This window comes from Streptomyces sp. NPDC042259, from assembly GCF_055582085.1.
In genome coordinates this window covers 1-55977 of record NZ_JBVJDW010000016.1, presented here as the reverse complement: position 1 = coordinate 55977, position 55977 = coordinate 1, and the positions used below count along the sequence as shown (strand labels likewise).

Genomic DNA, 55977 nt, shown 5'->3' with positions numbered 1-55977 from the left:
GAGGGCAGAGTAGTGCACGACGCGCGGATGGCCCCGGCCGAAGCTGCGGGTCTCGGCAGCGGCTGACCGCTGGACCTGGCTCGTTCTGGCCGCACACGCTCAGCTCCGCCTCGCCCGTCCACTCGCGCGAGATCTCCGCCGGCCGTGGGAGAGGCCAGCGAACCGAACAGACTCATCCCTTCCCGGGTGCGTCGCAGGTTCAGGAACCTGCGGGCGGAGACGGGCACGCCGACTCGTGCACCGAAACCCACCCGGCCCGCGAGCGGCCTGACGCGGCCGCGGACCGGGAGGACCGTTGCAGCTTGGCGGCCACCGGCGCAAGCAGAACAGACTTCTTCCGCCGGCGCGCCCGGGTCAGTCGTTGCTGGGCGTGCGCCACGTGAGCCACTTGGCGTCGGGGCCGTCGCCTTTGTAGTTGATGATGGCAGGGCGGTCGCCCTTGGGCAGCATGTGGATGGAGCATTGTTTCACGGTGGCGTTCGGCTTCACCATCGTGTTGGGTTCGCGGTCCGGGCATTTTTCGACCTTGGCGTAGAGGTCGAGCAGCACCAGCGGCCGTACCTGCTCTCCGCCGGCGCTCGCCAGCACCACGTCGTCCTGCATGCTGGGGAGGAGGTCGTACGCGCCGGTATTGCGGTACTCGATCGTCACGTAATAGGGGACGAGATCCTTGCTGTCGCTCAGCTTGAAGTCTTTGAGGTCTTCCGGATCCCCCTCGCGCACGTTCTGCGGCGTGACCTTGATCTTGAGCATGTGGCCGTGGTTGTCATCGACGGTGGCCTCAGCAGTCTTTCCCATCGCCAGCACGTCACCGGCCCCGCCGTTCCGGCTGCTCCCAACCTCCCAAAGCGCCGTGCCACTCCCGTCGTCGGAATAGGAGACAGTCGCCGGCTCCTGCCCCTTGGCCAGCATGACCAGCGTGCACACCTCCGCTGTGCCCCCCGCAGCAAGTGCCCCGGGGTTGCCCCGGCTGCACTCCTTCGGCAGTCCCGAACCTGCCGCCAGGGCATTGCTGAACAGCATGACCCCTTTGCCCCGAACACCATCCGTCCCCACGACGGAAAGCTGGCCCGCCAGGTCCGGCTGGCTCAGCGCCTCCTTGTCCGCATTGGAGAAGGAGACGGTGAGGTAGTAAGGCGTCATCCCCTTCAACTCGTCGTCGAGCCGAACATGGTCAAGATCCGATATCGAACCGCGCATCAGGCTTTTCGGAGCAACCCGAAGCTGGTGCGCCTTCTCCGCACGGTCGGTCCACGTGGCCTTCTGGGGCGTGGTGGTCCGCAAAGCGATGTTGGTGGCTTTCGACTTGGAAGCGGTCGACTCCTTCGCCCCCTTCGCCGGTGCTTGGGCACTGGACGGCTCACGCCCACCGCACGCTGTGGCGAGCACGAGGAATACCCCCACCCCCGCGAGAGCCGCTGCCTGCCTCAAAACTCGCACGCTGCCTCCATCAGTCCCTGATCCAACCGGAAAGTCAGACTAATGGCGCGGGCAGTCGCGTCCGGACCAGATCGGGCTGCACCCATACCCGGCAGACCGTGGACTGCGGGCCCCTGGTCGCGCGTTCGGCAGTGTGATCCGGCCCATGCCCGCGGCGTGCCCTGCACTGGGCACCCCCCGGCCCCATACTTTGATACAGACGCCAGCGAACGACGCGTCTGCCCTCATACGAGCCGGATTCGGGCCTTCCGGGCGTAGATTCGAAAGACGCCCAATCTGAGCGACTCCTGCACTCCACTGGGAAGCCGAACGTGGACCCAAGAATTGACGACATCTCTTATACGGAATGATCGGTGGGGTGAACAACTACCAGCAGGACCCGTCCCAGAACCCCTACCTCTACGGAGCGCCGCAACAGTTCGATCCGCGTCCGTCAGCATTCACGCCACTCATGCCCGGTCCGCCCGAGCAGGCGCTCGCCAACCCGGGGGCACGCCTGGGCGCCCGTCTCCTGGACATCGTGTTCCTCGTCGTAGGCATCATGATTCTGGGCCTGCTCGCGGGCATATCCATAAGCGCGCTGACCGGTAGTGAATCGGCGGGCAATAGCGCCTTCGCCACGGCGGCAATGGGTGCACTTCTTCTCTACGACCCCCTGATGACGTACGCCTACGGTGCCACGTTCGGCAAGCGCATCTGCGGACTCCGGGTCGCGCGGCTTACAGACGCGGAGAAGCTGTCCTTCGGGGCGGCCCTGGGTCGCTGGCTCGTCTACATGTTGTGCGGTCTCATCCCCCTCGGAGGCGTTGTCAACGCGCTCTCCTGCCTCTGGGACAAGCCCTACCGCCAGTGCTTCCATGACAAGGCGGCCGGCAGCGTGGTCGTCAACCGCAACGCCTGACCTACCGAGTCAACGTCTCCGGGACGTGCAGGTGATCGGGTGCCCCCGCGGCGGGTTCCTACGGCACCCCGGAGTCCGGGATCTCGTCGGTCATCCTCCCCTCTTCGCGCTCTCACAGCGTTATGCCTTACCGTTGACGAGCCGATGCTGACGGGCCGTACGGTCCGCAGTACGACGATGGGCCCCGGATTTCCTGGGGCCCATCGTCGTAGCGAGAGGTGATCGCTTCGGCGCGCAGGGCGTGCATGTCGCGGAGCACATCGGTGACGGCTCCTTCCGGGCCCCGGTGCCCTGGCTCAGGCACCAGCCGCAACGTAGGTCGCGGGTAGTCGAACGCGCCCCGTTTCCCGGTCTTGGGCGCCGTCGGGCGCCGGGGTGATGGTTCGCCATGCCCCGTCTATCGCCTCGGATATGGAGCGTTTCGCACGGACGGGGTGCCGGATCCGCCGTGGGGACCTCTGGCTCCCCACCGGCTACGCCGTGTGACACTGCGCCGATGACTGAGATTGAGACCCCGCGCTTGATCCTGCGCCGCTTCCGTATCCGGGACGCGGTTCCCATGGCGGCCTACCGCAACGACCCGGACATCGCTCGTTACCAGGCGTGGCCCTCGCCCCTCACCCCCGAGGCCGCCACCGCCCAGGCCCGCCTCTACAGCGAACAGGACCCCGAACAGCCCGGCTGGTTCCAGTACGCGATCGAACTTAAAGCCGGCCGGAGCCTGGCGGGCGACCTCGGCGTGAACCTCCACGACAACCGCCTGCAGGCCGACCTCGGCTACACCCTCGCGCCAGCCCTGCACGGCCAGGGATACGCCACCGAGGCCGTCCGCGCCGTGCTCGGCCACCTCTTCCGTCAGGGACTGCACCGGGTCTCCGCCGAATGCGACGCCCACAACACCCCCTCGGCCCGCCTGCTGGAACGCGTCGGCTTCGCTCTCGAAGGACGACGCCCCCAGTTCACCTTGAACATCAACACCGGCAGGTGGACCGACACCCTCCTCTACGGCCTGCTGGCCCACCACTGGCCGAAGCTGGCAGCCGACCCAGAGCCGACAGCAAACGTCACCAACCTCCAGTAGCGGTCGACCGGACGGGACACCGAGATTTCTGCCCGCTCAGCGGGAGCGGGCCGGTCAGGACGTCGGCCTGCTCCCGCCCGGAGGCCCCGGCCCCGGCACGGGACGCCTGAACGTCCGGCCGTTCGCCGCCGTCGACCGCCAGGCCGTCCGGCACGCGCAGCGCCGCTGACGGAGCCTGGCCGGCGGAGTGCCGTGCCTTTCAACTCGCGGCCGGTACTACTAGTTGGCGGGGACCTCCGCGCCAGAGAAATTTGGTGACCTGTGTCACAGTGCGTCGATGGGGTCGGGTTATCCACAGAGTGGGTCCTGACCTGCCCTTATCTCTGAAGCCAGATCAGCCCGTCTCCGTCGCGCGCGTGTTAGGCGGACGGGAAAGTGCTAGGCGGGTGGATGCGAAAACGGCGGTGTACGACGCGACGCTGGGACTGAGCATCAGACCGCCCCCAGTAACGTGGTTGGGCACCAAACGCCCTTCGAAACGACGAAGGGAGACCCCGTTGCGGAGCCGATGCTTGCCGGCCTGGCTCCGCTGGGATCTCCCACTCGCCTGATGTCGTCGGGTGCCCGTTCACTGTGAGGAGACCGGAACCCGTGACAGCCATCGACCGTACCCCAAACGACCTCCCGCGCCACCCCCACCTTCTCGCGTGGGTGACCACCCTCACGGCGCTGATATCCATCGTGGCCGTGGTCGTGCTGGCGCTGACGCACAACACGGAGGCCGCGACCGCCGTCGGCACGATCGGCGGCGCGGTGACCGCCCTCGGCGGCACGGCGAACCTCCGCAGCGCCCGCCGGTAGCCCTGGCGGCCGCGAGGAGCACGCCCCGGCCCGGCCGCAGCGCGCGGCCGGGGCCAGAACGGCCGACTACGCCGTATCCAGGGGGTGGCAATCCATAGCCACCCCCGTATCCACCCGCAGGATCGCTTTCACACAAGACGAGCAGCGATGTGCGGGGCGTACGGGGCGGCGAAGCGGGTACCCCCGGTACCCGGTGCGATCATCGTTCTCCCGGGGAGACGGCTGTCCGGATCCGCCCTCGGTGTCAGGGAGCGTCCGGCCGGCCTTCGAGTCGGGGCTCGGCGTACCCGCCGCCTCGAGCGGAGTTGTGCGCACACGGCCCGGCTACCGGAAAGCCGGTGCCCATGCTGGCGCTCAGGGCCGGGAAGAACTGCCGCCCGTCCTCGAACTGCGGTGTGGTGGTCCAGGCGTAAGACTCGCACCCGCGCATCGCCCGCAGCATCATCCGGGTGCCGAACCCCTGGCGCTGCCACTCATCCGTCACCCGGATCTTCATGACGTGGCCACGGCGGCACTCGGCGCAGGTCTGCCAGGTGAGCCGGGCGAAGTCGTAGCCGCTGCGCTCGCAGACCCGGAGCTGCTGGGGGCCCGCCCCGTTCCTCGGCGCGTAGTACACCCAGAAGTCCTCGGTGCGCGGCCGCAGGAGCGTCGCGAGCTTCCACTGCCGCTCGGTGAAGCCGGACGGCGGCGGCGCCCACTGGCCAGCCGGAGTCATGCGATCCCCCTTCAGGGCGCGACCGTCGCGCGCCGGTTGATTCTCTCGCCCGATCCAGCCATCGCCAAGGGCGCCCCGTTGGCTCAGATATCTGCTCTGTTATCTGGGGAACAACTTCACCCTCCCCCCCCGTAGCGAGGACGAGACGATCGCCGAGCTGGAGATGATCGTGGGGTTCGACGACGACCTGGCCGGCGAAGCGACCCGGGTCGCGAACCGACTGCACGGCCTGCTGACCCAGATCCACCCGTCGCTGGAACGGGTGCTGGGGCCGCGGTTGCAGCACCCAGCCGTCCTGACGCTGCTGGAACGGTTCGGGTCCCCGGCCCTGATACCCAAGGCCGGACGGCGGCGACTGGTCACCCCCCTGCTCTGCCTCGCCCGCCGCCGGGCCGACGTCCTCTTCGCCATGCTCCGCGACGGCACCTTCTACGAGCCCCCGGCTACGGCCAGGTGAGGAGCCCCAGACCGCTCGATCAGTCCTCCGGCCGAAGCCGCTGACGAGCGGCCTCAAGCCGCTGGTCATAGTTAGGCGCGAACAGCTCGGGAAGCGACTTGTCGAGTGTTCCGGCGATCCGATGGATCGGTGCCCAGACCGCCGGATCGTCGACAACCCGGCTGAGGTCCGTCATCTGGAGCTTCTCCAGCCAGTGCGACAGCACCAGTGCCTCATCACTCGTGAGCTTGATCGTGACCTGGCTATCACCCATGCACACCCCTACGGCTCGGCCCGCCCCTGACCGCACGAACCTACTGGCCTTGGACCTTGACCAAACACATAGGGGGCTCCCCCCCGCCCGGGTGTCCCGGCTGCTGGCCCTTCGTTGACACGAGCATGGACGTCATCGCGCTAGCCCTACGCCGGAACGTCATCCGGGCCGGTCCGCTGTGGTGGGCTCGTCCCTGGTGCGAGGCGGTTGCGATCGTGCCTGTACGTTGGCGGGCGCTGTGGAGAGCAACGAAAGGGAAACAGTGCGCAAGGCAGTGTGGATAGCGGCCGCGTCGTTCTTCGTCGCGGTGACGGTCGGCGGGTGCGGCAGCGACGGCAGCACGGGAGAGCAGGAGCCGGAGGGGAAAGCGAGCCCAGCAGGCTCCGCCTCTGCCGGGAAGCCGGCCAAGGGCCCGGGGAAGGGCACGCTCATCGAGCGGGCCACCGGATCCTGGAAGTACATCGCTACCCCCGGCGACGACACCCTCGACACGCTCACGGTGACCGACGGCAAGGTCACTGCTAAGGGCGCCAAGCTTTCCTGCACGGGCGCGTTCGCGCCGGGCGAGAAGGACGGCCGCGAGTCGGCCACCATCACCTACACGTGCGAGGGCGGCAAGGACGGCGGACGCGGGCTCGGCCACCTGGAGGTGGAGCCGGACGGCTCAGCTCTCGTGATCGACTTCGACGGTCCGGAGGGCGGCTGGGGCGGTCCCGTCGACAGCTACCGCCGAGCCGCCTGACGCCGCGCTCCTCGGGGTGGGTTACTGCTTTCCGCCCTTGGGCGCCATGTCCGCGGCGGTGGCCGTGGCCCGCGCCCCGTCCTGGGCCTGCTGCAGGCGCTTGAGCGTGGCGGCGAGCATGTCCTGGGCGCCGGTGTTGCCGCCACCGGCGTTACCGGCTCCTGCACCACTGCGACGTCGTGTCTATCAACGGTCCGAGCTACCGGCTGAAGAACCGGCTCGCTGCCATCGAACGTGACACCAACGTCGCTTGATCAATTGCCCAGCCCGGGCGCTCAGGCCGCTGCCCACGGCTCAGCACGCCAGCCCGGCAGTTCCTTGTCCAGCCATTCCTCGACGGTCCGCCGCCAAGGGTCGGTGGGGTCACTGCCCACGACATCGGCCCAGGTGTCTTCAGCGACGTCCGGATCGACGACGAGGCTGTCGAGGTAGGTGTCGAAGTCGTGAGCGACTTTGGTGAAGACCCCCTTCGACAGGTATCCCGGGTGAGGGATGCCATGAACGAAGGCATGGAGCTGGCCATGCGTCGCCGGGTTCAGGTCCAGGAACAGGGTGTCGCTCCCGCCGTTGCGGGCGATCGGAAGAAGGCCGGACAGTGGGAACTCATGGGCGAGCCACCCCTCACGGCTGCGGCGGTACTCGCCCAGAAGGGTGCCCCAGCCGTATTCGCCAGCGTCGTCACGGCCGAGCTGATAGAGGTCGTCGAAACTGTGGAACGGCTCCGGGGCACAAGCCGGCAATCGGACCGAGTACGTGAGGCTCTCCCCGCCCGCCGCCTCCAGGAACGAGCGATAGGAAAGCGGCAGTGGCAGCCCGATCTCCCGTTCGAGACATTCCACTTCACCGACCTCGAACGGCCTGAACGGCCCCACGACCAGGCGGCCTCGATACCAGCGCGACAACTCCTCAGACACGGCCAGATTCTCGCACTCCGTGGCATCCCGACATCCTCCAGGCCCCCGCGTTACCGAACGTCGAGCTGAGCACGTTCATCCGTACCTGCCTGAGCACTCCGACGAGTACGCGGACAGGGGGTGTCGTACAGGCAGATGTCCACGAACATCATGTTGTTGGTGGAGCCGTTGTAGATACACCAGGAGCTGCCTGCCTGCACTCAGCCCTTGGGAGCGGTCGCGTCCTGCCTCCGACGTCACGCGCTTGCCGCGTTACGGCTCCCAGCTGCCGAGCACCTCGCCTGTGCCCGCAGGGCCTGCATGATGTCGCCCTGGCTGACTTGAGGAAGCGACGGGAACATCAACAGGCGTTCGGCCCGCCGGTCGGCAACGTCATCGCCTCGAAGAACGCGCGCGCCCGTCACCCACGTCAGGCAACTTGGCGTTCTGCATTCCCCTCACCGCCGTGCAACGAAACCGTCCGAGTTCCGCACCCACCGCGTCGGCACCCCACTTGGTAACGCAGGCACGGATCCGCTCTTCCAAGTCCCCTTGCTCAAGCTCGTTGGCGAGCAGGACCGCGACCGCAATCCGCCCGACCAGGCGCCGCGCGGCCCACCTGCTGATGAAGTTCATGAGCGTCCCTCTCCGCACGGCGAGACGATGTGACCCCCCGTGGGGGCAACCAAAGCCTGACCGGACCCGTTGCCCGGATCCCGGGGGCAGACTGACGCCGGGGCTGCCAGCTCCGACGTGGACGGCCGACGGGAGCGGCGCACCATGGGGGGGCGATCAGGCACACGTCGCAGGCAGCCTTCCGCATCCTGCTGCGCTCAGCAGCAGCACTCGGGTTACCTAAGCTGCGCGCCACCGAAGCAACCCGCTTCGGTGGCCCGCAGCCGAAGGTCACCGGGGCGCCGCCCCGGCTCTGCTAGCCGTTGATCCAGCGCGCCCAGATCCAGCCCCGGGTCCCGTTCGTCAGGTCGCCGTAGTACCACCGGTTCCCCGAGTCGTTGACGGCGCTGCAGATCACGTAGAACGCGTGGACGCCCTCCAGGGTCCCCGTCTGGCGGTACTGGTTACCCGGCCCCTGACGCAGTGGGGCGTCCGAGAGGTCAACCGAGTATGCCCAGTGGTTCTTGTCGTCCCGGGTGCACGCAGAGCTGTTGACCGCCGATGCTGCTGAGGCCGTCGCCATGACTGCGCCGACAGCCACGGCGCTCGCAGCCATCCCGAGAATCGCCTTCCGAGCTATTGAGGACTTCATATGACCGTTCCTAACGATTGATGAGACGGGCGCTACACCCATAGAGGTGTCGCCGACGCGCCCCGTGTGACATCTCCCGCGGAGGAACTTGGCCAGCCAGTCGGCTCACGGCGGGCTACTGCTCGGCAGAACGGGGCTCCGCGCCTAGCCGTGATCTGCGAACGGCGCCACCGCTCATGCGGCGACGCCGTTGCATCGGGGAAGGTCCTCGTCGCGCCGAAGCGGCACAACGGGCACGTCGTTCGCGATCTGGATCAGGCGGCCTACACCCGTCTGATGGTGGTGGTCCGCGAGATCGCTCTGGGCCCGGACGGCGCTCGAGAGCTGTCGGGCTGCGCGGGAGCGAGGGGGTGACCGGTGATGGCTCTCACTGCGGTGCAGCCTCCGGTCCGGTGGGTGGCCACCAAATCGCGCCAGTGGCCGACGTCGATGTTCAGGCGGTAGGCCGTCGTGGTGTCGATGCCGGGTATGGCAGCGGCCATGTGGACGGCGTCAAGGAGCACGGTCTCGGGCAGCGGCTCGCCGTCCAGGAGCCGGCGTGCACGGTCGGCTGCCGCCTGCGTGATGTTCTGCAGCGCTGACAGGCTCGGCAGGTCATGCGGAGGTGGGGGGAGGTGCTGGTCGCGCAGTAGCCGGGGCCCTGGATCCACGGCCGTGTTCGTGCCGGGAGGGGGGCTGAGAGTGATGTGGTCGATCTTCCAGCGGTTCAGTGCTGCCAGGAAGGTCGTCCGGCCGGCCGGCTCGGTGTCCGCCACTTGTTCGGGCCGCACAGCCTGTTCACCTGCCGCGGCACGTGGGCCGGGAAGGCGGGGAGCTGTGGTCATCGGGCGGCTCCCAGGGCGATGAGGTCGTGGAGTTCGTCGTTGGTCAGGGCCGCCGGGTCTGTGACGGCTGTGGCGTCCAGGGCGTCGAGCAGGCCGAGTTTGCGGGTCAGCAGCCGGTCGATCTTGTCTTCCACGGTGCCGGCCACGCTTAGGTGGTGGGCGTGGACGGGGGAGTTCTGCCCGGGCCGGTGAAGCCGGTCGATGGCCTGTGCGGTGCGTGCGGGGTTGAAGGGGCGGTCTACGAGGACGGCGTGGCTGGCCACGGTGAGGTCCAGTCCGGTCCCGCCGGAGCCGTAGGTGACGATCAGCAGGCGGCTGGTGCCGCGGCGGAAGTGGGTCAGGGCCGTGTCCTGTTCGCCGGAGGTCATCGCTCCGGTGTGCAGGAGTGGTTTCACCCCCCACGCAGCGGCGTGGCGGTGCAGCAGCATCGCCATGGTGCGGAACTCGCTGAACATCACCACAGATTCCCGGGCGTCGATGATGGTGGGCACCAGGTCGTCCAGGGCGGCGAGTTTGCATGCCTCGCGGCTCGCCTGTGCCGGGTCGTAGCCGTCGAGGACCGCGCCGAGCCGGCCGGAGTCGGCTGCGCCGACTTTCAGGTGCAGCGGGCTGTTGCACACCTGTCTCAGGTGGGCCAGGAGCCGCAGGACGAGACCGGAGCGCTCCGGTCCTGCCGCCTGGCGGACGGCGTCCATCGCTATCTGCGCGGTGCGGGTGTACAGGCCCATCTGCGCCGGGGCCAGCTCCAGGACGTGGGACGTCTCGATTTTGGCCGGGAGCTGGAGCGATACGGCGGGGTCGGTTTTGCGCCTCCGCAGCAGGACGCGGCCCACGACGCGGTTCATGGCGGCGGCGACGCCGGGGGCGGGCCCGGCTTCCAAGGCCCCGAACGCGCGCATGAAACGGGGCAGCGACGCGAACAGCTGCGGGTTGGTCCAGTTCAGCAGCGCCCACAGATCCCCCAGTCCGTTCTCCACGGGGGTCCCGGTCAGTGCCACCCGGGTCAGGGCAGGCATCCGGGCCAGCGCCTGGGACCGCTTGGACGCGGGGTTTTTCACCTGCTGGGCCTCGTCGGCGATCACCAGGGAGTACGTCTGGCCCGCGAGGAGGTGCTGGTCGTACAGCAGGGTGCCGTAGCTGGTGACCACCACCGTGTCCGCCTCGAGGGCCTCCAGGGTCCGTCCGGGGCCGTGGTAGGTCCGCACCGGGAGCGCGGGGGCGAACTTCTCCACCTGCCGCACCCAGGTCAGCACCATCGACGCCGGGGCGACCAGTAGCACCGGCAGTCCTTGTGATGCCCCGCTCTGGCGGCGGTGCATCATCAGCGCGATCGCCTGGACGCTCTTGCCCAGTCCCATGTCATCGCCCAGCACCGCGCCGAATCGGGAGGTCACGTTCGCCAGCCACGTCAGGCCCTCGCGCTGGTAGGGCCACAGCTGCCCCGCGAGTTCCTCGGGTGTCTCGACGGGGGTGAAGGTGTCACCGGAGAGCAGCGCTGCCAGCTCGCCCAGCCCGCCCTCCGCCACCAGGTCCGCGCTTTCCCCCGGCCCGTATCCGTTGCCGTCGCCGGTCTCGACCGTTCCCAGCAGGACCGCCGCCAGGGCCTCGCCCGCGGGGACCGCCGTGCGGATCCGGCCGCCTTGCGCCCGCTGTGCCGTGTCGGCGTCGACCAGGACCCACCGGTCCCGCAGCCACACCAGCTGGCCCGCGGCCTCGGCGATTTGGAGGCATTCCTCAGTGCTCAGTACCGTTCCGTCCAGCCGCATCTGCCACCGGTAGTCCACCAGTTGGTCCAGTGACAGGTCAGTGCCGGACTGCGAGCCGGCCACCACCACGGGCCGCAGCCGCTGGGCCCACTGCTGCGGCCACTGCACCTCCACCCCGGCCCGCGTGAGCGAGCGGCCCAGCTGTCCCAGTAGCAACGCGGCCTCCCCCGGCGATACCCGGACCTGCTCCGACCGCTCGTCGGCCGCCTGGCGGAGCGCCGGCCAGCACGCGGCGGCCTTGCGCAGCGCCCGTAGCGCCCGCAGTACCGCCGGGTGTTCGGCGCCCCATTGGGCCTGCATCGCAGGCAGGGTCATCAGCTGCCCGGCTCTGCCGGGCGGGCGCAGACGGATGTGGACGCGCAGGGTGTTCACCTCGCGCCGGGGCTGCGGCGGGGGCAGCACCGAGAGCACCACCCCCGGCGGTGGAAGTGCGTCGGCGATCTCCTCGACCGCGTCCAGCCACTGCGCCACCGTTCCTGCGACCGGGCCGCCCGTCCGGCCGGTCAGTGCCGAAGTGCCCCAGACGGCGGTGACGCCAGGGCCGCGGACCAGCCCGTCCGCCAGGGCCACCAGAACCCGTTCGATGGTCGACTGCGCCGACGCGATGGCGCCCTTGCCACCCCCGGCTGCCTCGCTGTGGGCCCACGGCGGGAGCGCCCGCGCCAGCGCCCGCAGCGCGCCCGTTTGCCCGTCACTGAACGGGCCCGCACGCCACACCGCGCATCCGCCGGCACTCACGCCCGGCCATACCTGACCGGCGGCCACCGCCTCACAGCCGAACCGCAGTACCTCCCGCCACCCGACCACCGATGCGTCCCATCCGGGCTCCGGGCCATGCCCTACCAGAGCCTCGGCCACGGTCAACGCCCCCAGCGACGGCCCGTGCACCTGAACGGCTCCGTGCTCGGACCACAGACGCCAGCACGGGTCCCCCGGCTCCCTCCCGCCCGCCCTGGCCTGCGGCACGACCACGAAGGCGGCCAGGCCGCCGTCCAGAGTGACCGCGCACAGGCGCGCCCCGGCGCGCAGCGCCCTACGCAGCCTCTCCGGCTCCGGAACGTCCGGCTCCGGCACGTTCCCGTCATCCGCAACCGGGTCCGGCCGGGGCACCGGCCAGTCGGGGTGCGGTGCTCCCACGTCGGATGCCTGGGCCACCCGCGGGGCGAGCGTCCAGCAGCGCACCGCTGCCAGCACCTCACGGGCCGCACGGTCGGCATCGCCGCCAGCAGCCCACAGCCGCCGTTCGCCGACCACGACGGTGGCGAGGACCGTCTCAGCTCCGCCCGGCCCCTCACGGACCTCTACCTCCTCCAGCACACCGTGCTCCCGCAGTGCCACGAGGGCGCCCGCCGCATCGTCCGGCTGCGGGTCCAGCATCCGGCCCGGGTCCCGGAGCCCGCACCCCAGACGCTGGACAAGCAGCCACGCGGCGGCCCGTTCGGCAGCCTGCTCCTGGGCGGCCACCGCCTCCGCCCGCAGGACTGAGTCACCAACGAGGCAGGACAGCTCTACCCAGCGCCCGTCCCTACCGCGCAACGCGCGCGACTTGCGCTTCAGCGACTCAAGCCACGGCTCCCGCAAGAGGTGCCCAAGACGCTCCTTGGCCTCCTGCGGCGTCCACGGGACGCTGCCGAACCCCACTTCTCCCACCAGCACGCCCAGCAGCTGCCGCGCACCCTGCTCCCGCGCCTCGGCCTGCGACGCACCCGCCCCTTCGGCGGCCACGCGCGCCCCGCCTGCCTGGCACGACAGCTCGGCCGTGAACGGCCCCGTCCCCCGCTCGCAGGCCTGGAAGTGTGGCAGCGCACCGCTGTCCGCCAGGTCGGCGACCACGGGCCATGCGTGCTGCGGAAGCAGCACGTGCGGCCAGGGATGCGAGAAGCGTGGATCGGGAACCGGCGTCTTGAGGACGTCGCTCCCGGCGACCCGGGCCGCGGCGTCCAGGGCGTCGTCCGGCGACAGCCGCACTGGGCCCTGCCACACGCACCCGCCGCCGGCCTGCCCCGGCGCCCCGTCCTCGCCCGCCTGCCGTGCCCGGATCTCAGCCGCCCACAACAACCGCCCCTCCACCGTGCCCACGGGCCGTGCCACGCCCTCGAACCCGGCAAGCCCCCCGCATGGGGGCGGTACCTTCTCCAGGTGCTGCCACGCGGCGCCGGGGACGGCCAGCGTCTGCGCGTACGAGGCCACCATGGCAGCCCCGGCTTCGCGAAGCCGGGCCGCGCGCGCCGCACCGGCGGCTTCCCGCTCGGCCTCCGGCAGGTCGCTGGCTTCCACCTCCTGAGCCATCTCCCAGCCGGCCCGGCACTGCTCGATCCTGTCGAGTTCCTGACGCGTCCGCTCGAGAGCCGCCTCAAGCTCCGACTTGCGCGCCTGGGCCCTGGAGACATCATGCTGCGCGCGCCGCTCTTCCTCCTCGATGACACCGAGGAGGAGCCTGGCTCCGGCCTCCTCGGAGCTGCCGATGTTCCCGGCCAGCAGATCGGGGGCCGACCGCGGCCCGGGGGCCCCTGCCCTCTCCACCAACCCCGCCGCGGCCGACCACCCTTCCAGCCCGGGCCACTGCGCCAGGTCTGCCCACCGCAAGGGGCAGACCATGCCCGGCCGTGTCAGTGCCTCCAGCAGGGCGAGCACCACCTGATGCAGAGCAAGCCGCTGGCTGGCACCGACCCCCGCCGGGCCCACCAGGGCTGTCTCCGGGCCCCGCAAGGCCACTTGGAAGACCTCACCCCCGGCTTCCATCCGACTGCTGCGGCACACCAGCTGCGCGCCGGCGAAGCCCGCGAAGTCCTCCAGCGCCGTCCAGGCCATCCCCAGGTCGGCTGTGAAGACGGCCCACGCCCTGCGGCAGGACTGCGGCAACTCACGAGGGAAGTGGATAAGGGCGAGCAGCTCCGCCGGGAAGGCGCCGCCGCTGCGCAGCACACGGCAGGCCTCCTTGTCCGTCCGCGCCAGGTCCTTCGCACCGGCCCGCAGCGTCCCCGTCCCGTCCAGCACTTTCGTCACGAGGGCGGACACTCCGCGGCGCGCCAGCTGACCTGATGCTGCCCAGGCCAGCAGATTTCCAGGCCAGTTCAGCTCGCCTGCCGACGCCGGGAGCCTAGGCACACCGTTCTCCACCCGCAGTCGGCATGCCCAGCACGATCAGCACGATCGCCCCCCGCAAGCGCCCGCGCCCCGGCAGAAGGGCCTGCGGCACGGTCACTTCACAACTCCCGACATCTGCACTGAACCCATCCGGGGAAGGTATGAGCGAGCAAGCCAAGGCCGCTCCTCCACCGCCCTGCCGCGACCGCACCACCTGGTCCGTCACCACCGAGCCGCAGAGCCCTCCGCCGGGGGGACGCTAGCCGGTCGGGAGATACCGCCTCTGTCGTTTGCCGTCGCTTCACTCGAACGAGCAACGCACCTCCCCTCATCCACGAGGCTGACAAGCCCCGAAGTCTCAACGCCGCACGTGGCGAGCACGCCCGCGAAGAGCCAGCCCCCGGTGCCCGGTCTGTCCGGGGAGGCCGCGGACGGGTGAGCCAGGCCTCGCTCACCGGCCTCTGAAGCCACTGCCCTGCCGGTGACAAGGGAGAAGACGGTCGCTCGGCCACCACGGCACAACCCGGACGCCTCCGCTACGCCGACATCACCTGATATCCCACCACCGCCGTGCCAGCCGACGTGACAGGGCTTTCCGGCTGGGGAGCCGCAGTCTGCAGCAGGCGGGAGCGTGCCCGGAGGCTCAGCAGCCGGGTACCCACCGCGCTGGTTCGATGAGGCTGGCGCCGGGCGGCGCGGTCGCGGCCGCGCGCGTTGCGGTGGACGCTGCACCGGCGGCGGCTCCGCAGTGTGCTTCGCCGCGCAGGCGACTGTCCACCAGCCTGGCGCCACCCGGCACGAGCGGGGTGCGCCGCCCTGAGAGCAGGAGGTCGACCCAACTTCCGGCAGGCGGTGCACTGCGCCGTCGGAGCGGTCACGGTCCTTACGGGTCCGCTCGTGGTGTCCCTACTTCGCGGAGCTGCGCTGGAACCGGGACAGTTCCACCGCCCACTGGGCCAGGGCTGCCAGGTGACCGTGTGCCAGCGGGCGGCCCAGGACTCCCGCGATGCGGGGATAGGCCGGGTGCATGTCATGGTCGGCGCCGGTAACCAGCGCGGACAGCAGCGGGGCGGCGCTGTCGCGGCTGCGGTCGATGCGTATCAGCAGCGCCGTCTGCTCGCTGCGCTCCGGAGCCGGCAGCCCGGCTGGTAGCTGCTGGCGGATCTCGCTCCAGGTGAGAGTGGTTCCCGTGGATGCGGCCTTTTGCAAGATCACCCGGACCGCGTCCGCCAGCGGATCGAGCGGCGCGCGGGCGGGGCGGTCCTGGTTTTGGGCTGAGCGTGTCCTGTCCGCGTGTGACGGGGCGCGATTGCCCACGGCCCGGTGCTGCCGTTGCGTCTTGCGCTCCCAGGACACAACCGACAGACGGTCCTTGGGATCAAGGGCGTCCCCCGCGGACTGCGCCGCGCGCGACAGCTTGCCGACCAGCCTCTTCAGCTCGGCGGGGGACAGGAGACGCTCTTCCCGGCGAAGACGCTTGAGCAGGCTGCGTGCCTCCGCGGCCGCCTCCCGGCGCCGCTGCGACTTCTTCCTCTGCTGAGACGCCGACCGCGTCTTCTTCGCGGCCGGCGCCGCCGACCTGTGGTGCGGTTCCCCCCGGTACGCCGCTGTGACACGGGGTCCATCGACGTAGTCCTGCCCCCGCAGGTAGGCGCGCGCGGCCGCCAGCACACGCTGCTCCGAGACGCTGGCGCCGCGCCGGGTCAATGCGGCGGCCTGCTGCAGGCGGGAGCGCACGTCCCAGGCGCGGCGCTCGCGGACAGCCGCCTCGAGGTCGGCGAACAGGCGCCGTTGGTACTCCTCATGCGTGGCCAGCCATGCACGCGCCTCTGCCAGGGCCTTCTCCGCCTCGGCTCGCACCAGCGGAGTGAGATGGTGCAGCAAGGCGCCGCTGCCGGCGCACAGACGGCGCACGTGCTCGACCGTTCCGGTCCGCTGCGCGGCTTCCAGGCCGCGGATGAAAGTGATCACGCTCTGCGGCAGCGCCCGGGGGTGAGTGGCCGGCCCGGTGGGCGCGTCGGCATGGCTCGGGCCGGTGGGACGGGTGCGCTGGAGACGGGCTGCGGCCGGTGTGAGCAGGCCCTCGTCGGTCCAGGTGCACTCGCTGAGCGGGATCCAGTCGGTCGGGTGTGCCAGGCTCTGGGTTCCGATCCAGACCCGGCGGGTGGCTCCGTCGCTGTCGCACCGCACTCGGTAGACGTGCGGGCAGCGCGCAAGTCTGCCGGGGTCCGGCACCACGCCGGGCCCGAGAACGACCGTCCGCTCGGTGTCGTCCCAGTCGGGTCGCACGGTGCCGTCCATGTGGATGCGCAACGAGGTGCCGTCCTCCACGTCGACTTCGACCAGCGAACCGATCGGCGGCGGGAAGGCGAAGCGTGCGGCGCGGCCGTGATCCAGCAGCGACCGGGACATCGCCGACTTGACGTACAGGTGGTCCGCACTGGATTCGCCGACAGCCGGCCTGTGGCAGGTGTTCGGCATGCCGTCCGGCTGAGGGAAGTGCTGGAAATGGCACTGACGATCGACGTAGAGCTTGGTCGCGAGCTGGGCACCACAGCCGCCCAGCAGAACACCGCACCAAAAAGTGTCCTGTTCGTGGTTTCGGCGGAAGGCGTCGAGCTCGATCGCCTCGGGCGGCAGCACGACGGGCACATCGGAGTGCTCATCACCGATGACCGCCGTCTGCACCAGCCGGGTATCACGCACCACGCCGCCCCCCTTCGCCTGCTCTCACCACGATAGAGGGCAGAGTGCCAGCGTCACGTAGTCCGGGAGCACACAGGCCGAGGGCCGCTCGTTCCTGGCTGGATGCCAGCGGGTGGTAGCGGGACCGGCACTGGCCCGGCTTACGTTGCCGGGCCGTCAGGTCGGGGCTTCCAGCGGCTTGTTCGGTCAGTCACTGAGGGCTTGGGGAAGGGGTTCGCGGCAGTCGAAGGACGGCGTCGACGCCGATGATGCTCAGAGTGCGCGTCACCCTCTCGGTGGGGCGGCCAGGCACAGCCAGCCGTCGGCCTGGCCCCGGGGGCGTGGTGCGCGGCGATGATGTTGAGGCGGCTGGAAGCCATGGAGGTCACCCACCGCGTGTCCACCACGACGCGGCGGTGGAGCACACCGGTGGCGTCCAGGGCCGGTGGAGGATGGTGCCGGTGTGGTGGTCGGTCTTCCCCGGCCGCAGCACGCCCCGCAGGCCACGTGCTTTCCCCCTCCCTCTCCCCGAGTCCGCCGCCTTCCTGGCCCCAGACCGATCCGCCTCCGGCACCATGCTGAGCGAGCGGTGATCTCACACTGCCGCCGCGGGGAAGCCCCCGCGCAGGCCCCCGTGGGCTGCCTCATGGCGGCAGTACCCGGGGGCGGGGACAGCTGCATTTGTCTCAGGCCAAGGGGCGGCGGCACTGGGACCGGGGTGAGTCTGTCAGCTGAGGTTCCCTGGCCGGCGCAGCCAGTGCGGGATGCGGCTGGTGTTGGAGCGGGCGCTGGTGAGCATTTCTTCTGCCTCGCCGAGGACTTTGGTGAGGCGGCCGAGGTGAGCGGCCGAGAGATTCAGTCGGGCTTCCAGCAGGATCATCAGTGCGCGGGCGGTGTCCGCCGCGGCCTTGATCAGGGGGTCCGTTTCGGGAGCTTCTTCCCGGATAGAGCGCAGGGCGATGGCGATCTCGGAGACCTGGCCGTACCAGACCAGGGGCAGGGCCTCGAGCCGGTCGTCGCCTTCCTCGACGGCCGCCGTGAGTAGCTGGTTCATCGCGGGTAGTTCCTGGCGGGCGGAGGAGCCGGCCAGGTCGGCCTGTGCCTTGTAGGCGACTTTCGCTGCTCGCCCGTGCGCTGCAGTAGCCAGGGCTGCCTTGGAAAGCGTCTCGTTGGCGGGCCCTTCGGGGAGGTAGTGGCGGGGGGTGCCCCCGAGGACCTTCACCACCTGGGCGAGCTCCATGACGCTGGGCACGACGGTCGGATCAGGGGACGAGTCAGGCGAAACAGTCATAGAAGCCGACGGTACTGAATGAGAATGCCTGCCAGGCGCAGGCGCGGCGCCGCAGCCCGCGGCCGCGCGCTGCTCCAGCCACCGGTTCAGATACGGCAAGGGAGGATGAAGTTACGTTACGCCAAGGCTCTCATGTGACTGACTGGACGGCTTCGTCTCCAAGCTGCTCCGCCACGTCGTCGTGGACATCCTGCGAAACGCGACCGACGCCCCTGCGGCCCGTTGGCAGCACGGAGCGCGGGTCAGGCCACTGCGGACCGGCCTGTGACGGGGTCGAGTACCCGAACGTCATAACCCTCACCTTCGGCGCTGGCGCGGACTACCGCCGCGATGCCCCGCTCCATGCGCCCCATCTCGTCTACCAGGCCCGCCTGGGAGGCTCTGGTCTGGGAGGTGCGCGGCAGGGTGAAGGCGTCATCACGGGCGAGGGCAACGACGTCGGCGAAGGCCAGCATGCCGGTCACGCCGCCTTCCAGCAGGCGCCGCAGCGCAGAAGAGACGATGAGCAGCACCGGTTCAGCGGTCACTTCGCCGGTGTGCAGGCGGACCGTGCCTTCCGAGGAGTCATCATTCATGCCAATGAACATAGCGTCGGCCCACTGTCCCATGGGGCCGATCGCTTCATGCTGTGGGACCGGACAGACGCCTTTCGGGGTGGCGCCCTGCCAGAGCCCAGCGGGCATGGCCAGGGTGTCACTCAGCTCCCGCACGGCTCGGACGGTGCCGGAGAGCCCGTACGCCTGATCAAACTGAGGCCACGTACCTGCCCCGTCCGCGGCAACTGCCGGCTGGTGCAGCGCGGGCGTAACGGGGGCGCGCCCCCGGCGACCGTTGGAAGTGTGTGACAAAGACCAATGGTCGCGTCGAGGACGCTTGCCCGCTTGTCTATGGGTGCTGTCTGACGCTGTCCGCGCGCACCGTCGGCCGTGCGTGGTGGCTGTCTGGGCCCGGTTACGATCCGACCATGACCAGTGATCTCGGTTTCACTTGCTCGTGCTGTGGGGCGCAGCACCCGGAGTTCCCGATGAACTATTCAGCCACCGCCCCTTACGTGTGGGACGAGAGTTTTGCGGGTCGTTCGGACTGCCTGCTCAGTTCGGATCAGTGCGTCGTCCAGGACCAGCATTACTTCGTCAAGGGCCTGATCGAGATACCGGTCATCGGCAGCGACGACGTGTTCTCCTGGGCGGTCTGGGTTTCCTTGAGCCGTGAAAGCTTCGCTCGTGCTGCGGACAGGTGGGACACTCCGGGCCGTGAGACCGAGCAGCCGTACTTCGGCTGGCTGAGCACCGATCTTGGCCTTTACTCGCCCACCACCATCAACCTGAAGACCCGCGTCCACACCCGCCCTGTTGGCCAGCGTCCTCTCATCGAGCTGGAGCCCACAGACCACCCCCTCGCGGTCGAACAACGAGCGGGTATCACCGTGGACCGGGTCCATGAGATCGCCGAAACCGTTTTCCACCCCCAGGGCGACGACGTCTGATCCAGCCATCCAGCCAGGAAGAGGAGGGCCTGATGAAGCAGCTCTCGGAGATGACCGAGCGCGAGTACTTCGTCCGGGTCGGCCAGCGACCTGGCACGTTCGTCGGAAGAACGTTTTTCCACTCCCTTACGGCGTTCTTGACTGGCTACGACCAGCACGTGATCCGCCTTGGCGGCTCTGGGCTCGCCGGCTAGCGCGAGGAGGTGACGGTCGTCGGCCACGCGGACGCGGTAGTGGGTGACGTACCCGCCCCGGGCAGTGCCGAAGGCCACGCGATGCCCCGTCGATGACGGGGTACCCGGCCCCGCGCGACGTGCGAGGACCGCGAGGCCGGGATAAACGCCCGTCCTGTCAAGGCGCCTGTGCCGACGGTACGTCACGATCCATCGGCGGGCGCGGTAGACGGCGCACAGAGGTGAGGGCCTGTCGGCCAATGCGGGGTCGGCGAGGAGGAGCGGGGCGCACTCCCGGTAGCCGGCGGCGACCTCGGGGGTGTGGGTGTCCGGCGGGTAGCACTCGACGTCCTCGCCGATGAGACGGGCCAGATCAGCAGTCGGACGGCAAGGCGCAGGGGTGGTCGACCAGCGCGCCTTCGCCGGCTGTGCGTCAGCGGCGCAGCAGGCCGGGGGTGCCGCTACGGGGAGCCCAGGCACGTCCCCACCGGCTGGGGCCAGGCAACAGGGTGATCGGGTGCGTGAGACGATTCCGGCCATGGAATCCGCTGCGTGGAAAAAGTCGAAGACCGGGGTGAATTGCCCGTCCTGGTGCGTCCAGGAGCACGCCCATGAGAACCCTGAGAACGGTGACTCCCTCTTGCACGAGTCGGCGCCCATCACCTTGCCGCTACCCACCGGAGATCACATTCCCAAAGGCCTCGGCGTGCAGGTAACGACGTTCAGCGTCGATGATTGGGAGATAGGGGCCTCGCCTGTCCGGCTGGATCTGGGACTGATGGAGGGCGACGAGGCCCTCCATGAGTTCGTGCCGCTTCGCATTGCGCAGGCGGCCTGGGGCCGCCTTGAGCGAGTGCCCGGATGCCGTCATTCGGCAGAGGGTCATCGAGGCCGAGCCAGGCAAGAAGAAGCACGGCGCGATGTGGCTGGCGCGCATGGCCCCAGCCCAGCGCTGGTGATGGGCGGCTGGCGTCAGCGGCTGTTGCGGTGGTCGTAGACGGTGAGGGCCAGGGCCCGCATCGCGGCCTGGGCACGTGCGTCGTCCAGGCCCTGGTCGACCACTTCGAGGACTTTGGCCGCCGAGACCCGTACGGCCAGGGGCAGGCCGTCGTAGGCGGAGGCCCGGTAGGCGACGGTACGGCGGGCCTGCTGCTCCTCTTCGCTGACCCCGCCGGGGATGAGGGGGAAGACCGCGGCCTGGTACGTCGCGATACTCACCAGGACCGCGTCGGCGAGCCCCTCCGCATAGCCATCGGCCCGTACGGCGTCGTACTCGGGCTGGAAGAGGGCGACGACGCGGCGGCGGGCGAGGACCGAGCCGATCCCGGCGCCCAGGCCGGCCGCGCACCCGGCGATCAGAGCTGCCGTCCGGCCGCCTAGAAGCAGACCGACGCAGAGACCGCCGAGCGCCGCGCACGTCACCAGCACGAAGGTGATCAGCAGGTGTATACGGGCGGCGAGCGGGGGCGTAAGCGTCATGCCCAGCAGTATGCACAGCACCCCCGCCGATGTTGCGCAGGCGTCGGTGCATCGTCAGGTGGTAGACCGAGCCGTCGTAGCGCAGAGCCGCGGCGTCTTGCAGGACGAGGATGCCGGCGGACGGCGGCGTCCAGGCCGCGGTACAGCTGCTCGATCTCGATCGATCCGCGCTGTTCGGTGGTGCGGTGCATCGGCTGCCTCCTGCGGTAGGCCGTGACCGGATGGGCTTCAGTCGAACAGGCGCCCCAGCAGGGCACCCTGGCCCGACTGCAGCACGTGGGCCGCCTCGTGAGCAGTCCACGCGGCGGCACGGTCGGCGTCCCTGGTCCACTGCTGCGTCATCGGTCCCCCAGCCCGCTCCCGGTTACGTGACCATCGTGGCAGAGTCGGCTCCGTACCGGCGCCCCGTTGCGAGTTGGTGCAAGTTCTGTGCGCGATACGGGTGGCCGGTGCGAAGCTCTTGTCCGGAGACGGCGGGTGGTCCAGTTCTTCCTGGAGGTGCGGGGTGCCGAAGGTTCCGACGTTTGAGGAGTTGCTGGCCTCGGCTAGGCACTCTGCTGTGCATCTGGAGATGCGGGACGGGTACATGACCTCAGATCCCGCGTTCGTCGCCTGGCAGAACGGCACCCTGAACGATCCCGTGGGGGGTGACGTCGACTTCCAGCAGTGGCTGAAGTGGGTGTCCCAGGCCGTCGATCGCGGTGTTGCCTTCCGGCGGGCGCGGGTGTTCTCCGTTCCTGAGTCGGACTACATCCGCTTCGAGCACTACGTGTCACAGGCCAACGTGGACGCCGGTGAGGACATCCGCTGGCTGCCGCGCCGACAAGCCACAGACATTCCGTTCCCGGGCAACGACTTCTGGGTTTTCGACAACGAGCTGGTCCTGGTCCTGCACTTCGCGGGGGACGGAGAGCTGTCCCCGGAGGGGCTGGAGATCACGCGGGACAAGCGGATTCTCAGCCTGTGCATGAGTTCATTCGAAGCGGTGTGGGAGCGGGCAGTACCGCACGCGCAGTACCAGCCCTCCTGATCGGCCAGCGTGAAGGATCACGCACCGAGAGGCTCGTGACGCGGCTCCGAAGGCGCCGACGCTGGTTCTCCCCGGTACTCCGGGGAGAACCAGGCGCCGCGTTTAGGGCTCAGCGGATGATGTTGTCCGGGGTGTCGAGCCAGACGTGCTGTCCTTCGGAGGTGACGGTCAGACCGGCCCGGTCGCGTTCTGGCCGGCCGCGGTCCTCCCAGAGCCGGAATGCCGCTTCGACCTCGTCCCACAGCCCCCGGGGCCCGTACTGCTCGACGGCGAAGGTGTCGTGTCCGGGTACGTAGTCCACCGACGCCCAGGACTTTTGGTCATCGGCCAGGATCCACAGGGTGGCTTCGTCGCTCCCGTCGTCCGCTTCTGCCATCAGGGACCAGGCGTCGGGGAGTGCGAGGCCGATGAAGAACCGCGCCTCGTACTCGGCTTCCAGGTCCCGGGGCGAGAGAGTGGTCTTGCTGCGGGTGACCTCGTCGCGGTGGTGGAGGAAGTCGCGCAGGTACCCGCGAGGAGGGCGGTTGGTGCGCGTGCGCATGAAGGCCGGGTAGCCGGCGAACCGGCCCTCGGCGACGCCGTTGCGGGTGTCGAGGACGGCGAAGTTGTAGGCGTGGTAGCTCCCGCCCCACGGGGCGACGATGCGGCCGGCCGGGGTCTGCTCGACCCAGGCGTACGGGATCTCGGGGACGGTGAACGTCGCGAGCCACCGGTCGTACGGGGCGCCGTCCGGGTACCCCTTCTCGGCGTCGCCGCAGATGACCTGCGGGCTGTACCCGGCCGCCCGCAGGTTCTTGATCGCCTGCTCCACGATCGCGCGGTCAGTGTCCATGCCGAAGACGTTCTTGGAGCCGAGCCGGTGCGAGAGCCAGGCCAGGTTGAACCCCGTGCCAGCGCCGGCGTCCATGACCCGATGCCCCTCCTGCACGTCCGCCAGCTGAAGCATCTCCAGCATGACCGACGGCATGGAAGAGGAGGACGTCGGCAACCGGTACGCGCGCTCACCCAGGTCCTTGCCGTCGTTGATCTGGGTAACGATCGGCAGGTCGCCGTAGACCACGGTCAGCCACCGCTGCGGGCGTTCGCTGCGCGAGAGCGGCCGGTCGTCGACCTCGATGGTGTCGGGCACGAAGAGCTCGCGCCGGACCGAGGCCACGGCGTCCTTCCACTCCGGGAGAACCACGCCCTTGTTGGTGAGGATCTCCAGGAGCCGTTCCGGTGAACTCACGCCCGCCTCACTTCTTTTTCGGCGGGTCGGTCACCGGTTTGTTCCACTGGCCGTCCTTCTCCTTGTTCGACTGGTTCTTGTCGCCGTCCTCGCCGTCCTTGCCGTCCCCGTGCTTCCCCATCGTCGGTGCTCCCTTCGGCCGGATCGGTGCTGTGTGCCAGGAAGCTACAGAACGTGGGTGGCTAGCGCCAGAGCGCGACGGGTGATGCGGACTTGTGGAGAGGACGTCATCCCCGGGCCACGCGTACGGCCGCTTGTCGCGTCCGTCCTCCACAGGCATCGTTCCGATCCCTGTCTCAGGATCGGCCGGAATCACCGAACCCCGCCATCGGCGCCCCGTTGGCCGGACACGCATTTGCGGCAAGCCGGCACGCTCCAGGCTTCGATGGAGGAGTCTTGTTCCACACGCATGACCGGGGAGGGATGCTGGTGCGGAACTCGCGGGTTTGCCGGGCCACTTGTGGGCCGGCGTCAAATGACACAGGGTCCAACGTGACTCTGGTGGCGTCATCGACGGCGGCCATCCGGTGAACGCCGAACTGAGCCCGCCCGTGAAGGCTGCCGCGTCAGCGTCCGCCTCCCTGCTGGCTGAGGCGAGGACACTGCTGCCTGGTCTTGCGAGGGTGCGCCAGGAGATCCACCGCGCACCGGAGCGGGGGCTGGCCCTGCCTCGGACTCAGCAGACGGTTTCGCGGGCGCTCGCCGGAGCCTGTCCGGCACCACCGCGTGCGGCAACCTCGAAGGCCCAGCGCCCCGTAGCCCGAGAATCGCCAGGCACGGCACGCCTCGCACCACGCCTCACCCCCGGTGGGCCGCCAGCCGGAGTGGGGTCGACACCGGCGTACTGCCGAATGAACGCTTCTGTCACAGGATGTTCCACTGCAGGCCCGCGTCTTCGTTCTGGAGCCCGGCGATGCGGCGTTCGACTTCTGCCAGAGTTGCGGGCGCCTGGGCGGACTTCCTGGCGTTGGTGGTGATCATCCGAAGCTCTCGCAGATCGCGCAGGATGCTGTAGCCCTCCCAGGCTGTGACGTCGAAGCCGTAGCTGTCCGCGAAGGCTTGGTAGTGCTCGTGTCCATACCCGAACCGGCGGCAGTGGATCTCGATCGTGACCAGGTCCCATTCCGGTTGTCCCTCTGCCACTGTGTCCCAGTCGCACAGGACAGCCCGCCCGCCGTGGTGCAGCGCGTTTCGGTGCTGTGGGTCCCCTTGAACGATGGCTCGCGGCAGGGCGAAGGGCACATTGGCCAAGCGGGCTTCGAGCGCGTCCAGCCGCCGGGTGAGGAAGTTCAAGGTGGCTGGCGGCAGGGATGTCGTGGCCCTGAGGGAAGCCCGGATGGCGGCGACGTTGTCGAGTTCCCGAAGGGATTCCGGTGGCTCGGAGAGCTGGTGAAGGGCGTGGAGCGGTGGGGCGATCTGTTCGGCGGCCACCGGGTGCTGCGGTTGGGGCAGGTAGGTCCAGAAGGTGACCGAGTGGCCGTCGATCACCGTTGGCTGCTCCGGCACGGGGTGTAGGGGGGCGGTGGGGAAACCGAGCTCCATCAGCCAGGACACGAAGCGGACGGTTCGCTCGACGCCGGCCCGGCTGGAGCCCCGGCGGGCGATCTTCACCACGACTGGATCACTGGCGAGACGGACGACGGCGTTCGTGTGACCGCGCAAGAGCTGTGCGTCTGTGCTGTCGAGCCCCGCAGCCGCACAGGCGCGGCGCAGAACGTCGTTCATTTCCTGCGTGTCGAACCCGCCATGGACCATTGCTGGTGCAGTCATGGGCCCAGGCTGGCCGAAGCGCAGCCCTGTTGTCATATCGGCCCTGCGGGCAGAGCGAGAATGTCACTCAGTTCGCGGACGGCTCGGGCCGATCGCGCGGAGGTCGGCAGTACGTCGATGACCTGCTGTGCTCGGGCCCCGAGGATGGTGGTGCGGTGCTCCACGGGCACCTGGAGATATGTCTCGCTGGCCATCTGGCAGGCTTCCCCGGGGCTGCGCTCGTGTGCGAGGCAGATCGCGGCCTCCAGGCGGAGCAGCGCGGGGTCGATGCCCGTGCGGGCCGGGTAGAGGGCGAGCGCCTCCTGTTGGACTCGGCGCGCCTGGATGCTGCGGCCGAGGGCCGTGTAGGCGCCGGAGAGGTAGAGCAGCAGGCGCCGGGCGGGGAAGGCGAAGGCGTCGTTGCCCGTACCAGGGTCACATTGTTCGAAGACCCGTTGGGCGCTGTCGATGGCGTGCTCGGCCGCCGCTGAATCGCCGAGTTGGGCGAGTGCGCGGGCTTCGGCTGCGGCGGCGAAGGCCGCGGTTGCCGTCGGGCGTGCGCGCGTCATCAGGCGGGCTTCCCGGGTCAGCGAAACGGCGGCTTCGATGGGGCCGTAGTAGTAGGGCAGCATGGCGGCTTGGGCCCGGACACGGGCGCGGAGTTCGAGGTTGCCGCTGTCGTCCGCTGCTGTGCGGGCGGTGTCGTACCAGGCATGTGATCTGCGCAGGTTGCCGAGTTTCATCAGAGCGTCCGCGATCAGGGTCGCGAGGACGGCCGTCATTTCCGACAAGCGGGTCTGCACGCTGGCCGGCTGCCGCTCGGCGGCCAGGGCCTGGACGTCGGACAACTCCTCGAGGAGTTCCTTGAGTATGTCGGTGGGCGGGGCGTACAGGTACCGCTGGCGCGACCACAGCAATCGTTCTTCGATCAGGTCCAGCTGCCCGGAGCTGACACTGCCCGCAGCTAGCGTGCGGTCCACGGAACGCCGGATCTGCTCGATCTGCATGTCGAATTCGTGGGCGGAAGCAGACGAGGGCGGTAAGGCGGAACGCTTCACCACTGCGTGGCCTGGGGAGATGTCTCCTGGTATCGAGCCCACTGTCGAAGGGGCCCGGTGTGGGCGGTAGTCGCTGGCGCCTGCCAGTCCCAAGCTGTGAGCGTCGGTCCGGTACAGCCGGCATAACCGGTCGACCGTCGTTGCTCGGGGCGTGTGAGCGTTGCTCTCCCAGCGCCCCAGCTGGTCGGCGTCGATCTTCGGCGCGGTGATGCCTTCTTCCGCGCACAGATTCAGCAGTCGCTCCACCGCCTCGCGCAAGGTCCACCCCTGCGCGAGGCGGTGTGCTCGAAGCCTGCTGAGCCCGCAGCACTGGTGAATCGCTGAGGCCGTTTGCTCAGTCGCCCATCCTTCTTGCTCTGCGCGCTCACGAAGCCGCGTGGCGCATTCGCGTGCGTGCGTGGGCTCCTCCATCTGTTCACCTCGCCAGCTCGTGCGTGGGTGCTTTCACGATCATAGGAACCAGGCACCGCATCACGTGACGGGAAACAGTGAACTTCTCACTGCCTGTCTCTCGCCCGGACCTCAATTCCTGATGGCTGGCAACGACCCGCCAAATAATGCCGGTTGTTGGCTCGTCGCGCCGTGACGATCCTGCGTCACCCGGGCCCGACTCCTTTGCAGCGCAGATGTTGTGACGTGAGGAGTCCGGGTTCATGGCTGGTGCTTGCGGGGGGACGAAGGGAGAGGTCCGTGCGCGCATCTGCACGTGCGGTGAGATCCGCAAACGCGACTGGCGTCGCGAGCTCACATTCGGCTTTCCGTTCACGCGGCCATCTCATGGCGAAGCCGATGCAGGTGTCCCGTGGCCGTCTCCTCGACGTCCGGCAGTTGCTGTCCAGCGGTTCGGATGATGCGTTGGAGCTGGTGCGGCAGCCGTTGGGCCGCGGCCTCGGCTGTCGCCTGGCCCAGGGACTGCTCGGCTCCGGGCCGGTCGCCGCCAAGGAGCTGCACGTGGCCCACGGTGACCAGCTCGATCACGCGCCACTGGGGCGCCACGGGCGTGGTGGGCACTGGTGTGGCGTCGATCAGCCTTATGGCATCCCGGATCCGACCGGTTGTGACGAGTCCCCGGACGCTGACCTCGTGCAGGGCAAAGGGGTTGAACAGGCTGGTGTGCTGGACTCCGTCGTCGAGCAGCTGCCCGCACTCCTCGACGACCGTGTCGAAGAGGTGGCCGTTGCCGAGCGTGCCGGCCGCACGGGCGAGCAGCGGCAGGACGGCGGCGCGTGCATCGGCGTCGGGCGCAAGGGATGCGGCGTGCCGGAGGCGAGTGACGGCGGCGCCCCTGAGTCCGGCCTTCCTGAGTTCGTTGCCGTGCATCCGCAGGGCGTACGAGCGAAAGCCGGGGTCGCCGAAGTAGTCGGCGATGGTCAGACTCTTGGCGGTCCAGCGGGCTGCCGTGGCCAGGCGTTCCTCGGGCAGGATGTTGCCGAGGGCGACACCGAGGCCGACGCGGGCGCGCGCCAGGAGGTGCAGACCGTCACGCTCGGCGTACCCGTCGTCGACGCGGGCTTCGAGGCGGGCGACCAGTGGCCAGAGTTCTTCGACAGCTTCGGAGGCGTGGCCGGACTGGCGGGCGATCTCGGCGAGGCGGACGGTGGACTCGCCGAACTGGATCATGACCTGGTGGTCGAGGTCGGCTGCGTCGGTGATGCCGAGGACGTGTGGGGGCAGACGCAAGGTAGTGGCGATGCGGCGCAGGGAGCCGACGTCGTCGATGGTGCGCTTCCCCGTTTCCAGGGCAGAGATGTACGTCTTGTCGTAGCCGAGCTGATCGCCGAGGGCCGTCTGGTTCTGGGCATGGACGTGGCGGTGGAACCGCAAGATGGCCCCCAGGTCACGGCATGCGAGGACAGCCTCCGCCTGCGGGGTGGCCCAGCGCCACAGAGCATGGCGCGTGGCGGCGGCCCGGCCGCTGGTCGCAGCCATCGCCGGTCACATCCGCTCGTACGTGTCGAGTTCGCTGAGCCGGTCGTGCCAGGCGGTGATGGACTTCTTGTACCCGTCGGGCATCGTCAGGCCCGATACCTGATCGGCGCCGAAGAGTCCGATCTTCTTGTGCTCGTGGCTGAGGACGGGCTCAGCATCAGGGGTCAGGACGGTGCAGCCGTAGGTGATGATCACGACACGGCGGCCGGGGATCGGCTCGTAGATCCACACGTCCAGCAGGTCAGCGGCGGTGACAGTGACCTGCCACCCGGTCTCCTCGACGATCTCCCGCTCGAGGGCCACTTCCGGCCCCAGGTCGCCCGGTTCGAGCCTGCCGCCCGGCAGTTCCCACTCATTGCGTTCGTTGTGGAGCAGCAGGGCGCGGCCCTGCGAGTCCAGGGCGACGCCCTTGACGGAGACGGGCCAGGTCGGCGGCACGTAGGGCATGCGATTCCTCGCGGTTCTGGGTGCGGCTGGGCCGCTCGGACCGTAGCACGCACCCACCCCTCCAGGGCCCGGGAGAGCGGGGGTGGCAGGTCGACAATCTGTCGCTTTACCGGCCCGGCCCGGGTCTCCAGAGTGATCCCCACCGGACTTACATCTCACGGGAGTTCACCGATGAGTGCCACGTCGCCCGCGACGGATCTGTTCGCCCGCCACTACGTAGACCTGCAACTCCCCGGGGCGGTGGAGAAGGTAGCCGGAGGGTTGAGCGCGGCAGGTCTGGTCACCTTCGACAGGCTGACCACGCGCAGTCGCGTGCTGGGTTTCGCCACCCAGGTCATGCGCGTGGTGCACCACCGCGACAGCGGGGCGGACGGGCTGACCGCGATCTACAACACCGGTCGGCACGACGAGCGTCCTGGCTTCGCCGGGCTGACCAACGGTGAGCTGGCCTTGCACACCGAGGGCACGGCCTTGAAGAGCCCGCCCCGCCTGATGCTGATGGTGTGCACCCAGCCCGCACCCCAGGGCGGGCATTCCCTCCTGGTGGACGGGCGCACCCTCCACGCTGAGCTTGAGCAGCGGTGCCCGGACGTGGTAGCCGTTCTCTCCGGCCCACGCGCGGGGTTCTTCGGCCCGAGCACCGGGATCTTCGCCCCCGTGTTCGCCCGGCACGAAGGCGGCCGGGTCGCGGTGCGCTACCGGCAGGACGGTCTCGTCCGCTGGAGCCCTCTGGCACAGATGCACCTGCATGGCTTCTGGATGGCGGCCAAGCGAAACCAGCAGATGCTCACCCTGGAAGCCGGCCAGGGCTACCTCCTCGACAACCACCGGTGGCTCCACGGCCGCACCGCCTTCGACGGTGCACGGCGCTGCTACCGGGCCTTGGGCAACCCGCACGATCCCACCCCTCCTGGATTCCTCCCCAGAACCGCGGGCGGGGGTGCGGCATGAGCGTCGTAACCGCCCCGCGCGCCTCCGCGCCCCAGACGGTTCCCGCGCTGCGGAAACGCCCCCGACTCCGGGCCGAGCACCTCCAGGCGATGGGCGTGCCCCGTCAACGGGAAGCGGTCAGCGAAGCCCGTCGCACCGTACGGCGGCTCCTGCTCCGATGGGGGGTAGGTCCGGAGGAGGCGTTCGAGGCGGAGCTGTTCGCCGCCGAGCTGCTGAGCAACGCCTACCGTCACAGCCGGCCCGGAATCCCGGGGACGGAGATCGGGCTGTGTATCGCCGAGGGCGGCGGCGCGGTCCTGATCGAGGTCGAGGACGTCGCAGGAGAAGGCAGGCCGACCGCCCGGGGGCAGACCGACGATGCGGCCGAGCACGGCCGCGGACTCGACCTCGTGGAGAATCTGGGCCGCTGGGGCTACCGCACCCTGCCCGACGGCCACCTGTCCACCTGGGCCTACGTACGCCCCGCAGCGCAAGGCCGCACGCGGTGAGCGCCTACCGGGGCCCGGCCGGCGAAGCCCCGCTCATGCCCCCGGCGCCCCCGTCGAGACGCGCCTTCGCCGGAGCTCCGGCAGGGCGGCACACCGGAAGACGCTGCCGTGGTGCCCACCGCGTAGACGGTCCGCGGCGGGCAGCCCGCTTCCCGTGGGGCGCCGTGTTTCTGCTGCTGATCACCGCGCCCACGGGGTGGGCGGTGGCCCATCTCGCTCCTTTCCTGCTGTGAGCAGCAGACCTTGATCCGGCTCCCTGGCGGCGGTCGCCCCCGAGCCCCGCCCCCAGGGAGCCCTCCACTCCCCCCACCCGAGCGCATTGGCCGCTTTCGCCCGGACACCGTTCCGCTCTTCCGTTCTGCCGCGCCCCGAAGGACACCCCGCGCATGAGGCTCATCACCCGTCCGCCACTGCGACTGGATCTGCTGCTCACGCTGTGCCGCCTGCACCGCGAAGGGGTCGCCGCCCGCATGACGCGCGCCGTGACCCCCACGCGGCCGGAGCTGCTCGAGATAGTGCAATGGGAAAGCCGCGCTGCCCGGGAACTGGGAGCGATCTTCGATGCGCACGGCTGGCCGGGCCCCGATTTGGTCGGTGAGGTCGGGGCGGAGGTCGCATGGTGGGTAGCCCTGCTGTGCGACCGGCAGTCGGTCTTCCAGCACCAGGCCCACCAACACCTGCTGGAAGCGGTCACCAGCGAGGCCGCCCCGCCCCGGCACCTCGCCTACCTCACCGACCGGCTGCTCATGCACGACGGACAACCCCAGATCTACGGCACCCAGTACGTGCTCGGCCCCGACGGGGTGATCACCCAGCATCCCGTCGCCGATGCCAGTCTGCTGGGGCTGCGCCGCCACCGGGTGGGCCTTCCCAAAAGCACGGACGCCCGCCCGGCCGATCTGCGGCTGATGGCCCTCACCCGCCTCCCGAGGGGAACCGCCCTCCCGCACTCCGTCCGATGACCCCAACCCCGAACGCCTGAAGGGAACACCGTCTTGAGCACCCCCGTCCGCGCCGTCACCGCTTCCCCGGTCCGGCCCCGCTTACTGGCCGCCTGCCGGGACGAGGGCCCGGTCAACGAGCACGTCGTCTCTGATGCGACCGGCTGGCTGGTCACCACCGGCCGCACCACCGCCGAGACTCGACACCAGGTGTCGGACACGGCCCGGCTGGTCACCTACAACACCCTCACCGGCGGCATCGACTCCGACGGCGGCGAGTGGCGCCGCCAGCAACAGGTCGAGTTCCTGGCGTCGCTGGACTCCGACGTCATCGCTCTGCAGGAGCTGCGCCGGTGGGAGGAGGGCGGTTGGTGGCGGCTGTGGCATGCGGCCAACGCCCTGGGCATGGCGCCCCTGCCTCCGGTGCTCTCCCGACGCGGGCGCGGCAACCACCTCGCGCTGCTCTACCGGCCGAGCACCGTACGGGTCGAGGACTACGAGGCGGACGCCGCCCGCGGGGCTTTCTACCACGGGCTCGGCCGGGCCCGGCTCAGCATTCGGGAACAGCCGCTGCTGACTGTCCTGTTCACTCACCTGTGCTTCCTCGGCGGCGACGAACGCTACGCCGAGGCGCGGTGGCTCACTGGCTACGGGGGCACCTACGAGGGAAATCCGCAGCGGGTGGTGCTGGCCGGCGACCTGAACACGATCGGCCCGCACGACCCCGAACCGGACTGGGGCCGGATCCCGGCGAACCTCCGCTCGCGCCACTGCCACCTCACTGCGGGTGGCCAGTTCGGCGACGCCGACCGGCGGGCCATCCAGATGCTGGAGCGGGCAGGGTTCCATGACCCGTTCGACGTGCTCGGCGAGCCGCCGCACCGCACGGCGGGCTACTGGAGCCCGGCGGAGGCAGTGGATCACCGGTCCGACTTCATCCTGGCCAACGGGCACGTGGCCGACCAGATCGCCGCAGCCACCGTCCACGACACCGAGACAACCCGGGCCCTGTCAGATCACCTGCCCGTCGTCCTCGACCTCGCCCCGCCCGCACCCTGAGCCGGCCCACTCCCCCGCACCTGCCAGGACCCGCCCCGCCCCAGGAGATCCCCATGCCCCGTCGCCTTCGTATCGGCGCGCGCTCCAACCCCATGGCCCTCGCCCAGGCCGAACAGATACAGGCCGCGCTCGCCGCCTATCACCCGGGTCTCACCACCGAGATCATCTCCCCGGAAGGCGCCGGCGGCATCGAGTCCTCCCTCCTGCAGGGTGACTGCGATGTAGCCGTGCGCTGCATGAAGGACGTACCCGGTGTGCCGCTTGTGCCCCAGGGTGGGCGGTTCGCCGCCTACCTGCCGCGCGGGGACCGCCGGGACGCGCTCGTCCTGCGGGCCGGGCTCCCCCTGGACCGGCTGCCGGCCGGTACCCGCATCGGCACCTCCTCGGTCCGGCGCGCCGCTCATCTCGCCCGTATCCACCCCCGCGTGCGGGTCGAGGCGATCCGGGGCAGTACCGAGGCTCGGCTGGAGGCGGTGAAGGCCGGCGTTGTCGCGGGTCTGATCGTCTCGGTGTGCGCCCTTGACCGGCTGGGGCTCAGGCACGAGGCCGCCGAGATTCTGGGTGTGGAGCGGATGTGCCCGGCCCTGGGCGCGGCCGTCATTGGTTTGCAGTGCCGCGCCGAGGACGACGAGACCAGTGCCCTGCTGGCCCCGCTCGATGATGACCGCACACGCCGGGAGGTCACCGCCGAGCGGATCTTGCTACGCGTGCTGCGGGGCAACTGCGAGACCCCGGTGGCCGGTTACTGCGCCACGCGACCCGACGGACGGCTGTCCCTGCGGGGCACCGCCTTCGCCGCCGACGGCAGCCGCTTCCTGCACTCCCACCAGATCGGCACCGACCCCGCCGCGCTGGGAACCCAGGTCGCCCACGAGCTGCTGAGCAGCGGCGCCCGCGACCTCCTGCCCGCCCACGCCCCGGCCCTGTAAAGCAACCCGCCCCGGGCATGCCCCCGCCACGTTCGGAAAGCCGACTCCATGCCTCCTGCCTCCACCCCCAGCACGCCGGCCCCGTCTTCCCCGGCCCCCTACGGCTTTGTGCTCGCCCCGCTTCTGCCCGCTCCCGAGTACCAGGCACTGGTCGCCTCGGATTTCCTCAACCCTCACCTGCTGACCGCGATCACCCTGATCGCCCTCGGCCGCACGAGGAAGCAGACAGCCGAAGCCATGAGGATCAAGCAGACGACGCTGACGTCCTACTTCGCCTCCGCCGCCAGCGCGCTCGGCTGCGCGCCACGGATGTCCCTCCTGGTCCACCGCGCCTACAGCCACCGGGCTTTCCCCACGCCCGCAAGAGTCAGCGCCCCCGCGCCGGTGCTCGTCCCGAACGAGTGGATGGTGCTCCTCGCCCACACCGGCGGCATCACCCTCCAGCACCTGAGCAATGCCCGGATGCTCTCCCTGGACAGCCTCACCCGCATCAACCGCAGCCTGATGGCCAAGCTGAAAGCCGAGACCCCCGCCCACAGCGTGCGCCGGGCCTGGCAGTACACCCTGCTGCCCGGGACCGGCACCCCCTCCACCGCGCCCGCAGACGGGCGGGCATCGTGACCTGCCCGGACCCCGTCACCGTCGTGGTGGCCGTGCGCGGCACCGCCCAGGCACTGCCCGGGCTCTTCGCGAACCTGGCCGTGCAGACCTACCTCGGTGAGATCAACGTCGTCGTGGTGGACCACGGCCCCCGACCAGTCATCGACGCCACCGCCCTGCGGAGGTGGTGGGTGCCGACGCGGGTGGTGCACGAGCCCCGGCCGGGCCTGTCGTACGCCCACAACACCGGCATCGAGGCCGCCACCGGCCGCTGGATCCTCCTCACCAGCCCAGAGGCCATCCCGGCCGCCGGCTGGGTCCGCAGCATGGTCAGCGCACTGACCCACAGCGGAGCGAGCCTGGCCGGCGGACGGGTCCTCCCCCGGTTCACCGCCGCCCGCGCCCCGGTGCTCTCCCCCGAGGCCCTGTCCCTGTTCATGCCGACGAACTGGCCCGAGAGCCCGTGCGAGCTGGAGCCTCCCTACGAGCTGTCGGGTTGCAACCTCGGCATGCCCCGAGCCGAAGAACTGAGGTTCGACCACCAGGCCGCAGCCCCCGGCCCGCGCCACCCCAGCCACGGGGCGCGAGAACTGGCCTCACGGATCCAGAAGGACGGGCGGCTGGTGACCGTGGTGCCAGAAGCGGTGGTCTACCGGAGCATCCGCCCCCAGGACCTGACCATCAGGGCTCTGTGGAAGCGCGCCCGGTGGCACCAGGTCCCGGTCAGCCAAGTTCTGCGCCCCCACCCGCACAGCCCCTCTGGGGTCCGGGCCCGTCTGAGGTGTGGCCGGTGAACGAACTTCTCTTCGGCACCGCTGACACCCTCGTCGACCTGCTCGGCGGGCCCGGCAACATCCTCAGCATCACCCATAGCCCCGGGGAGGGGCGGGTCCGCGTGGCTCTCGCCGACCTGGCCGCCGCACAGCCCGCCGAACTGGAGGGCCACCGGGCCATCGGCCACCTCACCGCGACCGGCAACGGCTTCGACCTCGACGTCGGCCAGCGGCACTGCGCGCCCCTGGCCCTTGCCCTGCTCGCCGCAGCCAACATCCTCCCGGAGCTGACATGACGCCCCCGCCGCCCACCTGGACCCAGGTAGCACTCGACCCGTACAGCCCGTGCGCCGAACCCCGGCACCGCAGCAGCCGACGGACCTACCTGAGGGAGGAACCGCTCTCCGGTGTCCGCCGGGTCCTGGCCGGGCGGGAGTGGGACGCGGTCACGGTCCTGGCCGCCGACGGCCGACGGGCCCTCGACCAGCTCGGCACCGGCATCGGGCCCGTCCTGGCGAGCACGTACACCGGCCGCTTCACCTTCTTCATCGACCTCGGAAGCGTGCAGGAGTGGAACCGGCGGGGCATGCGGCTGCTGCGCAAGGGCACAGTCGTCGAAGTTCCCCTGGACGCCAGGCCGGGGGGTGGCCGGGACATACGGTGGATCGTCCCGCCCGGCGGGACGACGGACCCCGCCCGGCTGTATCAGGCCCTGTCCGGCCAAGCCCCCGCACCGCCGGGGACGTACGGGCTGGGCGTCATGGCAACGCTGGGCCTGCTCGGGCAGATGGTGCACGACGAGCATGCGCAGCACCCGGTACCGCAGCCTTCGCCGCCCGCTTCCCAGCCCGACCTGCCGGCCGGGGAGTGATCAGTTGTGGGCAGCTCGCGTTCGCGCGGCGTATTCGGTGAGGCCCGGAAGGTTCACAGGGGAGTACAGGAGATCAGCGGTCAGCGCACGGACCGATGGCCGGCGCGCCTCCTCCGGGGCTTGCTGCTCGACTGCTCGCAGTGCGGCGAAGGTCCGTTCGTGGTCGCCGAGTCGGGCCCACATGCGGGCTGTGTCGGTCCAGTAGCGGGCGCGGCGTTCGGGTGTGGTGAAGACGGATGGGTTGATGCGGCGGGCGTAGGTGATGCCCTCGTCGGGGGTGCCCAGGACGTTGTGGATGCTGATGTGGAAGGCGTCGCACTGGGCTCGGGTCGCGTGGATGGTGAACGAGTCCGTGTCAGGGCCTTGGGCGAGACGTCGGCCGATCTCCTCAGCCTCACCAGCAAGGTCCAGAGCGCGGGAGCGGTCGCCGGTGTGCGCTGCGGTGTAAGCGGCGGTGAGAAGCGATGCGGCGCGAACGTCCTGGGCCGCCGGGCGGGCATCTTCAGCAAGCGTCGCGCAGGCACCGGCCAGGACGTCGAGGGCGGCGTGGGAGCGGCCGGCCTGCCGCATGGTGACAGCCAGGACGCGGGCAGCTTCGCCCAGCGGCGCGGCTTGTCCCGAGGCGCGAGCGGCGGTCAGCGCGCGGTCCGCGGCAACCCACGCTGTGCCCGACCTGGTCTTGATGGCGAGCTCACCCGCCATGGCGTAGGCGCGGGCGAGGGCTGCCTGGGCGTTCTCGCGGTGGTGGCCAGTGAGGTTGTCGCAGGTGGCTGTGGCCGTCGCCAGCAGCTTGGGCAGGTCTTCGCTGAGCGCCGCGTAGCGGGCCTGCCGGAAGTCCTCGCGTGCCGCCCGCAGTGCGAGGAGGAGGCGGTCGAGCGGGAGCGGGTCGGCCTGGGGCGGCTGGAACAGCGCGGCTTCCAGGGCAGCAGAGGGGTCGGTGAATACTGGCTGCCGTCCGTTGGCTGCTGCTGCCGTTCCGGTGATCACAACGGTACTGACGCCGACCGCCGCCCGGAGAAGTTTCCTGCGCAGCACGACGTCCTCCTGGTCCTCGGTGACCTGATGAATTGCCACCCTAGCGGCCGGACCCGATACCCGACCGTCGCTTTCGGCGCCTGGTACCTCTTCTGGCTCGTGCGGGTGAAGGGCCTGGGCCAGGTCCTCCACCGTGATGTGCAGGAGGGCTGCGATCTTGAGGAGGGTCGCCCAGGGCGGGGTGATCTGGCCCTTCTCGACGCGGGAGACCCACGACTCGGAGTATCCGATCAGGGCACCGAGTTGCGCCTGTGTCACACGAGGGCGCCGGGCGTTACGGGCGCTGCGAATGATCACGCCAATGTCCGCGACGGGGACCAGGGAGTGCGTGGCCGTGGCGTGGAAGGTCATCGCGCCTCCTCGTCGCGCCCTATTCGGGCGGGCCCCACAGTAGCCGTGTCCCCTCCTTCATGGCAGGGGCGCATGCACAGAACTTGCGGATAACGCAAGGAACTTGCGGCATTGCGCCCGCCGCTTTCCACACAAGGCCCTGGTGCCTGAACCTGGCGCGGTCCGGGTTATACGTCGCTGGCCCGCACCGCTTACGCGGTGCTCGCCACCACGGAAAGCACCTGGACAAGCAGCCTCCCGGACTTCTACGACAACCGGAGGAATTCCCCGTGAGTACCCTTGCCCCCTCGTCGATCGCGTCCACCACCGGATTACAGCTGCACCATCTGGAGCGCAGCGCCCTGGCCCACGGCGTCCCGGTCGAGGACGCCCTACTGATCGCCGTGAACCTGTTCGGCATCACCTCCGAGCACACCGAACGCCATCGGGCACGCGTCAATCTCCGGCTGACACGCCACCCGCAGCAGCCGTGGCAGATCATCGTGCCGCTGAACCGGCCCGCCAGTCCGTTCCGGCTTCAAAGGGAGGAGCTGTTCCTCGGCGGACGGCTCGTGGCGCAGGTGGAGCGGATCGCTGCGGACGAAGCGGTCGGTGGCTACTTCCGCAATGAGGGCCGGGCGGCGACCCTCAATCCCAACGCCCGGAGCCGGTGCGTGGGCTGTGCCTTCTGCCCGAACACCCTGGAGGCCGCCGCCGACCCGCGCATGGGCGAGGAACGAGCCCTGGCAGACCTGCTCGCCGCACTCGCCGAGCAGCACCCGCGCAAGGATCTCGCCGAGGTGACCGAGGTGACCGTCTCCACCGGGTGCTTCGAGCGGGAGCAAGCAGCGGTAGACCACTTGGTGGCCCTGCGCGCGGCTCTGGGTCAGGCGGGAATGCGGGCGCGGATCGGGTTCCTGACCTCGGTGCTGCGCAGCGACGAGGCATTCGAGATCGTGGCCGACCGCGTGGCGCCGTTCGTCCTGCGGCTGACGGCGGAGTGCTTCACCCGGCGTGCGACGATGCTGAAGTCCACCAAGGCCGACCTGACGCCGCGGGACATGCCCGCCCTCCTGGCGCGGGCTCGTGAGCGGGGGCTGGGCACGTCCTACACCTACATCGTCGGTCTGGATCCGCTGGCCAGCATGGTGCGGGGCGTGGAAGCCCTGGCCGGGCAGGTGACGGCGTTCCCGAACTTCCAGGTCTTCCAGGCCCACAACGTGCTGATGGCCGGCCTGCGGGTGCCGGGGGCGGAGGTGCTCGACTTCTATCTGGCTGCCCGGACGGCGATCGAGAAGGTGATGCGGCCGACGGGGCTGTTGCCGGTGGGCTGGGAGTGCTACCGGCCGCTGTGGTACTTCACCTACGCCGGACAGGCGCTGCTCGATGCCGACCGGTGACGCGGTGATCGAGCGCGTCGACGTCATTCCCGTCGCCACGCTGGGCCCGTATGAGGAGGGGGATTCCCGGCACGCGGTTCTCGTGCGTGCCGGTGGCGCGGTGGGGTGCTTCGGGCCGCTGGATGACCTTCCGGCCGCCGTGGTGGCGGCGCTGCTGGGGCGGGCGGCCACCGGGTGGCCGGTTGCTGACCACGAGGGGCTGGTGCGGCATCTCTTCGCGCAGCTCGGCGCCCACCGGCCGGGGCTGGGCAGCTGGGCGGTGGGAGCCGTGGACTGCGCGGTGTGGGATCTGCACGGCGTGCTCGAGGACGCGCCGGTCGCTGCCCTGCTGTCCCCGGGCGCGATGGCGGGCCGGGTGCCGGTGTACGCATCGTGGCTGTCGCTGGACCTGCGCACGGCCGAGGCCGCGGAGGCGGTGCGCCGGGTGGCCGGCCAGGGGTTCTCCTTCACTAAGTGGTCGCTGCGTGCCGGGGAGAGCGCCCGGTCGATGGCCGCTCTGGCCGGTCAGGCAGCCGTGTGGGCCGGGCATCCGGTGGCGGTGGACGCGCTGGGCACGTGGGATGCGGCCCTGAGCCGTGCGGTGGCGCGGGCGCTGCCCGCTGGTGCGGTGCGGTGGGTGGAGGACCCGCTGCCGGAGACGGACTGTGAGGAGTACCGCGCGCTGCGGCAGGCGGGTTCACCCCTTCCGGTGGCGTTCGGCGAGCGCGTCGCCAGCACCGCGCAGGCGCATCGGCTGCTCGCGCGGTGCCGCCCGGCCGCTTTCACCTTTGATGTGGCGTGGTGCGGCGGCCTCACCGAAGCAGTGCGGCTGCTGTCCTTGGCCCGGGCCCACGCGGTGCCGGTCCACCTGCACGGCCGTAGCTTCCTTCCCGCGGTACACCTGGCAGCCGCCTTCCCCGGCAGTGCGGGGGCGGTGGAGTACCAGGTGGTGTGGGAGCCCCGCCGACAGCGCGCCCTCACGCACATCTATCAGCCCCAGAGCGGGCACATTGCCCTGTCCGACCGTCCCGGCCTGGGACTGACCGTGAGGCGGCCGTGATGCCCCCAGGGCGAACCGAGGTTGACGTGGCCGGACGGCGCCTGGAGAGCGGTCAGCTCGTGCTCGACGCCCGGCTGAGCGGTCACGATACGTTCCTCACCGGCACCTTGCTGCTGGAGGGGCAGGAGGTTCAGGTGCGCATTTTGACCTTCGACGACGTCACGGTCCTGGACCCCGCCAGCCCACAGGAGCTTCCCCCTGTCGGCCCGGTGTGGTCCGGGGTGCTGCGCCTGCCGCGCGGCTGGCGGCCACCGGAGATCCCGGTCGATCTCGCGAAGGCCGCCGCCGAGGCGGGAATCGATCCGGGACGGTGGGATGCGGCCAGCGCCCGGCACCTGCTGACGTACCTGTCCGAAGCCCGGGAGGGACCGGTGCGCACCCAGCGGATCCAGGTGATCATCACGGCGTTGCGGGCGGAGCCATGAGTGTGCCCGCCCGGGTGGAGCTGGTGAGCCTGGATGTCGGCTACACCCTGGGCGAGCCGGCCGGGACGACCCTGACGCAACGGCTCGTCGCTCTCTCCCCGCTCCCGTCGGAGCAGGCCAAGCGCCTTGCCCAGGAGCATCTGCACACCGCGCTGCCCGGCGACACGGACGCGGTCACGCTCGCCTGCGAGGCCCTGCGCATCTCGCCGGAGAACTTCCCACATGAGCACCAGCCGCCGGACTTCACCTGGTGGCCGGGCGCGGTGGAGTGCGTGGCCGTGATCTCCCGCGCCGTGCCGGTGGTGACGATGTCGAACGTGACGAGCTGGGACGACCAGAGGGGGGATATCGCGCGGCACCTGGGTCCGTGCTTGACGGCGCACTATCCGTCGTGGCGCCTGGGCTTCGCCAAGCCCGATCCCCGCGCGCTGCGGGCCGTCGCGGCCCGCCACGGCGTGCCGGTGAGCGGGCTGGTTCATGTGGGCGACAGCCTCGACTACGACGTGCTCGGAGCCCTGGCAGCGGGCGCCCAAGCCATCTGGATCACCACCGGCCACCGCGCAGCCCAGGCAGCCGGACTGCTGAAGGCGCACCGCGGACGGATCGCTGTTGCTCCGGACTTTCGCACGGCCACCGGCCATCTCCGCGCTGCGACCGCAGCACCTCCCATCCTCACCTGAAGGAGCACATCGTGAGCCACTTCGAAGGCACCGCCCGCTACTACCGCACCTTCCGGCCCGGCATCCCCGCCGAAGCCGTCTCCCTCCTCACCCAGACGGTGAGCGGCGTCGCCTCGCCGGTGCTGCTGGACCTCGGATCCGGCACCGGCCAGGTCCCGCTCGCGCTCCACGAGGCGTTCGCCGAGTTCGACATCGTCGAAGCCGACGGCGGCATGATCGCCGAAGCCGAAGCCGCCCTGACCGCCACTGTGCCGGGCAAGACGGTGCGGCTGCACCACGTCCGGGCGGAGGACTTCACCCCGCCCAGCGACCAGTGGAAGGCGGACCTGGTGACGATCTGCCGCGCCTTCCACTGGATGGACCAGGGCAAGGTCCTGGCCCTGCTCGACGGCTGCACCGCCCCTACCGGCACCGTGGCGGTGATGGGCGACGGGAGCCTGTGGACCGCTCGCACCGCATGGACCGACGCTCTGCGCACCCTGATCCAGACCTACCTGGGCAGCGAGCGGCGCGCCGGGCAGAGCACCTACAACGCCCACGACCGGCCCTACGCCGAGATCCTCAGCGAATCGGCCTTCGGCCACGTCGAGGAGCACCGCTACGAGGTCCGCAGGCAGTGGAGCCCGGGGAACGTGCTGGGCTATCTCGGCTCCACCTCGTTCGCCTCCCGGCCCCTGTTCGGGGACCGCTGGGAGAAGTTCGAGGCCCAAGCTCTGGCCCTCCTTGGCGAGCATGCCGAGGACGGCCAGCTCATCGAGGACGCCGTCTTCACCGTCCTGCTCGGCCGCCGCTGACCACACCCGCCCGTGCCGGTTCACTCCCGCACCGGCACGGGCGGCCACCCCTCACGGAGCCCGCCATGAGCGCACACATAGCCCTGACCGACAGTGACCGGCACGACTTCGTCCGCGACGGCGTCCTCATCCGCCGCCGCTTCGTCCAAGGCGCCCGCCTGCAGCAGGCGGCCGCACTGGTCCAGGACTGGTACCGCACCGGCTTCCAGCCACGGGAGATGCGGGCGTACACCAACCGGACCTTCGCGCCCGAACTCGCCGACCACCCCGACCTGCTGGACCTCTACCAGGGCAGCGGGCTGGCCGAAGTCGTCGGCCAGCTGCTGCACCCCGCGCTGCCCGCACCGGTGAACACCGTCCAGGTCCAGATCCGCGTCCCCGACGCGGCCGAGCAGCCGGCCAAGGAGATGCATGTCGACGGCGTGGCCTGCCCGCACCTGGATGCGACGGAACTGCGCACCTTCACCCTCATCGCCGGGGTGATGCTCACCGGCCTGCCGGCCGCCGCAGCCGGCGCCCTGCACTACCTGCCGGCGGGCCACTGGCGCATGGCCGAGTGGTTCTCCGGCGGCTGGTCCCCCGGCGACCGGGCCCAGACTCCGCCCGATGTCGCCTCCCAGCCCGGCACCCCGTTCCTGGCCGAACCCGGCGACGTCATCGTGATGCACCACCTCGTCCCGCACCGGGTGGGCGCCAACTCCAGCCCACTTCCCCGGACGATGGCCTACTTCCGCATCCGGCACTCGGCGCACGGCGCACAGGCACTGGAGGCGCTGCGTGATCCCTGGCTGGAGTACCCCGGCCTGCGCGCCATCGCCGCACGCCACACCAGGGCCTCCTTCTGACCACCCTGCCGGACGTTCAGGAGCCACGATGAACATCCTTGCCCCCGGTGACGTCGGCACCGCCGCCCAGGCCATGGCGGCCGGCCAGCTCGTCGCTGTCCCGACCGCCCGCTGGTACATGCTGTGCGCCCGCGCGAGCGATACGCGAGCCACGGCCGCGATCTACGCGGCCAAGAGGCGCCCGGCCCACAAACCGCTGCTGCTGGTCATCGGCGCTCCCGCCACCGCCCGTCAGCTCTTCGACCTAACCGACGACGCACACGCCCTGATAGGCGGGCTGTGGCCCGGCGACCTCGCCCTGCGACTGCCCTGGCTCCCCGGCCACCCCGCGCCCGGGGCGATCGGCGCACCGGCGCTGGTCGGCTGCCCCGACGGTGTACTCGGCCAGCTCGCCCGGAGGGTCGGCGAGCCGCTGGCGGCATCGGCAGTCAGCCTCTCCCCGCCCCATGCAGGCCCAACCGATCATCCCGCCCTGACGGTCGCCGACGTCGCCGCGTTCGACACCGACCGGTCGGCGCGCATCGCTGCGGTGATCGACGGCGGCATCTGCCCGCAGGGGCAGCACATGACCATCGTCGACTGCCCCGCCAACGGGCCCACAGCCGTACGCCGCGAAGGCACCGTCCACACCCGCGCCGTCCACGCAGCACTCGGCGGCGCGCCCATTGCAGGAGGACAGCATGTGGAGTGACCTCGCCCAACACACTCAACGCACCGTGCCCGACGAGGCGGTGGAGGCCGTAGCCGACGCCCTGGACTACCTGTGCCTCGCACAGCTGTACCTGCGCGCCAACCCCCTCCTCGAAAGCCCCCCCGTCCGTGCCCACATCAAGCCGAAGCCGGGCGGCCACTGGGGGGTGTGCCCTCCGGTCAACCGCATGCTCGCCGTGCTCGGCCCGCTCCAGCGCGCCGTGCCCGCCACAGCAGACCTCCAGGTCATTCATGGTGCCGGCCATGCCGGGCCCTCTGCCCTGGCCCACGCCTACCTCACCGGCCGTCTCGGCGCCGCCCACCCGTGGCTGGAGCGCACCGCGAACGGCCTACGGGCGTTGGTCACCGGCTTCCCGCATCCGGCGACCGGCTCCGAGATCACCCCGCTGATCCCCGGCCACCTGCACACCGGCGGCCAGCTCGGCCCGGCCCTCGCCGTCGCCCAGGGCACCGCCTTGGACGCACCGCACCGCCTGACCGTCGCCCTGATCGGAGACGGCGAGTGCGAGACCGGCACCACCGCGGCCGCGTGGCTCGGCGCCCGCGCCCTGCACGCCACCGGCTCCCACGGCACCGTGCTCCCCGTCGTCCTCCTCAACGGACAGCGCATGGGCGGCCCCAGCCTCCTCGCCGGCCTCACCCGCCGCGAGCTGACCGCCTACTTCACCGGCCTGGGCCACCGCCCCGTCTACAGCGACGGCACCCGCATCGGACAGCTCCGCGCCGCCCTGACCGAAGCCCTGCAATCCTCCAAGCCCCTGGGCTCCCCCGGGCCGGGCAGCGTCCTTGTCCTGACCCTGCCGAAAGGGCACGGAGCCCCAGCCACCGTCGCGGGCCGCCCGATCGCCGGTACGGCAGCCGTCCACAAGACACCATTGGCCAACCCTGCCGGAAACCGGGAGGAGTTCACGGCGCTGGCGGCCTGGCTCTCCGCCTACCGGCCCCAGCAGCTCCTTACCGCCGACGGCCGCCCGCGCCCACACCTTCTCCCGGCACTGCCCGAAAGCCCTCCCGCCCCGGCCGGGCCCGAACCGCCGCGCGGCTGCATCGCCGCGTCATCCGCCGTGGCCACCAGGACAGGCACCGCCTCGTTCGCCCAGGCCGTCCCGTCGGTGCTGCGCGCCCGTGCCGCCGAAGGCTCCTTCCGCCTCTTCAGCCCCGACGAACTCACCTCGAACCGTCTCGACCTGCGCGACCCCAACGGCACCGTCCCACCCTGGGTGGTGGAAGTCCTCAACGAGGAGCTCTGCCACGCCTGGGCCCAGGGGTATACCGAGACAGGCCGCCGCGCCCTCGTCGCCGGCTACGAGGCGTTCGCCCCGCTGGCCACCAGCCTCATCGAACAGCAGCTCAAACACCGCGCGGCCCGCCGCCACGCCGGACTGCCCCCGCTGCCCAGCATCGTCTACCTGCTCACCAGCCTCGGCTGGCACAACACCTACACCCACCAGAACCCCGGCCTGGTCTCCTCGCTCCTGTCCACCGGCGACCCCACCGTCCACTGCCTCACCCCCGCCGACCCCGCCCGCACCGCCGCAGCCCTGACCTTCGCCCTGCGCAAACTCGACCGGTGCACCGTCATCACCGCCAGCAAGCACCCCCTGTCACACCACCCCCAGGACACCCTCGACGAAGAGATCCGGCACGGCATCGCCCCCTGGCCGCACCTGAGCCACCCGGCCGGCGGGGAACCCGACCTCGTCCTCGTCTCCGCCGGAGACCTCCCCGCCCGCCAGCTCACCAGCGTGGCCCGCCGACTGCGCACCACCCGGCCCGAACTACGGCTGCGCTACCTGCACATCCACGACCTGACCGTCCTCGCCGAACCCGGCACCCGCCCCCTGGCCCTCACCGACGAGGCATTCACCCGCCACTTCGGCAACCGCGCCCCGATCCTCGCGGCCACCACCGGCTACCCCGCAGACATTCACGCCCTCCTCGGCCGCCGCCACCCCGGCCACCGCCTGACCGCCCTCGGCTACCGCGACCCCGGCCAGCCCGTCACCAGCGAGCGACTACTCCACCACTGCCGCCTCGACACGGCATCCCTGTGGGAGCAGGCGACCGCGCTCGCCCCCCACCCCTCACGGAGGAGGGCCTCATGACCACCACCACGCCTCACCAGCCGGACCAGGCCGCCATAGCCGACTTCGACCGCAACGGCTTCACCATCATCCGCAACGCCCTCGACGAAGAAGTCCGCAGCCGGCTGCTCCTCCGTGCGCAGCGCCTCCTGGCCTCAGACATCACCCTCGGTCGCGACCGAGGCGGAGACGGCAAGGACGGCTTCCGCGGATGCCTCGCCCACGACCGCGCCTTCCTGCCCCTGCTCGCCAACCCGCGCACCCTGCCCACGGCGACCGGCCTGCTGAGCCCCAACATCCACCTGCTGTCCGCCCACCTCATCGCCCTGCCCTCGGGCCCGCCGCGCACCATCCGCACCCCAGAGCGACCGGGCTGGCACCGCGACATGTACGGCGTCACCGCCGACCTCGGCCTCGAACACACCCCACGCATGGCCATCAAGGTCGCCCACTACCTCACCCCCATCACCCAGGACTGCGGCCTGACGATGTTCCTGCCCGCCAGCCACCAGAGCACCGCCCCACCGAACATCGCCGAAGGCGCCGTCGACCCCGAAGGCGCCCTCACTCCGGACATCACCAACAGCGACGCCGTGCTCTTCGAGAACCGCACCTGGCACGCGAGCGGCATCAACCTCTCCGGCCGGCCCCGGATCTCCGTGATGATGCAGTACGGCTACCGCTGGCTCCAACCCGTCGACGACCCGTACACCAGCCTCCGAGAAGACCCAGCACTGTCGCCCGTCGAGCACCAGCTCCTCGGAGCACCCGACCGCAACCCGGACGGATCCCTAGCCAAAGGCAAAGGCGCCATACCGCTACGAACCTGGTCACGGCACGCTTGACGACCCAAGTGCGACGAGACGACCTCCCCCGCGCCCCCGGCGTTCCAACGCCAACGGGCGGCCGACGCCGCCTCCCCAGCGCGGCGTCGCCCTCCGCAGGGCCTTTCGAGAAGAGCCACAGGCGTTGGAGCAGGGTTCAATGGCGAGGTCAGTCGTTCAACATCGCGTCACGTACCGGGATCCAGTCCAGCGAGGACCGGATCCCCTCCTCCAGGGAGAGCCGCGGCGTCCACCCCAGGAGCCGCTGGGCCCGGTCGCTCTTGGTGTAGCCGCCAGCGATGTCACCGGGCCGCGGCTCCGCATCGACCGTGGCGAGTGGCGTGCCGACGACCCGGTTGAAGGCTGCGCACAATTCCCGCACGGTGGTACCCGAGCCCGTGCCCAGGTTGATCACCATCGATGGCTCCGACTCCGTGAGCAGGGAGTCGAAACGGCTGATCGCCGCCATGTGGGCCGCAGCCAGGTCCCAGACGTGCACGTAGTCCCGGATTCCCGACCCGTCCCGCGTGGGGTAGCCGGTCCCGGTGACGGCGAAAGCCGTACCCTCCTGGTGCGCCTGGATCATCTTGCCCAGGGCATGGCTGGGCCGCTTGAGCTGAAGCCCGGTCCGCATCTTGGGGTCCGCCCCGATGGGGTTGAAGTAGCGCAGCGACAGCACACGCATCTGGCCGGCCGCAGCAATATCCGCGAACATGCCCTCGCACACAGCTTTGGTGCGCGCGTAGGGGCTCTGCGGGCGGAGCGGAGAGTCTTCGTTGACAGGGGAGCCTTCGTCGGCCTGGTAGATGGAGGCCGAGGAGCTGAAGATGAGGCGGTCGCGGCCATTCCTGCGGAGGTGGCCGACGAAACTCAGGCTCTTGGTGACGTTCGCTTCGTAGTAGCCGATCGGGTCCTCGACAGACTCCGGCACGACGATCAACGCCGCGCAGTGCACCACCGTGGAGATGTCCGGGTGCTCGGAGAAGATCCGGTCGACCAGGGCGCCGTCGGAGATGTCGCCCTCGTAGAAGATCCGGCCGTCGGTGAACTCCCTGCGGCCTCGGACGAGGCTGTCGAGGATCACCGGGGTGATCCCCTCGTCCAGGCAGGCCGACGCCACGGTACTTCCGATGTAACCGGCGCCCCCGGCAATAAGAACAGACACGATCTTCTCTTCCCGGACCTTCGAGGACGGCAGGTAAGCAGCAGCCAGGCTAGCGCAGGCGCCCAGAGAGGACCGGCGGAACAGACCACTCGGATCATTCGAACATCACGGCTGAATAGGGAAGCTTCGCGCTGAGGCCAGGAACTCTTCCTGCCAGGGGGCGCGATGGACCGGTGCGGCAACATCACCGGCGCTGAAGTGGGCCGACACCAGACCGTGACTATCCGAGGTCAAGGCAGTTAGGCACTGGGTGCCTTCAACCGGGCGCCCTAACTAAGGGGAGGAGAACGGAAGGTGGAAGACTTATCAGGCGGTAAACAGGCCCGGACGCTGAACAGGCCACCGATGCCGGATCCGGTGGAGCCTCGGCAGAAGCGTGCGGAGCTGCGGTCGGCGTTCGAGGACACGTCGTTCTGGGCGCTGTGCCGGAAGATCCCGGCGCTTCTTGCGCAGATCGCGCGGATGGCGTGGGCGATCGATCGGCGGGATGTGCTGCTGCTGATCGGCTGCCAGGTCGCCTCCGGCGTCGCGGCCGGCGTGGTGCTTGCGGCCACCGCGAAGGCGATGGTGCCGATCCTGGGTGGCGGCTTGGTCCCTGACCGCGTGCGTGAAGCCCTGCCGGCGCTCGCGGTGGTTGCGGTGGCGGCGGCTGTAGGGCGCGTCGCGTTCGGGCTGGCGGCCTGGGCGGTGGCCCGGCTCAAGCCGCGGGTGATGACGGCGGCGGACACCGCGCTGGTGCAGGCGATGCTGTCGGTGGAGCTGGCGGCGTTCAACCGGGCCTCCTTCTCGGAGGAGCACGAGCACGCCGAGACCGGCGTGATGCGCTGCGAGCGGATGCTGTACGACGCACAGTCCTTCATGGCCGCGCTGATCCGGCTGGCCGCCGCCTTTGGTGTGGTAACGGTGCTGCACCCGCTGATGCTGCCGGTCCTGTTTCTGGCCGTGCTGCCGTCGGGGTTCGGGGCGGTGGCGGAGGCGCGGATCGAGCACCGCACACACTACGAGAACGCCGCGAACCGCAACCTCAAGGGGATGATGCGCTGGCACATCACCACCTCCAGCCTCGCCAACGAGGTCCGCGCGAACAGCATGCGCGGCTACCTGACGTTCTGGTACCAGACCCTCAGCCGCCGCATCGACGAGCGCACCGTCGCCGCAGCCGGCCAGCAGGTGCGCATCAACCTCATCGGGGCAGCGGCCGGCGGGATCTGCCTGACCGGGGCCTGGGCCACGCTCGTGTGGCTGACCGTCTCCGGCCAGGTCTCCCTGGCGGTCTCGGCAACAGCGGTCGTGGCGGTGCGGACCGCGCTCGGGAACCTGACGAACGTCGTGCACTACTGCGCCTCGCTGTTCCACTCCTCCCTCTTCCTGGGGGACTGGAAGCGATTCGTCGAAACGACTACCGCAGAGGTGGCCTTGGCCCGGGGCGGCGAGCAGGCGCCGGTGTGTCCGGAGACGATCCGGCTCGACAACGTCACCTACCGCTACCCCAACAAGCCCCGCCCGGCCGTGGACGGCCTCTCCCTCACGCTGCGCCGGGGCGAGGTGGTGGCGGTGGTCGGCGAGAACGGCTCGGGGAAGTCCAGCCTCATCAAGCTGATCACCGGGCTGTATCTCGCGGAGAAGGGCGCGGTCCTGTGGGACGGCGTCGATCTGGCGACCGTGGACCCCGACACCCTGTGGGCGCAAACGGGCCTGGTGCCGCAGTTCTTCGCCTGCTGGCCACTGCCGTGCCGGGAGAACATCACCCTCGGCCAGCCAGCCACCTGGGACGACGAAGCCGTCTGGGACGTCGTCGAGACGGTCGGCATGCGCGAAGTCGTCGAAGAACTGCCCGAGGGCCTGGACATGCTGCTCGCCCGCGAGGTCTGGGGCGGCGTGACGCTCTCGGGCGGGCAGTGGCAGCGCCTCGCCTGCGGCCGTGCGATCTACCGCAAACCCGCCCTGTTGGTCCTGGACGAGCCCACCAGCGAGATGGACGCCCGCGGCGAACACCTCATCTTCCAGACTGTCAAGGCCATGGCCGCCGACCGGATCTCGATCGTCGTCACACACCGGCTGGAGAACACCAAGATCGCCGACCGGATCATCGTCATGGAACACGGCCGGATCACCGAACAGGGCACATTCGACCAGCTCGTCACCGCCGGCGGATTGTTCCAGGAGCTCTACGAACTGAGCCAGGACCGATGACATCCCCCATGCGGAAGACGGCCAGCATGAGCAACTCGTCTTCAGAGAGGACGGCACGTTGACCACGCATCCCAAGCTTCCCCGGGCCGAATGGCTCGCGGGCCGCGCACGAATCCTCGGATGTGCCGCGTCCCTGGTACACGACGCCGACCAGCGCATCATGCTGCTGCACACCTCCTGGGGGGACGCGTGGCAGCTGCCCGGTGGAGGTCACGACGAAGGCGAGGACCTATGGCAGACCGCCGTACGAGAAACCTACGAGGAAACCGGCTTGGCCATGCCGGCTACGCCTGAGCTACTGGCCGTGGACTGGGGGATGCACCCCGAGGGCATCCCCGAGGTCTTCACCCTCTTCAAGGGCCCGCTCGTCGACGCAAACACAGTCGAGGTGAAGCTGTCCGACGAACACGACGACTGGCGCATGCTCACGGCCGCAGAGTGGGCATCACTGGTGCAGCCGGAACAGGCCCGTGTCCTGGCCGTCGCCACCGGTGTACTGCGTGGCGGGCAGTGTCCCTACCTGCGCGAAGCCAGTCACCTGGCGGACATCCGGTAACAGCGGCGGGACCGGGGCGGGCAGATCGGGCACCCGGCTTCTCCGGTGTCAGGCAGCGTCACTCCCGCGCAGCCTTGAGAACACGCTCTTCCTGCCTTGCCCGCTTACTCACCCATACACAACTTTCATCCTATATTGCAGTTATGGGCCGAGAAATCGAGTACGCCACGGTCACCGCGCTGAAGACGCGGGGGTGGACGGACGCTGGAGTGCGCCGCTTCCTCGATCCGCCCGACGCGACCCGCTGTAACCCACGATTTCGAGGGGCTGCCCCGATGCACCTCTATGCCGTGGAGCGGGTCGCCTGCGTGGAAGCCTCACCCGAGTGGCAGGAGTGGCGGCGGGCCTCCCGCCTGCGTTCATCTGCCGTAAAAGCAGCCCAGGCACCCCGGCGTGCGGCCCGTGAGGCCATGGCAGGAGGGCATGCGGCTGCTCTGATGGAGCTGGTCACCGCCACTCCTATCTCGGTGCCCCGCTGGTCCTGGGGGGGGTGTGCCGCCGGGCCGTCCAGCACTACAACGAGCGGAACCCTTTGAGCCCGGTGACAATGGCGGCTGCCCGATCGGCGGGCGAAGCGCCCCTGAGCCGCTGGTGCGTCAACTACCTGCGCCACGTGCATACTCCCTACGACGTGGTCATGGACCAGCTGCGCGGGCCGGGGGCGCAGGCTGCCACCCTGCAGTGGCAGGAGCGCATCGCCGGTGCGATCGCAGCCGTCTACCCCCGCCTCCGAGAAGCGTCCGCTGATTTCGGACACGGTAAGAAGGAAATGGCCGACTTCGTCGAAGCTGCGCTTGCTCAGGATGAGATCTCGCGCGCGGCACACGCGACCGCCCTGTCGGCGGCGATCCAGGCTGCCGCAGAGGCAGTCCACGTCCCGGCTGACGTCCGCGAGGGCCGGTCAAGCGCCACCTGATCACGCCTGCAGCGAGCCCTCCGGCGGCGGTCGTGGGACCGTTGGCCCACACTCTGACCGGCACGAAGAGACACCGGCGTGTGCTCATGAAGGGGCAAGCAGCCGCGGACACCTGTTCGGCATGCCTGCACCGTGTTGCCGACTGAGACCGGGGTGTCAGAAAATGTCCCAGCGCGTTGTGGTGTCTCCGGAGCGGAGGGTGTCCAGGCGGTGTTGCAATTGCCTGGTGGCCTGGGTGTCTCCGGTGTCGGCTCGCCTGATAAATGAGCCCAGGGTGTGGAGGTCGCGTATGGCGATCAGGACAGGGAGCCCTTCCCAGGCGCGCGGGTCGTAGCCGTAGGCGCGGGTGAACGCGTCGAGTTCTACGGGTGTCCGGCCGAAACGGGTTCCCTGGTAGGTGTTGGCGAGGTCGAGCTCTCGTGGCCCGGTGGCGGCTTCGTCCCAGTCTCCGAGGCGGACCAGGGTGCCGTCCCTGCCGTCCCACAGGGTGTTGCCCGGGTAGGCGTCTGCGTGTACGAGGCCGGTGCCGAGGGGGGATTCGAGGTCCTGGTAGGCGCGGAGCAGGTTGTCGCAGGTCTCGGTGAGCCACGTCCGTGTGGTCGGTGACAGACAGTTGCTGCCGGCGACTGCCTGCCGGAGCGTGGCCAGGGGCTGGTAGACCGGCAAGTCGAGGGGCGGTGGCGGGAGATCGTGGAGCTGTCGCAGTAGACCGCCGAGGTGCTCGGCCGGCGGCTGCTCACGCTGGCCTTGCGGGTAGTGGCGCCAGAAGCTGACGACGTGGTGCTCGTGGTGCACCGGCCGGTGCAGGGGCTCGACGCACGGGAAATCGTGGTCGGCGAGCCAGCGGGTCAGGGCTGTGGCCCTCTCGATGGCTTCGGCCCTGGACCCCGGGCTGACCCTGACGACCGTCTCCTGACCGGGGAGGAGGTAGACGGCGGTGGCATGGATGCGTAGCGGGGTGAGGCCGCGTGGGTCCATTCCCAGGGCCCGGCAGGCGGCCTGGGCCGCGTCCTTGGACTGTGCTGTGGTGGTGGTCACCGCACGGACGGTACCGGGTCGGCGCTTTCGATGACCTTGTAGGCGTGGGTGAGTTCGGCCAGGTGACGGGCGGCGGGGGTAGTGCGCAGTTGCGGCTGGCTGAGTACCGAATGGATGCGGTGGAGGCCGGTTCCCAGCTGGCGGATGCGCAGGGCGGCGGGAAGGTCGACGAGCTGTTGCAGGAGCCGGCCGGCGGATGTGAAGTCTGCGTGCGCCAGGCGGGCGGTGATGATGTCGGTGAGGGCGAGGGCTTCGTCGCCGTAGGAGCGTTCCTCGGCGGGCCCGGCGGCGTACTGCTGGAGGGCTCGGGTGGCGTGGTATTCGGCCCGGCTGTGGTCGCCCAGGAGGCTGTAGACGGTGCCGGTGTAGTAGTCCTGCTTCGCGCGGGGGAAGGTGAAGATCCCACCGGTCTCGGATAGTTCGTCCTCGACGGGCGTCTGGGCCTGGGCGGCGCGCATGGCTGTCAGGGCGGCCAGGGCCCGGTCCCGGTCGCCGAGGCGGGCGGCGGTGCGCGCGGCAATGGCGGCGATGCGGATACGGGAGTCACCCGGTGGAGCCAGGCGGGCGGCTTCTTCCGCGAAGGCGAGCGCCTGTCTCCGGCGTGGTGACCATTCGGCGAACAGGGCGTAGGTGCCGCGGGTCCAGGCGCGCAGGCCGGTGTGGTCGGCCTGTTCGGCGAAGGTCTTTGCGGTCCTGAGCTGTCCCAGGGCGGAGTGTTCGTCGCCGATGTTCTGCGATGCGTGGGCGAGCAGGAGGCAGGCCGTTCCGGCCAGGCGGTAGAGCACCCGGGTCTGGGCGGGGCCCTGGTGGTGCCGGAGGTGGTCGAAGATCCGGTCTCGGACCTTGATCAGGTCTTCGAAGAGGGGCAGCAGCGGGCTGTGGACGTAAGCGCTAGCGAGGCGGCTCAGCTGGAGGGACAGGTACTCGAGCTCGTCGGAGTCGACCGCGCTCGATGTGATCAGCTCGACGAACTGCAGGGAGGAGTCAGCGCCGGCTGCACTGAGGGCCGACAAGCTGGTCCCGCTGTCTGCAGCGGTGACCGAACCGCCAGGGCAGCGTTGCGCGCGGTGACAGGTGGCTGCGGGAGTTCTGGGGTCCGGGCCGGCGGGTAGCAGTGCCGTCGGCGCCCCGAGGGTACGCAGGAACCCTGCGGCCTTGGCCCAGGGCATTCCGCGCCTCCCGTGTTCGAGCTGCGACCAGTAGGCCTGGCGTACCCCGGCGAGGGCGGCCAGGTCTTGCTGGCGCCATCCGGAGTGCTGGCGCAGCGCCCGGCACAGGGCGCTGAAGTCCGTGGCGGCCAGGGCCTCGCGTACGTCGGGACGGGCCCAGATATCTGAGGGCAGGGCTGGTGCGGTCTGTGGGGGCTGCCCGCGCTCCGTGTCGAGCTGTCTGTCCTGGGGCTGCTGTGTGTGCGGCATACACCACTCCCGGCGGCGCGGTACGTATCTCTGCAATATTGCAGCGGTCTGCAATATTGCACACTTTGACGTGCGCAACAGCCCCTGGGGGCACGAGAGTTGCCCTCCCGGTCCGAACACTTCGCCACCCGATACACGGGAGCTGTACGCACATGCCCGCAGTCCTGGCTTGCCATGCACCCCGATCAGTGCACCGGTCCTACGTCACCAGATCGCGATGGGCGAGATGCGGGCCAGATACGCCCCGACGTGAAAGGGAACGTGATGAGTAGGTGCTCGCACACACCGCTGTGCCCCAGCGCGCACGCCTCCGACCGCGAGGCCGCGCACTGTACCGCCTGGTACCCCGAGCAGGGGTGGGCCCTGTTGTGCAACGGCCTTCTCTGCTTCGAGGACACCGGGGCGCTCCTGCCGGACGGCGGCATCGTCCCGCCCCACCGCCCGGTGGGCCAGCATGCGGCGGCGTCCGCGTGAGCGCGCCGTCCCACGGTGGCGTGCCGCTGTCCTTGGCGGACATCCCCGGTGCCTGGCACGGAGCCCGGAGCCCGTTGGGCCGGGGTACCGCGTACACGCTCGCGTGCACGCCTGGAACCCTGCGGGCCTTTGGCGCCGCGCACCGCATCGAACCCTGGATCAGCCGCCGCCTGGTGCTTCCCCTGCTCGCTGACAGTGCGACCAGCAGGTTGGCATGTTCCGGCTCCTGGTCTACGGCCCCGGGCAGGAAACGCTGTGCCAGGTCGTCACCCACTGGCGGTACACCCCCGGTCTGCCCGCCGCCCCGGCGGCTTGCCTGGCACCGTAGTCCCCTCTCGGTGAGCGGATTGCGTGGGCAACACGGGCCGGGCGGCGTGCGGGGAGGACGCGCTGTGGCTGGCCTGTTGAGCCGATCGACGCAGGCGTCGTCAGGTACGCAGTGGCCCGCACGGCTGCACGACATGCATGTCACCACCTCGTTGATCCGGAGCTCTCTCGCATGAAGAACACCGGCCACCGCACCGGCGCTGTACCCACCCCGCCCGGCCCCGTCCGGGCGCACGGGCGCGGGCATGCCGCGGTCTATGAGATGCAGCCGGCTACCGGGGCTGACCGACGGGCGGTCTCAGACCTGATCCGCGACCGGATTCTTCAGCTGGGCGAGGGAGCACGGGGCGGCATCGAGGCTCCTGGGGCCACGGTCGTGGACCTCCTGGGCCAAACCGAGGCGGGCCGCCCCATCGTGTGGCTGCTGCGCGAGGATTCCCGGCTCCTGGGATGCATCGCGCTGCTGGGCTCCACCCCAGGGCAGGGCTGGTCGGCGCAGCAGCTGGCCGAACCGGCGCTGAGTGTCATAGCCCTCTTCACCGACCCCCGGTGCCGCGGCCAGGGACTGAGCCGGTTCATGGTGTGGTGGGCCCTGGACTATGCGGCGCGCCTGGGTGGAGTGGACTGGCTGCGCGGCGTCACCCGCTCCGATCGGCTGATGCGCTACGTCCGTGACGACATGCACTGCAGCGGTGTGGAGACGGTGCTCCGCGGGGGCCGCCATGTCCATCTGCTCCAGCACTGTCCCCGGCGGGAGCCGTCGCTCGCCGCGCTCATCGCGGAGAGCACCCCGGCCGCCTGACCGGGACACCCCGCCGATACCTCGACATCCGGCGCGCAACGCTCACGGCACGAACCAGCAGCCTGTCCTGGAGGATCTCTTGTCGCCTCGCACGGTGTTCCCTGACATCAACCGGTATCAGCCGCAGTGCGCCATGCCGCGGTGGGACGACAGCTGTGTCCCGGCGCTGCCCTGGCGCGGCCTGGCCGAGCCGGACGGCGCCGGCGTCGGGGGGCTCGGGGGCGCCGCTCGGGCGGGAGCTGTGTACGAGGATCTCGAGGCGGTTCTCGGTGAACACGCCGTGCACCCCCCTCCGGGCGCAGACGAGATCCGTGAGCTCACCCGCCGTTTGGTCCCTGTCCTGCGTCAGCTGGCCGACACCGCCCGGCTCCTGGTGGCCGCAACTGCGGGCACCGAGGCACACCGGGCGCTCGGACGGGCCCGCGATCTGCTGATCGTGGCCCCGCCCTCAGATCCGTTACCGGCGCTCGTCTACCTCCGCCGTGTTGCGCTGGCCACTCTGGACCTCCTGGAGTTCACCGGAGACCCGCGATGAGCGCGAGCAGGCCCGCCTTACCTGGGCAGCGGGCGTGTCACCGCCGTCCCGCCGGACGGCACCAGACACGCCGGGCCCCAGCCAGCGGCCAGGCCAGCCAGTGGGCACCGGACTTCGCCGGACCGTTTCCAAAGGAGCCGTCACGCCCTGGGCGGAGGGGTACCGGTGAGCCCTGTGCGTGCACCGTGCGTTCCCCGGCTTCCTGTGGGAAGCACCTGCCCCTCGATATGGCGCTGGGGGTCATACGCACCGCAGGTCCACTGGACGAGGCCGCGGCGGCTTCGAGGGGACTGGATCTCGTTGAGAGGCTCCTGGCGGGGCTGTGTGGGTCCCGGGCCCTGGATGCCATGTATGACGACCTTGAGGCCGTGCTGGGTGAGCATGCCGATCCGGGCAGGTCCGACGTGGAGGTGCTCACCAGGCGGTTCCGCGAGCACCTGGCCCAACTGGTGGCCGTCAGCGGGCAATGCCACTTCCAGCATCGTCGCGGGGCGAAGGCGGCAGCGGGCCGGGCGCACATCCTGCTGGAAGACGTCGCGCCCACGGACTTCGGGCTGGCATGGACGTATCTACGCCGGCTCGCCTTGATCGCCCTGGGCCTGCTCGATGTGCTGGACGAGGACGAGGGATGACGCAACTGCCCGCCATCCGTCCGTGGCACAGCCCGCCCGCAGGCCTCGACCGGTGGCTGGAGCACGGGTGGCCGCAGGCCTGTCGAGGCCGCGCGGCGGCGGCAAGTCGGTCAATGGCCCCGCCCGCACAACTGGTCCTGGGGTCCGGCCCTCCAGGGTTCGTTGCGGCAACAGCACATCACGCCGCAAAAGGTTTTTGGTCTCTATTTGAGAGGAATGTCATGCCGGGTATCAGCGGATACCGCCGGGTGGAGGACTTCACCCGGCTGACCGCCACAGAGGTCCGCGTCCTTGAGGCTGTCGCGGAGGGGCTCACGACCGAGGAAGGGGCCAAGGCACTGTCCATGCAGAAGCGCACCT

Annotated in this window: 54 protein-coding genes and 3 pseudogenes; 36 read left to right on the top strand and 21 right to left on the bottom strand. The window is 70.1% G+C overall.

The genetic code is table 11. From position 1 onward, the window contains the following. Nucleotides 1-19 precede the first annotated feature (19 nt). Nucleotides 20-267, top strand: a pseudogene (locus tag ACZ6MA_RS31045) (NF041680 family putative transposase); the annotation flags it as partial. Nucleotides 268-354: 87 nt separating this feature from the next. Here the strand turns inward: ACZ6MA_RS31045 and ACZ6MA_RS31040 are convergent. Further along, nucleotides 355-1389, bottom strand: a complete 1035-nt coding sequence (locus tag ACZ6MA_RS31040; protein ID WP_469437885.1) for a hypothetical protein — start codon at nt 1387-1389, stop codon at nt 355-357. A 409-nt stretch (nt 1390-1798) separates the two neighbouring features. Between ACZ6MA_RS31040 and ACZ6MA_RS31035 the strand changes: the two genes are divergently transcribed. From ACZ6MA_RS31035 to ACZ6MA_RS31025, 3 genes are all read left to right on the top strand, one after another. After that, the gene (locus ACZ6MA_RS31035; RefSeq protein WP_469437883.1) at nt 1799-2341 is read left to right on the top strand and encodes an RDD family protein; all 543 of its coding nucleotides are present in this window, start codon (nt 1799-1801) and stop codon (nt 2339-2341) included. 496 nt (nt 2342-2837) lie between these two features. Then, on the top strand, nt 2838-3422 hold the full coding sequence (locus tag ACZ6MA_RS31030) for a GNAT family N-acetyltransferase (protein ID WP_469437882.1): 585 nt from the start codon (nt 2838-2840) through the stop codon (nt 3420-3422). 591 nt (nt 3423-4013) lie between these two features. Further along, nucleotides 4014-4223 (top strand): hypothetical protein, encoded by a 210-nt coding sequence (locus tag ACZ6MA_RS31025; protein ID WP_361932510.1) that lies wholly within the window; start codon nt 4014-4016, stop codon nt 4221-4223. Nucleotides 4224-4467: 244 nt separating this feature from the next. Here ACZ6MA_RS31025 and ACZ6MA_RS31020 read toward each other — a convergent pair whose 3' ends face one another. Continuing rightward, the gene (locus tag ACZ6MA_RS31020; RefSeq protein WP_469437880.1) at nt 4468-4938 is read right to left on the bottom strand and encodes an N-acetyltransferase; all 471 of its coding nucleotides are present in this window, start codon (nt 4936-4938) and stop codon (nt 4468-4470) included. 139 nt (nt 4939-5077) lie between these two features. Here ACZ6MA_RS31020 and ACZ6MA_RS31015 point away from each other — a divergent pair. Then, nucleotides 5078-5296 (top strand): annotated as a pseudogene (locus ACZ6MA_RS31015) (IS110 family transposase); the annotation flags it as partial. 118 nt (nt 5297-5414) lie between these two features. On the opposite strand, the gene ACZ6MA_RS31010 reads toward ACZ6MA_RS31015, so the two are convergent. Continuing rightward, nucleotides 5415-5648, bottom strand: a complete 234-nt coding sequence (locus ACZ6MA_RS31010) for a hypothetical protein (protein ID WP_469437878.1) — start codon at nt 5646-5648, stop codon at nt 5415-5417. A gap of 262 nt (nt 5649-5910) precedes the next feature. Between ACZ6MA_RS31010 and ACZ6MA_RS31005 the strand changes: the two genes are divergently transcribed. Both ACZ6MA_RS31005 and ACZ6MA_RS31000 read left to right on the top strand, forming a co-directional pair. Then, complete coding sequence (locus ACZ6MA_RS31005) at nt 5911-6390, top strand: hypothetical protein (RefSeq protein WP_469437877.1); 480 nt, start codon at nt 5911-5913, stop codon at nt 6388-6390. 155 nt (nt 6391-6545) lie between these two features. Next, nucleotides 6546-6644: pseudogene (locus tag ACZ6MA_RS31000) on the top strand (ATP-binding protein); the annotation flags it as partial. A 21-nt stretch (nt 6645-6665) separates the two neighbouring features. On the opposite strand, the gene ACZ6MA_RS30995 reads toward ACZ6MA_RS31000, so the two are convergent. The 8 genes from ACZ6MA_RS30995 to ACZ6MA_RS30960 all read right to left on the bottom strand — a co-directional run bounded on the left by ACZ6MA_RS30995 (nt 6666) and on the right by ACZ6MA_RS30960 (nt 18778). Further along, nucleotides 6666-7304 (bottom strand): SMI1/KNR4 family protein, encoded by a 639-nt coding sequence (locus tag ACZ6MA_RS30995; protein ID WP_469437875.1) that lies wholly within the window; start codon nt 7302-7304, stop codon nt 6666-6668. A gap of 372 nt (nt 7305-7676) precedes the next feature. Continuing rightward, complete coding sequence (locus ACZ6MA_RS30990) at nt 7677-7919, bottom strand: hypothetical protein (protein ID WP_469437873.1); 243 nt, start codon at nt 7917-7919, stop codon at nt 7677-7679. A gap of 295 nt (nt 7920-8214) precedes the next feature. Beyond that, nucleotides 8215-8550 (bottom strand): SH3 domain-containing protein, encoded by a 336-nt coding sequence (locus ACZ6MA_RS30985; protein WP_469437871.1) that lies wholly within the window; start codon nt 8548-8550, stop codon nt 8215-8217. Between the two features lie 263 nt (nt 8551-8813). Further along, complete coding sequence (locus ACZ6MA_RS30980) at nt 8814-9320, bottom strand: hypothetical protein (protein WP_469437869.1); 507 nt, start codon at nt 9318-9320, stop codon at nt 8814-8816. Nucleotides 9321-9370: 50 nt separating this feature from the next. Further along, nucleotides 9371-14146 carry an SNF2-related protein gene (locus ACZ6MA_RS30975; RefSeq protein WP_469437868.1) on the bottom strand — a complete coding sequence of 1592 codons (4776 nt, stop codon included), beginning with the start codon at nt 14144-14146 and terminating at the stop codon, nt 9371-9373. Between the two features lie 987 nt (nt 14147-15133). Beyond that, complete coding sequence (locus ACZ6MA_RS30970) at nt 15134-16936, bottom strand: hypothetical protein (RefSeq protein WP_469437867.1); 1803 nt, start codon at nt 16934-16936, stop codon at nt 15134-15136. 703 nt (nt 16937-17639) lie between these two features. Then, on the bottom strand, nt 17640-18203 hold the full coding sequence (locus ACZ6MA_RS30965) for a hypothetical protein (RefSeq protein ID WP_469437866.1): 564 nt from the start codon (nt 18201-18203) through the stop codon (nt 17640-17642). A gap of 242 nt (nt 18204-18445) precedes the next feature. Continuing rightward, nucleotides 18446-18778 carry a hypothetical protein gene (locus ACZ6MA_RS30960; RefSeq protein ID WP_469437864.1) on the bottom strand — a complete coding sequence of 111 codons (333 nt, stop codon included), beginning with the start codon at nt 18776-18778 and terminating at the stop codon, nt 18446-18448. A gap of 389 nt (nt 18779-19167) precedes the next feature. Here ACZ6MA_RS30960 and ACZ6MA_RS30955 point away from each other — a divergent pair, with 389 nt between their 5' ends. From ACZ6MA_RS30955 to ACZ6MA_RS30945, 3 genes are all read left to right on the top strand, one after another. Then, nucleotides 19168-19689: a DUF2199 domain-containing protein gene (locus ACZ6MA_RS30955; RefSeq protein WP_469437863.1), complete on the top strand. Its 522-nt coding sequence runs from the start codon at nt 19168-19170 to the stop codon at nt 19687-19689. 32 nt (nt 19690-19721) lie between these two features. Then, entirely contained in the window at nt 19722-19883 is a 162-nt protein-coding gene (locus tag ACZ6MA_RS30950; RefSeq protein ID WP_469437862.1) for a hypothetical protein, read from the top strand. A 496-nt stretch (nt 19884-20379) separates the two neighbouring features. Then, nucleotides 20380-20859, top strand: a complete 480-nt coding sequence (locus tag ACZ6MA_RS30945) for a DUF6907 domain-containing protein (RefSeq protein ID WP_469437860.1) — start codon at nt 20380-20382, stop codon at nt 20857-20859. On the opposite strand, the gene ACZ6MA_RS30940 is transcribed toward ACZ6MA_RS30945, so the two are convergent. Beyond that, nucleotides 20835-21341 (bottom strand): hypothetical protein, encoded by a 507-nt coding sequence (locus tag ACZ6MA_RS30940; RefSeq protein WP_469437859.1) that lies wholly within the window; start codon nt 21339-21341, stop codon nt 20835-20837. The genes ACZ6MA_RS30945 and ACZ6MA_RS30940 overlap by 25 nt on opposite strands. 505 nt (nt 21342-21846) lie before the next feature. On the opposite strand from ACZ6MA_RS30940, the gene ACZ6MA_RS30935 reads away from it, so the two are divergent. Beyond that, nucleotides 21847-22371 (top strand): DUF6879 family protein, encoded by a 525-nt coding sequence (locus ACZ6MA_RS30935; protein ID WP_469437857.1) that lies wholly within the window; start codon nt 21847-21849, stop codon nt 22369-22371. A 109-nt stretch (nt 22372-22480) separates the two neighbouring features. Here ACZ6MA_RS30935 and ACZ6MA_RS30930 read toward each other — a convergent pair whose 3' ends face one another. The 5 genes from ACZ6MA_RS30930 to ACZ6MA_RS30910 form a co-directional block, all read right to left on the bottom strand. Beyond that, on the bottom strand, nt 22481-23599 hold the full coding sequence (locus ACZ6MA_RS30930; RefSeq protein ID WP_469437855.1) for a methyltransferase domain-containing protein: 1119 nt from the start codon (nt 23597-23599) through the stop codon (nt 22481-22483). A gap of 864 nt (nt 23600-24463) precedes the next feature. Next, nucleotides 24464-25369 carry a phosphotransferase family protein gene (locus ACZ6MA_RS30925; protein WP_469437854.1) on the bottom strand — a complete coding sequence of 302 codons (906 nt, stop codon included), beginning with the start codon at nt 25367-25369 and terminating at the stop codon, nt 24464-24466. Between the two features lie 32 nt (nt 25370-25401). Next, nucleotides 25402-26355: an XRE family transcriptional regulator gene (locus ACZ6MA_RS30920; RefSeq protein WP_469437853.1), complete on the bottom strand. Its 954-nt coding sequence runs from the start codon at nt 26353-26355 to the stop codon at nt 25402-25404. 813 nt (nt 26356-27168) lie between these two features. Beyond that, nucleotides 27169-28335, bottom strand: coding sequence for a helix-turn-helix domain-containing protein (locus tag ACZ6MA_RS30915; protein WP_469437851.1), 1167 nt, complete (start codon nt 28333-28335; stop codon nt 27169-27171). Nucleotides 28336-28341: 6 nt separating this feature from the next. Further along, complete coding sequence (locus ACZ6MA_RS30910; RefSeq protein ID WP_469437849.1) at nt 28342-28782, bottom strand: NUDIX hydrolase; 441 nt, start codon at nt 28780-28782, stop codon at nt 28342-28344. A 171-nt stretch (nt 28783-28953) separates the two neighbouring features. Between ACZ6MA_RS30910 and ACZ6MA_RS30905 the strand changes: the two genes are divergently transcribed. The 9 genes from ACZ6MA_RS30905 (at nt 28954) to ACZ6MA_RS30865 (ending at nt 35394) form a co-directional block, all read left to right on the top strand. Further along, entirely contained in the window at nt 28954-29733 is a 780-nt protein-coding gene (locus ACZ6MA_RS30905; protein ID WP_469437847.1) for a TauD/TfdA family dioxygenase, read from the top strand. Next, a complete protein-coding gene (locus ACZ6MA_RS30900; RefSeq protein ID WP_469437845.1) occupies nt 29730-30221 on the top strand; it encodes an ATP-binding protein in 492 nt (163 codons plus the stop codon). The genes ACZ6MA_RS30905 and ACZ6MA_RS30900 overlap by 4 nt, the downstream gene beginning before the upstream one ends. A gap of 386 nt (nt 30222-30607) precedes the next feature. Further along, entirely contained in the window at nt 30608-31183 is a 576-nt protein-coding gene (locus ACZ6MA_RS30895) for a DUF6624 domain-containing protein (protein ID WP_469437843.1), read from the top strand. A gap of 33 nt (nt 31184-31216) precedes the next feature. Further along, entirely contained in the window at nt 31217-32221 is a 1005-nt protein-coding gene (locus ACZ6MA_RS30890) for an endonuclease/exonuclease/phosphatase family protein (protein WP_469437841.1), read from the top strand. 53 nt (nt 32222-32274) lie between these two features. Further along, entirely contained in the window at nt 32275-33150 is an 876-nt protein-coding gene (hemC, locus tag ACZ6MA_RS30885; protein WP_469437839.1) for a hydroxymethylbilane synthase, read from the top strand. A 48-nt stretch (nt 33151-33198) separates the two neighbouring features. After that, complete coding sequence (locus ACZ6MA_RS30880; protein ID WP_469437837.1) at nt 33199-33771, top strand: hypothetical protein; 573 nt, start codon at nt 33199-33201, stop codon at nt 33769-33771. Then, nucleotides 33768-34544: a glycosyltransferase family 2 protein gene (locus ACZ6MA_RS30875; protein WP_469437836.1), complete on the top strand. Its 777-nt coding sequence runs from the start codon at nt 33768-33770 to the stop codon at nt 34542-34544. Before ACZ6MA_RS30880 ends, ACZ6MA_RS30875 begins: the two co-directional genes overlap by 4 nt. After that, entirely contained in the window at nt 34541-34819 is a 279-nt protein-coding gene (locus ACZ6MA_RS30870) for a hypothetical protein (RefSeq protein WP_469437834.1), read from the top strand. Before ACZ6MA_RS30875 ends, ACZ6MA_RS30870 begins: the two co-directional genes overlap by 4 nt. After that, complete coding sequence (locus tag ACZ6MA_RS30865) at nt 34816-35394, top strand: hypothetical protein (RefSeq protein WP_469437833.1); 579 nt, start codon at nt 34816-34818, stop codon at nt 35392-35394. The genes ACZ6MA_RS30870 and ACZ6MA_RS30865 overlap by 4 nt, the downstream gene beginning before the upstream one ends. Here the strand turns inward: ACZ6MA_RS30865 and ACZ6MA_RS30860 are convergent, their stop codons facing one another. Further along, nucleotides 35395-36780 (bottom strand): helix-turn-helix domain-containing protein, encoded by a 1386-nt coding sequence (locus ACZ6MA_RS30860; RefSeq protein ID WP_469437831.1) that lies wholly within the window; start codon nt 36778-36780, stop codon nt 35395-35397. It lies immediately after the preceding gene. Nucleotides 36781-37049: 269 nt separating this feature from the next. Here ACZ6MA_RS30860 and ACZ6MA_RS30855 point away from each other — a divergent pair, with 269 nt between their 5' ends. The 9 genes from ACZ6MA_RS30855 to ACZ6MA_RS30815 all read left to right on the top strand — a co-directional run bounded on the left by ACZ6MA_RS30855 (nt 37050) and on the right by ACZ6MA_RS30815 (nt 45582). After that, complete coding sequence (locus tag ACZ6MA_RS30855; RefSeq protein WP_469437829.1) at nt 37050-38159, top strand: hypothetical protein; 1110 nt, start codon at nt 37050-37052, stop codon at nt 38157-38159. Beyond that, complete coding sequence (locus ACZ6MA_RS30850; RefSeq protein ID WP_469437827.1) at nt 38146-39198, top strand: enolase C-terminal domain-like protein; 1053 nt, start codon at nt 38146-38148, stop codon at nt 39196-39198. The genes ACZ6MA_RS30855 and ACZ6MA_RS30850 overlap by 14 nt, the downstream gene beginning before the upstream one ends. 26 nt (nt 39199-39224) lie before the next feature. Continuing rightward, entirely contained in the window at nt 39225-39623 is a 399-nt protein-coding gene (locus tag ACZ6MA_RS30845; protein ID WP_469437825.1) for a hypothetical protein, read from the top strand. Next, nucleotides 39620-40303: an HAD family hydrolase gene (locus ACZ6MA_RS30840; RefSeq protein ID WP_469437823.1), complete on the top strand. Its 684-nt coding sequence runs from the start codon at nt 39620-39622 to the stop codon at nt 40301-40303. The genes ACZ6MA_RS30845 and ACZ6MA_RS30840 overlap by 4 nt, the downstream gene beginning before the upstream one ends. An 11-nt stretch (nt 40304-40314) precedes the next feature. Further along, on the top strand, nt 40315-41097 hold the full coding sequence (locus ACZ6MA_RS30835) for a class I SAM-dependent methyltransferase (RefSeq protein ID WP_469437821.1): 783 nt from the start codon (nt 40315-40317) through the stop codon (nt 41095-41097). Between the two features lie 65 nt (nt 41098-41162). Continuing rightward, entirely contained in the window at nt 41163-41942 is a 780-nt protein-coding gene (locus ACZ6MA_RS30830; protein ID WP_469437820.1) for a phytanoyl-CoA dioxygenase family protein, read from the top strand. Between the two features lie 28 nt (nt 41943-41970). Beyond that, nucleotides 41971-42633, top strand: a complete 663-nt coding sequence (locus tag ACZ6MA_RS30825; RefSeq protein ID WP_469437818.1) for an L-threonylcarbamoyladenylate synthase — start codon at nt 41971-41973, stop codon at nt 42631-42633. Beyond that, nucleotides 42623-44758 carry a phosphoketolase family protein gene (locus tag ACZ6MA_RS30820; RefSeq protein ID WP_469437816.1) on the top strand — a complete coding sequence of 712 codons (2136 nt, stop codon included), beginning with the start codon at nt 42623-42625 and terminating at the stop codon, nt 44756-44758. The genes ACZ6MA_RS30825 and ACZ6MA_RS30820 overlap by 11 nt, the downstream gene beginning before the upstream one ends. Beyond that, entirely contained in the window at nt 44755-45582 is an 828-nt protein-coding gene (locus ACZ6MA_RS30815) for a phytanoyl-CoA dioxygenase family protein (protein WP_469437815.1), read from the top strand. The genes ACZ6MA_RS30820 and ACZ6MA_RS30815 overlap by 4 nt, the downstream gene beginning before the upstream one ends. 148 nt (nt 45583-45730) lie before the next feature. On the opposite strand, the gene galE is transcribed toward ACZ6MA_RS30815, so the two are convergent. Next, entirely contained in the window at nt 45731-46726 is a 996-nt protein-coding gene (gene galE / locus ACZ6MA_RS30810) for a UDP-glucose 4-epimerase GalE (RefSeq protein ID WP_469437814.1), read from the bottom strand. A gap of 345 nt (nt 46727-47071) precedes the next feature. Here galE and ACZ6MA_RS30805 point away from each other — a divergent pair, with 345 nt between their 5' ends. The 3 genes from ACZ6MA_RS30805 to ACZ6MA_RS30795 all read left to right on the top strand — a co-directional run bounded on the left by ACZ6MA_RS30805 (nt 47072) and on the right by ACZ6MA_RS30795 (nt 50391). Next, nucleotides 47072-48919, top strand: coding sequence for an ABC transporter ATP-binding protein (locus tag ACZ6MA_RS30805; protein ID WP_469437977.1), 1848 nt, complete (start codon nt 47072-47074; stop codon nt 48917-48919). A gap of 58 nt (nt 48920-48977) precedes the next feature. Further along, entirely contained in the window at nt 48978-49475 is a 498-nt protein-coding gene (locus ACZ6MA_RS30800; RefSeq protein WP_469437812.1) for an NUDIX domain-containing protein, read from the top strand. A gap of 637 nt (nt 49476-50112) precedes the next feature. After that, nucleotides 50113-50391: a hypothetical protein gene (locus tag ACZ6MA_RS30795; protein ID WP_469437810.1), complete on the top strand. Its 279-nt coding sequence runs from the start codon at nt 50113-50115 to the stop codon at nt 50389-50391. A 156-nt stretch (nt 50392-50547) separates the two neighbouring features. Here the strand turns inward: ACZ6MA_RS30795 and ACZ6MA_RS30790 are convergent, their stop codons facing one another. Both ACZ6MA_RS30790 and ACZ6MA_RS30785 read right to left on the bottom strand, forming a co-directional pair. Beyond that, nucleotides 50548-51429 carry a phosphotransferase enzyme family protein gene (locus ACZ6MA_RS30790; protein ID WP_469437809.1) on the bottom strand — a complete coding sequence of 294 codons (882 nt, stop codon included), beginning with the start codon at nt 51427-51429 and terminating at the stop codon, nt 50548-50550. Then, on the bottom strand, nt 51426-52847 hold the full coding sequence (locus ACZ6MA_RS30785) for a helix-turn-helix domain-containing protein (protein ID WP_469437808.1): 1422 nt from the start codon (nt 52845-52847) through the stop codon (nt 51426-51428). The genes ACZ6MA_RS30790 and ACZ6MA_RS30785 overlap by 4 nt, the downstream gene beginning before the upstream one ends. A 264-nt stretch (nt 52848-53111) precedes the next feature. On the opposite strand from ACZ6MA_RS30785, the gene ACZ6MA_RS30780 reads away from it, so the two are divergent. The 4 genes from ACZ6MA_RS30780 (at nt 53112) to ACZ6MA_RS30765 (ending at nt 55617) form a co-directional block, all read left to right on the top strand. Continuing rightward, on the top strand, nt 53112-53321 hold the full coding sequence (locus tag ACZ6MA_RS30780) for a DUF5999 family protein (protein ID WP_469437806.1): 210 nt from the start codon (nt 53112-53114) through the stop codon (nt 53319-53321). Between the two features lie 499 nt (nt 53322-53820). After that, nucleotides 53821-54450, top strand: coding sequence for a GNAT family N-acetyltransferase (locus ACZ6MA_RS30775; RefSeq protein WP_469437804.1), 630 nt, complete (start codon nt 53821-53823; stop codon nt 54448-54450). Between the two features lie 94 nt (nt 54451-54544). Continuing rightward, on the top strand, nt 54545-54985 hold the full coding sequence (locus ACZ6MA_RS30770; RefSeq protein WP_469437802.1) for a DUF6415 family natural product biosynthesis protein: 441 nt from the start codon (nt 54545-54547) through the stop codon (nt 54983-54985). Between the two features lie 347 nt (nt 54986-55332). Then, complete coding sequence (locus tag ACZ6MA_RS30765; RefSeq protein ID WP_469437801.1) at nt 55333-55617, top strand: DUF6415 family natural product biosynthesis protein; 285 nt, start codon at nt 55333-55335, stop codon at nt 55615-55617. Nucleotides 55618-55977: the final 360 nt, after the last annotated feature.

Excerpts from the sequence above, each read along its gene's own strand:
- ACZ6MA_RS30895 (WP_469437843.1), top strand. The coding sequence starts at position 30,608 with ATGAGGCTCATCACCCGTCCGCCACTGCGACTGGATCTGCTGCTCACG.
- ACZ6MA_RS30795 (WP_469437810.1), top strand. The coding sequence starts at position 50,113 with ATGGACCAGCTGCGCGGGCCGGGGGCGCAGGCTGCCACCCTGCAGTGG.
- ACZ6MA_RS30825 (WP_469437818.1), top strand. The coding sequence starts at position 41,971 with ATGAACATCCTTGCCCCCGGTGACGTCGGCACCGCCGCCCAGGCCATG.
- ACZ6MA_RS30880 (WP_469437837.1), top strand. The coding sequence starts at position 33,199 with ATGCCTCCTGCCTCCACCCCCAGCACGCCGGCCCCGTCTTCCCCGGCC.
- ACZ6MA_RS30905 (WP_469437847.1), top strand. The coding sequence starts at position 28,954 with ATGAGTGCCACGTCGCCCGCGACGGATCTGTTCGCCCGCCACTACGTA.
- ACZ6MA_RS30960 (WP_469437864.1), bottom strand. The coding sequence starts at position 18,778 with ATGAATGATGACTCCTCGGAAGGCACGGTCCGCCTGCACACCGGCGAA.
- ACZ6MA_RS30925 (WP_469437854.1), bottom strand. The coding sequence starts at position 25,369 with ATGACTGCACCAGCAATGGTCCATGGCGGGTTCGACACGCAGGAAATG.
- ACZ6MA_RS30785 (WP_469437808.1), bottom strand. The coding sequence starts at position 52,847 with ATGCCGCACACACAGCAGCCCCAGGACAGACAGCTCGACACGGAGCGC.
- ACZ6MA_RS30940 (WP_469437859.1), bottom strand. The coding sequence starts at position 21,341 with ATGACGCTTACGCCCCCGCTCGCCGCCCGTATACACCTGCTGATCACC.
- ACZ6MA_RS31030 (WP_469437882.1), top strand. The coding sequence starts at position 2,838 with ATGACTGAGATTGAGACCCCGCGCTTGATCCTGCGCCGCTTCCGTATC.
- ACZ6MA_RS30990 (WP_469437873.1), bottom strand. The coding sequence starts at position 7,919 with ATGAACTTCATCAGCAGGTGGGCCGCGCGGCGCCTGGTCGGGCGGATT.
- ACZ6MA_RS30860 (WP_469437831.1), bottom strand. The coding sequence starts at position 36,780 with ATGACCTTCCACGCCACGGCCACGCACTCCCTGGTCCCCGTCGCGGAC.
- ACZ6MA_RS30955 (WP_469437863.1), top strand. The coding sequence starts at position 19,168 with ATGACCAGTGATCTCGGTTTCACTTGCTCGTGCTGTGGGGCGCAGCAC.
- ACZ6MA_RS31020 (WP_469437880.1), bottom strand. The coding sequence starts at position 4,938 with ATGACTCCGGCTGGCCAGTGGGCGCCGCCGCCGTCCGGCTTCACCGAG.
- ACZ6MA_RS30920 (WP_469437853.1), bottom strand. The coding sequence starts at position 26,355 with ATGCAGATCGAGCAGATCCGGCGTTCCGTGGACCGCACGCTAGCTGCG.
- ACZ6MA_RS30965 (WP_469437866.1), bottom strand. The coding sequence starts at position 18,203 with ATGACTGTTTCGCCTGACTCGTCCCCTGATCCGACCGTCGTGCCCAGC.
- ACZ6MA_RS30865 (WP_469437833.1), top strand. The coding sequence starts at position 34,816 with ATGACGCCCCCGCCGCCCACCTGGACCCAGGTAGCACTCGACCCGTAC.
- ACZ6MA_RS30900 (WP_469437845.1), top strand. The coding sequence starts at position 29,730 with ATGAGCGTCGTAACCGCCCCGCGCGCCTCCGCGCCCCAGACGGTTCCC.
- ACZ6MA_RS30780 (WP_469437806.1), top strand. The coding sequence starts at position 53,112 with ATGAGTAGGTGCTCGCACACACCGCTGTGCCCCAGCGCGCACGCCTCC.
- ACZ6MA_RS30820 (WP_469437816.1), top strand. The coding sequence starts at position 42,623 with ATGTGGAGTGACCTCGCCCAACACACTCAACGCACCGTGCCCGACGAG.
- hemC (WP_469437839.1), top strand. The coding sequence starts at position 32,275 with ATGCCCCGTCGCCTTCGTATCGGCGCGCGCTCCAACCCCATGGCCCTC.
- ACZ6MA_RS30840 (WP_469437823.1), top strand. The coding sequence starts at position 39,620 with ATGAGTGTGCCCGCCCGGGTGGAGCTGGTGAGCCTGGATGTCGGCTAC.
- ACZ6MA_RS31010 (WP_469437878.1), bottom strand. The coding sequence starts at position 5,648 with ATGGGTGATAGCCAGGTCACGATCAAGCTCACGAGTGATGAGGCACTG.
- ACZ6MA_RS30765 (WP_469437801.1), top strand. The coding sequence starts at position 55,333 with ATGTATGACGACCTTGAGGCCGTGCTGGGTGAGCATGCCGATCCGGGC.
- ACZ6MA_RS30850 (WP_469437827.1), top strand. The coding sequence starts at position 38,146 with ATGCCGACCGGTGACGCGGTGATCGAGCGCGTCGACGTCATTCCCGTC.
- ACZ6MA_RS30950 (WP_469437862.1), top strand. The coding sequence starts at position 19,722 with ATGAAGCAGCTCTCGGAGATGACCGAGCGCGAGTACTTCGTCCGGGTC.
- ACZ6MA_RS30805 (WP_469437977.1), top strand. The coding sequence starts at position 47,072 with ATGCCGGATCCGGTGGAGCCTCGGCAGAAGCGTGCGGAGCTGCGGTCG.
- ACZ6MA_RS30830 (WP_469437820.1), top strand. The coding sequence starts at position 41,163 with ATGAGCGCACACATAGCCCTGACCGACAGTGACCGGCACGACTTCGTC.
- ACZ6MA_RS30985 (WP_469437871.1), bottom strand. The coding sequence starts at position 8,550 with ATGAAGTCCTCAATAGCTCGGAAGGCGATTCTCGGGATGGCTGCGAGC.
- ACZ6MA_RS30910 (WP_469437849.1), bottom strand. The coding sequence starts at position 28,782 with ATGCCCTACGTGCCGCCGACCTGGCCCGTCTCCGTCAAGGGCGTCGCC.
- ACZ6MA_RS30775 (WP_469437804.1), top strand. The coding sequence starts at position 53,821 with ATGAAGAACACCGGCCACCGCACCGGCGCTGTACCCACCCCGCCCGGC.
- ACZ6MA_RS30815 (WP_469437815.1), top strand. The coding sequence starts at position 44,755 with ATGACCACCACCACGCCTCACCAGCCGGACCAGGCCGCCATAGCCGAC.
- ACZ6MA_RS30915 (WP_469437851.1), bottom strand. The coding sequence starts at position 28,335 with ATGGCTGCGACCAGCGGCCGGGCCGCCGCCACGCGCCATGCTCTGTGG.